Annotated in this window: 40 protein-coding genes (1 of these 40 running past the window's edge); 20 read left to right on the top strand and 20 right to left on the bottom strand. The window is 72.3% G+C overall.

The features are described 5' to 3' along the window. Positions 1-17,998, top strand: the 3' portion of a protein-coding gene (locus ACWD38_RS14255; protein ID WP_450124202.1) for an SDR family NAD(P)-dependent oxidoreductase. 2,636 nt of this gene lie to the left of the window's left edge; only the last 17,998 of its 20,634 coding nucleotides appear in the window; the start codon falls outside the window, past its left edge; it ends in the stop codon at positions 17,996-17,998. Positions 17,999-18,150: 152 nt separating this feature from the next. Here the strand turns inward: ACWD38_RS14255 and ACWD38_RS14250 are convergent, their stop codons facing one another. The 3 genes from ACWD38_RS14250 to ACWD38_RS14240 form a co-directional block, all read right to left on the bottom strand. Further along, entirely contained in the window at positions 18,151-18,585 is a 435-nt protein-coding gene (locus ACWD38_RS14250) for a hypothetical protein (RefSeq protein WP_450124201.1), read from the bottom strand. Between the two features lie 380 nt (positions 18,586-18,965). After that, complete coding sequence (locus ACWD38_RS14245) at positions 18,966-19,796, bottom strand: ABC transporter permease (RefSeq protein WP_184480921.1); 831 nt, start codon at positions 19,794-19,796, stop codon at positions 18,966-18,968. A 48-nt stretch (positions 19,797-19,844) separates the two neighbouring features. Further along, positions 19,845-20,840, bottom strand: a complete 996-nt coding sequence (locus tag ACWD38_RS14240; RefSeq protein WP_450124200.1) for an ABC transporter ATP-binding protein — start codon at positions 20,838-20,840, stop codon at positions 19,845-19,847. Positions 20,841-21,152: 312 nt separating this feature from the next. On the opposite strand from ACWD38_RS14240, the gene ACWD38_RS14235 reads away from it, so the two are divergent. After that, a complete protein-coding gene (locus tag ACWD38_RS14235) occupies positions 21,153-22,391 on the top strand; it encodes a nucleotide disphospho-sugar-binding domain-containing protein (protein WP_450124199.1) in 1,239 nt (412 codons plus the stop codon). A gap of 241 nt (positions 22,392-22,632) precedes the next feature. Here the strand turns inward: ACWD38_RS14235 and ACWD38_RS14230 are convergent, their stop codons facing one another. The 5 genes from ACWD38_RS14230 to ACWD38_RS14210 form a co-directional block, all read right to left on the bottom strand. Continuing rightward, a complete protein-coding gene (locus ACWD38_RS14230) occupies positions 22,633-23,391 on the bottom strand; it encodes an NAD-dependent epimerase/dehydratase family protein (RefSeq protein WP_450124198.1) in 759 nt (252 codons plus the stop codon). Beyond that, positions 23,391-24,371 (bottom strand): Gfo/Idh/MocA family protein, encoded by a 981-nt coding sequence (locus tag ACWD38_RS14225; RefSeq protein WP_450124197.1) that lies wholly within the window; start codon positions 24,369-24,371, stop codon positions 23,391-23,393. Before ACWD38_RS14225 ends, ACWD38_RS14230 begins: the two co-directional genes overlap by 1 nt. Further along, positions 24,368-25,801: an NDP-hexose 2,3-dehydratase family protein gene (locus tag ACWD38_RS14220; RefSeq protein WP_450124196.1), complete on the bottom strand. Its 1,434-nt coding sequence runs from the start codon at positions 25,799-25,801 to the stop codon at positions 24,368-24,370. The genes ACWD38_RS14225 and ACWD38_RS14220 overlap by 4 nt, the downstream gene beginning before the upstream one ends. Before the next feature lie 121 nt (positions 25,802-25,922). Then, a complete protein-coding gene (locus ACWD38_RS14215; RefSeq protein ID WP_450124195.1) occupies positions 25,923-26,252 on the bottom strand; it encodes a putative quinol monooxygenase in 330 nt (109 codons plus the stop codon). Positions 26,253-26,520: 268 nt separating this feature from the next. Next, positions 26,521-27,219, bottom strand: a complete 699-nt coding sequence (locus ACWD38_RS14210; RefSeq protein WP_450124194.1) for a type 1 glutamine amidotransferase domain-containing protein — start codon at positions 27,217-27,219, stop codon at positions 26,521-26,523. Between the two features lie 305 nt (positions 27,220-27,524). On the opposite strand from ACWD38_RS14210, the gene ACWD38_RS14205 reads away from it, so the two are divergent. Both ACWD38_RS14205 and ACWD38_RS14200 read left to right on the top strand, forming a co-directional pair. Continuing rightward, a complete protein-coding gene (locus tag ACWD38_RS14205; RefSeq protein WP_450124193.1) occupies positions 27,525-28,775 on the top strand; it encodes a GAF domain-containing protein in 1,251 nt (416 codons plus the stop codon). 332 nt (positions 28,776-29,107) lie between these two features. Next, entirely contained in the window at positions 29,108-29,971 is an 864-nt protein-coding gene (locus ACWD38_RS14200) for an EamA family transporter (RefSeq protein WP_246457016.1), read from the top strand. A 101-nt stretch (positions 29,972-30,072) separates the two neighbouring features. Here the strand turns inward: ACWD38_RS14200 and ACWD38_RS14195 are convergent, their stop codons facing one another. From ACWD38_RS14195 to ACWD38_RS14185, 3 genes are all read right to left on the bottom strand, one after another. Continuing rightward, on the bottom strand, positions 30,073-31,188 hold the full coding sequence (locus ACWD38_RS14195; protein WP_450124192.1) for a fatty acid desaturase: 1,116 nt from the start codon (positions 31,186-31,188) through the stop codon (positions 30,073-30,075). A gap of 197 nt (positions 31,189-31,385) precedes the next feature. After that, positions 31,386-33,200 carry a flavin-containing monooxygenase gene (locus tag ACWD38_RS14190; RefSeq protein ID WP_450124191.1) on the bottom strand — a complete coding sequence of 605 codons (1,815 nt, stop codon included), beginning with the start codon at positions 33,198-33,200 and terminating at the stop codon, positions 31,386-31,388. A gap of 140 nt (positions 33,201-33,340) precedes the next feature. After that, positions 33,341-33,931: a TetR/AcrR family transcriptional regulator gene (locus tag ACWD38_RS14185; RefSeq protein ID WP_184480901.1), complete on the bottom strand. Its 591-nt coding sequence runs from the start codon at positions 33,929-33,931 to the stop codon at positions 33,341-33,343. Between the two features lie 107 nt (positions 33,932-34,038). Here ACWD38_RS14185 and ACWD38_RS14180 point away from each other — a divergent pair, with 107 nt between their 5' ends. Together ACWD38_RS14180 and ACWD38_RS14175 are read left to right on the top strand one after the other, a co-directional pair. Beyond that, positions 34,039-35,079: an NAD(P)-dependent alcohol dehydrogenase gene (locus ACWD38_RS14180; RefSeq protein WP_184480899.1), complete on the top strand. Its 1,041-nt coding sequence runs from the start codon at positions 34,039-34,041 to the stop codon at positions 35,077-35,079. Between the two features lie 141 nt (positions 35,080-35,220). Next, positions 35,221-36,021, top strand: coding sequence for an ion transporter (locus ACWD38_RS14175; protein ID WP_184480897.1), 801 nt, complete (start codon positions 35,221-35,223; stop codon positions 36,019-36,021). A gap of 238 nt (positions 36,022-36,259) precedes the next feature. On the opposite strand, the gene htpG is transcribed toward ACWD38_RS14175, so the two are convergent. After that, positions 36,260-38,155 (bottom strand): molecular chaperone HtpG, encoded by a 1,896-nt coding sequence (gene htpG, locus ACWD38_RS14170; RefSeq protein ID WP_450124190.1) that lies wholly within the window; start codon positions 38,153-38,155, stop codon positions 36,260-36,262. A gap of 283 nt (positions 38,156-38,438) precedes the next feature. Between htpG and ACWD38_RS14165 the strand changes: the two genes are divergently transcribed. Both ACWD38_RS14165 and ACWD38_RS14160 read left to right on the top strand, forming a co-directional pair. Further along, positions 38,439-39,068: a TetR/AcrR family transcriptional regulator gene (locus ACWD38_RS14165; protein ID WP_450124189.1), complete on the top strand. Its 630-nt coding sequence runs from the start codon at positions 38,439-38,441 to the stop codon at positions 39,066-39,068. Positions 39,069-39,143: 75 nt separating this feature from the next. Next, entirely contained in the window at positions 39,144-40,361 is a 1,218-nt protein-coding gene (locus tag ACWD38_RS14160) for a cytochrome P450 (RefSeq protein WP_450124188.1), read from the top strand. 460 nt (positions 40,362-40,821) lie between these two features. Here the strand turns inward: ACWD38_RS14160 and ACWD38_RS14155 are convergent, their stop codons facing one another. From ACWD38_RS14155 to ACWD38_RS14145, 3 genes are read right to left on the bottom strand one after another with little or no spacing between them, the layout of a single operon-like run. Beyond that, positions 40,822-41,247, bottom strand: a complete 426-nt coding sequence (locus ACWD38_RS14155) for a hypothetical protein (protein ID WP_184480889.1) — start codon at positions 41,245-41,247, stop codon at positions 40,822-40,824. Next, positions 41,244-41,456, bottom strand: a complete 213-nt coding sequence (locus ACWD38_RS14150; protein WP_184480887.1) for a hypothetical protein — start codon at positions 41,454-41,456, stop codon at positions 41,244-41,246. Before ACWD38_RS14150 ends, ACWD38_RS14155 begins: the two co-directional genes overlap by 4 nt. Positions 41,457-41,466: 10 nt before the next feature. Continuing rightward, entirely contained in the window at positions 41,467-41,709 is a 243-nt protein-coding gene (locus ACWD38_RS14145; RefSeq protein ID WP_184480885.1) for a hypothetical protein, read from the bottom strand. A 377-nt stretch (positions 41,710-42,086) separates the two neighbouring features. On the opposite strand from ACWD38_RS14145, the gene ACWD38_RS14140 reads away from it, so the two are divergent. The 4 genes from ACWD38_RS14140 (at position 42,087) to ACWD38_RS14125 (ending at position 43,792) form a co-directional block, all read left to right on the top strand. Continuing rightward, positions 42,087-42,953 carry a helix-turn-helix domain-containing protein gene (locus ACWD38_RS14140; protein WP_184480883.1) on the top strand — a complete coding sequence of 289 codons (867 nt, stop codon included), beginning with the start codon at positions 42,087-42,089 and terminating at the stop codon, positions 42,951-42,953. After that, entirely contained in the window at positions 42,950-43,144 is a 195-nt protein-coding gene (locus ACWD38_RS14135; RefSeq protein WP_184480881.1) for a DUF397 domain-containing protein, read from the top strand. The genes ACWD38_RS14140 and ACWD38_RS14135 overlap by 4 nt, the downstream gene beginning before the upstream one ends. Positions 43,145-43,234: 90 nt before the next feature. Then, positions 43,235-43,429: a DUF397 domain-containing protein gene (locus ACWD38_RS14130; protein WP_184480879.1), complete on the top strand. Its 195-nt coding sequence runs from the start codon at positions 43,235-43,237 to the stop codon at positions 43,427-43,429. Positions 43,430-43,597: 168 nt separating this feature from the next. Next, the gene (locus ACWD38_RS14125) at positions 43,598-43,792 is read left to right on the top strand and encodes a DUF397 domain-containing protein (protein WP_450124187.1); all 195 of its coding nucleotides are present in this window, start codon (positions 43,598-43,600) and stop codon (positions 43,790-43,792) included. A gap of 57 nt (positions 43,793-43,849) precedes the next feature. Here the strand turns inward: ACWD38_RS14125 and ACWD38_RS14120 are convergent, their stop codons facing one another. Both ACWD38_RS14120 and ACWD38_RS14115 read right to left on the bottom strand, forming a co-directional pair. Further along, entirely contained in the window at positions 43,850-45,319 is a 1,470-nt protein-coding gene (locus ACWD38_RS14120; RefSeq protein WP_450124186.1) for a sulfatase-like hydrolase/transferase, read from the bottom strand. 38 nt (positions 45,320-45,357) lie between these two features. After that, on the bottom strand, positions 45,358-46,575 hold the full coding sequence (locus ACWD38_RS14115; protein ID WP_184480877.1) for an ROK family transcriptional regulator: 1,218 nt from the start codon (positions 46,573-46,575) through the stop codon (positions 45,358-45,360). Positions 46,576-46,745: 170 nt separating this feature from the next. On the opposite strand from ACWD38_RS14115, the gene ACWD38_RS14110 reads away from it, so the two are divergent. The 3 genes from ACWD38_RS14110 to ACWD38_RS14100 all read left to right on the top strand — a co-directional run bounded on the left by ACWD38_RS14110 (position 46,746) and on the right by ACWD38_RS14100 (position 51,354). Beyond that, positions 46,746-48,098: a sugar porter family MFS transporter gene (locus tag ACWD38_RS14110; protein ID WP_184480875.1), complete on the top strand. Its 1,353-nt coding sequence runs from the start codon at positions 46,746-46,748 to the stop codon at positions 48,096-48,098. Positions 48,099-48,430: 332 nt separating this feature from the next. Next, positions 48,431-49,150, top strand: coding sequence for an ABC transporter ATP-binding protein (locus tag ACWD38_RS14105; protein WP_450124185.1), 720 nt, complete (start codon positions 48,431-48,433; stop codon positions 49,148-49,150). Beyond that, complete coding sequence (locus tag ACWD38_RS14100; protein WP_450124184.1) at positions 49,147-51,354, top strand: FtsX-like permease family protein; 2,208 nt, start codon at positions 49,147-49,149, stop codon at positions 51,352-51,354. The genes ACWD38_RS14105 and ACWD38_RS14100 overlap by 4 nt, the downstream gene beginning before the upstream one ends. 77 nt (positions 51,355-51,431) lie before the next feature. Here the strand turns inward: ACWD38_RS14100 and ACWD38_RS14095 are convergent, their stop codons facing one another. Beyond that, complete coding sequence (locus ACWD38_RS14095; RefSeq protein ID WP_450124183.1) at positions 51,432-52,421, bottom strand: helix-turn-helix domain-containing protein; 990 nt, start codon at positions 52,419-52,421, stop codon at positions 51,432-51,434. A gap of 51 nt (positions 52,422-52,472) precedes the next feature. Here ACWD38_RS14095 and ACWD38_RS14090 point away from each other — a divergent pair, with 51 nt between their 5' ends. Continuing rightward, entirely contained in the window at positions 52,473-52,868 is a 396-nt protein-coding gene (locus ACWD38_RS14090) for a cupin domain-containing protein (protein WP_184480868.1), read from the top strand. 230 nt (positions 52,869-53,098) lie between these two features. Then, positions 53,099-53,941 (top strand): metal-dependent hydrolase, encoded by an 843-nt coding sequence (locus ACWD38_RS14085; RefSeq protein ID WP_184480866.1) that lies wholly within the window; start codon positions 53,099-53,101, stop codon positions 53,939-53,941. 64 nt (positions 53,942-54,005) lie between these two features. Here the strand turns inward: ACWD38_RS14085 and ACWD38_RS14080 are convergent, their stop codons facing one another. Next, positions 54,006-54,233: a hypothetical protein gene (locus ACWD38_RS14080; protein WP_184480864.1), complete on the bottom strand. Its 228-nt coding sequence runs from the start codon at positions 54,231-54,233 to the stop codon at positions 54,006-54,008. 188 nt (positions 54,234-54,421) lie between these two features. Here ACWD38_RS14080 and ACWD38_RS14075 point away from each other — a divergent pair, with 188 nt between their 5' ends. Further along, positions 54,422-55,123 carry an NUDIX domain-containing protein gene (locus ACWD38_RS14075; RefSeq protein WP_184485543.1) on the top strand — a complete coding sequence of 234 codons (702 nt, stop codon included), beginning with the start codon at positions 54,422-54,424 and terminating at the stop codon, positions 55,121-55,123. Here the strand turns inward: ACWD38_RS14075 and ACWD38_RS14070 are convergent. Next, the gene (locus ACWD38_RS14070; protein ID WP_184480862.1) at positions 55,057-55,275 is read right to left on the bottom strand and encodes a hypothetical protein; all 219 of its coding nucleotides are present in this window, start codon (positions 55,273-55,275) and stop codon (positions 55,057-55,059) included. The two genes, ACWD38_RS14075 and ACWD38_RS14070, sit on opposite strands and share 67 nt — an antisense overlap. Positions 55,276-55,498: 223 nt before the next feature. Here ACWD38_RS14070 and ACWD38_RS14065 point away from each other — a divergent pair, with 223 nt between their 5' ends. Continuing rightward, on the top strand, positions 55,499-56,149 hold the full coding sequence (locus ACWD38_RS14065) for a TetR/AcrR family transcriptional regulator (RefSeq protein ID WP_184480860.1): 651 nt from the start codon (positions 55,499-55,501) through the stop codon (positions 56,147-56,149). A gap of 138 nt (positions 56,150-56,287) precedes the next feature. Then, a complete protein-coding gene (locus tag ACWD38_RS14060) occupies positions 56,288-57,502 on the top strand; it encodes a cytochrome P450 (protein ID WP_450124182.1) in 1,215 nt (404 codons plus the stop codon). The last annotated feature ends 169 nt before the right edge of the window (positions 57,503-57,671 follow it).

The following is a 57,671-nucleotide window of genomic DNA, read 5'->3' as shown; positions in this document are numbered from 1 at the left end:
CCAGGACCGCCGGTTCTGGCCTTCGACGTCCCGGACCCGCGGTGGTGACGCGCCCGCCGCGGGTCCGGGAACCCACCCGCTGCTCGGCTCCGGCGTGGAGCTTGCCGGTGGTGATGAGCTCGTGTTCGGCTCGGAGCTGTCCGCGGCGACCCGGCCGTGGCTGGCCGAGCACGTCGTCGGCGGCCGGATCCTGCTGCCCGGCACGGCTTTCATGGAACTCGCGATCCGCGCCGCCGACGAGGCGGGCTGCGACCGCGTGGAGGAGCTGACGCTGGCCGCGCCGCTGGTGCTGCCCGCCGACGGCGCGATCGGCACGCAGGTGCGGGTCGCCGCGGCGGACGCGGACGGCCGCCGCTCGATGGAGGTCTTCTCCCGGGCCGACGAGCTGTCCCCGTGGACCCTGCACGCGACCGGCGTGCTCGGCACCGGCGCGGGCGCGGGCACCGGGCTGACCGCGTGGCCGCCGCCGGGCGCCGAACCGGTGGACGTCGAGGGCGTCTACGAGCGGCTGGCCGGGCTCGGTTTCGACTACGGCCCCTCGTTCCGCGGGCTGCGCCGGGTGTGGCGGCGCGAGCAGGAGGTGTTCGCCGAGGTCGCGCTGCCCGAGAACGTCGACGCCGCGCCCTACGGCCTGCACCCGGCGCTGCTGGACGCGGTGCAGCACGCGGCGGCGTTCGCCGACCTCGGCCCGATCAGCCGCGGCGGGTTGCCGTTCGCCTGGGAAGGCGGTGCGCTGCACGCCTCCGGCGCGTCGACCGTGCGCGCCCACCTGGCCCGCGCGGGCGAGGACGCCATGTCGATGGTCCTCGCCGACGCCCAGGGCGCGCCGGTGGCCACGTTCGAGTCGTTGCTGGCGCGGGAGGTCCCGGCCGACCGGGTCGGTTCCGGTGCCGCCGCTCGCGACTCGCTGTTCCGCCTCGACCGCACCCCGATCCGCACCGGCGCGCTCCCGGAGCGGCTCGCGGTGCTCGGTTCCGCCGACGCGTTCGGCGCCGCCGGGATGGAGATCCGCGAGCTCACGGGGCTGTCCAACGTCGACCCGGTGCCGGAGCGGGTGCTGGTGCCGGTGCGCGGCGACGCCGACGTCGTGCGGTCCGCGCACGAGGTCACGGCCGGGGTGCTGGCGCTGATCCAGGACTGGCTCGGGCAGGAGCGCTTCGCGGACTCGAAGCTGGTGTTCGTCACCGGCGAGGCCGACGCCGACCCCGCCGCCGCCGCGGTGCACGGGCTGGTGCGGGTCGCCGGGACGGAGAACCCCGGCCGGTTCGGCCTGATCCACCGCGCCGCCGACGCGAGCCCGGAAGCGCTCGCCGCGGCGGCGGTCGCGGACGAGCCGGACGTGCTCGTGCGCGGCGACGAGGTCCTCGCGGCGCGGCTGGCCCGCGCGCAGGCCCCGGCGGAGTCGGCCACCTGGGACGCCGAAGGCACGGTGCTCATCACCGGCGGCACCGGCGGGCTGGGCGGCGCGCTGGCCGAACACCTGGTGCGCGATCGCGGAGTGCGGCACCTGCTGCTGCTGAGCCGCCGCGGGCTCGACGCCGACGGGGCGCCGGAGCTCGCCGCGCGGCTGCGCGAACTGGGCTCCGACGTCGTGGTGTCGGCCTGCGACACCGCCGACCGGGACGCGCTGGCGGAGGCCGTCGCCGCGATCCCGGCGGCGCATCCGCTGCGGGCCGTGGTGCACACGGCGGGCGTCGTCGACGACGGGATCGTCGGCGCGCTCACCCCGGACCGGCTCGCGGCGGTGCTGCGGCCCAAGGTCGACGCCGCCTGGCACCTGCACGAACTGACCCGCGAGCACGACCTGACCGCGTTCGTGCTGTTCTCCTCGGTGGCCGCCGCGTTCGGCAGCGCCGGGCAGGGCAACTACGCGGCGGGCAACGCCTTCCTCGACGGCCTGGCCCGGCACCGCCACGCGGCGGGGTTGCCCGCGACCTCGCTGGCGTGGGGCCCGTGGACCCGCGACGTGGGCATGACCGGAGCGCTGTCCGAGGTCGACGTGCAGCGCGTCGCCCGCTCCGGGATGCCGCCGCTGGAACTGGAGGAGGGGCTCGCGCTGTTCGACGCGGCCGTCTCCGGCGCCGATCCGGCTCCGCTGACGGTGCGCCTGGACCTGGCCGGGCTGCGCGCGCAGGGCGAGGTCGCGCCGCTGCTGCGCGGCCTGATCCGGACGCCGGTGCGCCGCGGCGCGGCCCGCTCGGCGGCCTCCGACGGGCTGGCCGCCCGGCTCGGTGGTCTGTCCGATGTGGAGCGACGCGAGGCGCTGCTGGAGCTGGTGCGCGGCCGGATCGCCGTGGTGCTGGGGCATTCCGGCGCGTCCTCGGTCCCGGCGACCCGCCAGTTCCAGGACCTCGGCTTCGATTCGCTGACCGCCGTGGAGCTGCGCAACGGCCTCAACGCGGACACCGGCCTGCGGCTGCCCGCGACCCTGGTGTTCGACCACCCGACGCCGACCGCGCTCGCCGAGTACCTGCACGAGGAGCTGTTCGGCGGGCAGGAGGCCGCCGCACCGGTGGTGGCGCCGGTCGCCGCCGCCGACGACGACCCGATCGTGATCGTCGGGATGGCCTGCCGCTATCCGGGCGGGGTGTCCTCGCCGGAGGACCTGTGGCGGCTGGTCGCCGAGGGCGGCGACGGCATCTCCGAGTTCCCCGCCGACCGCGGCTGGGACCTGGAGCGGATCTACGACCCGGACCCGGAGACGCCCGGCCGCACCCACGTGCGCCACGGCGGTTTCCTGCACGAGGCGGGCGAGTTCGACCCGGCGTTCTTCGGGATGAGCCCGCGCGAGGCGCTGGCCACGGACTCGCAGCAGCGGTTGCTACTGGAGGTGTCGTGGGAGGCGCTGGAGCGCGCCGGGCTGGACCCGCACGGGTTGCAGGGCAGCCCGACGGGTGTGTTCGCCGGGGTGATGTACAACGACTACGGCACCTTGCTGCCGGGTGCGGAGTTCGAGGGCTACCGCGGCAACGGCAGCGCCCCGAGCGTCGCCTCGGGTCGGGTGTCCTACACGTTCGGTTTCGAGGGCCCGGCGGTCACGGTGGACACGGCGTGCTCGTCGTCGCTGGTGGCGATGCACTGGGCGGCGCAGGCGCTGCGTTCCGGTGAGTGCTCGCTGGCGCTGGCGGGCGGTGTGACGGTGATGTCGACGCCGAGCACCTTCGTGGACTTCTCCCGGCAGCGAGGGCTGGCCCTCGACGGCCGTTCCAAGGCGTTCTCGGACGACGCCGACGGCGTGGGCTGGTCCGAGGGCGTCGGGATGCTGGTGCTGGAGCGGCGGTCCGATGCGCTGCGCAACGGGCACGACGTGCTGGCGGTGTTGCGCGGGAGTGCGGTGAATCAGGACGGTGCGTCGAACGGGTTGACGGCGCCGAACGGTCCGTCGCAGCAGCGGGTGATCCGGCAGGCGTTGGCCAGTGGTGGTTTGTCCACTCAGGACGTTGACGTGGTGGAGGCGCACGGCACGGGCACCACGTTGGGTGATCCGATCGAGGCGCAGGCGTTGCTGGCGACCTACGGCCAGGATCGCGACGAGCCGCTGTGGCTCGGCTCGGTGAAGTCGAACATCGGCCACACGCAGGCCGCCGCCGGTGTCGCGGGCGTCATCAAGATGGTGCTGGCGATGCGGCACGGCTCGCTCGCCCGCAGCCTGCACGCCGAGACCCCGTCCACTCACGTCGACTGGGAGGCGGGAGCGGTCGAACTGCTCGCCGAGCAGCGGGACTGGCCGGAGCTCGACCGCCCGCGCCGGGCCGGGGTGTCCTCGTTCGGCATCAGCGGCACCAACGCCCACGTCATCCTCGAACAGGCTCCCGCACCGGAAATCCCGGCCCGAGAACGGGAAACCGGCACCGGCGTGCTGCCGTGGGTGCTGTCCGGGCGCAGCCCGCAGGCGCTGCGCGCGCAGGCCGCCCGGCTGCTCGGGCGGGTGCAGGCCGAACCGGCCGCCACCGACGACATCGGCTACTCGCTGGCCACCACCCGCGCCGCCTTCGAACACCGCGCCGTGCTCGTCGCCGCGGAACGGGACGCGCTGCTGGGCGGGCTCGCCGCGCTCACCACCGGCGAGCCGGACCCGAGCGTGGTCGAAGGCTCCGTGGCCGACGGCAGGCTCGGCGTGCTGTTCTCCGGGCAGGGCTCGCAGCGCCTCGGCATGGGCCGGGAGCTGCACGCCCGGTTCCCCGTGTTCGCCGCCGCGCTCGACGCCGCCTGCGACGAGCTCGACCGGCACCTGGACCGCCCGTTGCGCGAGGTGATGTGGGGCGAGGACGCGGACCTGCTGGAGCGGACCGGCTACGCGCAGCCCGCGCTGTTCGCGGTCGAGGTCGCGCTGTACCGGCTGGTCGAGTCCTGGGGCGTGCGCCCGGACCACCTCGCCGGGCACTCCATCGGCGAGGTCGCCGCCGCGCACGTCGCGGGAGTGCTCGGGCTCGCCGACGCGGCGACGCTCGTGGGCGCCCGCGCCCGGCTCATGCAGGCGCTGCCCGCCGGTGGCGCGATGATCGCGGTGCGCGCCACCGAGGACGAAGTCCTCCCGCTGCTCGGCGACGAAGTGGCCGTCGCCGCCATCAACGCGCCCGGCTCGGTGGTGCTCTCCGGTGCGCGCGACGCCGTCGAAGCGCTCGCGCGCCGGTTCGCCGACGACGGCCGCAAGACCACCGAACTGCGCGTGTCGCACGCGTTCCACTCGCCGCTGGTGGACCCGGTGCTCGCCGAGTTCGCCGCCGAACTGGCCGAGCTGGACTTCGCCGAGCCCGCGATCCCCGTCGTCTCCAACGTCACCGGCGCCGTCGCCGGGCCCGAGATCGCCACCCCGGAGTACTGGGTGCGCCACGTCCGGGCCTGCGTGCGGTTCGCCGACGGCGTCCGCGCCATGAGCGACCTCGGCGACCGGACGTTCCTGGAACTGGGGCCGGATTCGGTGCTCACCGCGCTCGTCGCGGAGTCCGCCGAGGACGCGTCGGCCGTGGCGCTGCTGCGCGAGGACCGCGACGAGGAGCCGACCGCCGTCGCCGCGCTCGCCCACCTGCACACCCGGGGCGTCCCGCTCGACTGGGCGGCGGTGTTCCCCGGCGCCCGCCGCGTTCAGCTGCCCACCTACGCCTTCCAGCACGAGCGCTTCTGGCCCGGCCCCGTCACCGCGTCCGGCGACGCCGTCGCCATCGGTGTCCGGCCCGCCGCGCACCCGCTGCTCGGCGGGGCGGTGGAGGTCGCCGAATCCGGCGAAACCCTGTTCACCGGCAGGCTTTCCCGCACCGCGCCGCCGTGGCTCGCGGAGCACACCGTGCACGGCGCGGTGCTGCTGCCCGGCACCGCGTTCCTGGAACTGGTCACCCGCGCGGGCGACGAGGTGGGCTGCGACCGGGTCGACGACCTGACCATCGGCCGCCCGCTGGAACTGCCCGCCACCGGCGCGCTGCAACTGCAGGTGCGGCTCGGTGCCGAGCAGGCCGGTCGCCGCGTCGCGGAGGTCTACGCCCGTCCCGAGGGCGACCCGGAGCACGCCTGGACGCGGCACGCCGCTGGCACCCTCACCACCGGCGGCGCCGAGTCGACCGGTCTCGCGGAGTGGCCGCCCGCCGGGGCGCGGCAGGTGGACCTGGACGGCTGCTACGACGCGCTCGCCGACGCCGGGTTCGACTACGGCGCCTCGTTCCGCGGCCTCACCGCGGTGTGGCGCTCCGGCGACGAGGTGTTCGCCGAGGTGGAACTGCCGGAGCACGCGTTGCCCGACGCCGCCGACTACGGCCTGCACCCCGCGCTGGCCGACGCCGCGCTGCACGCCGTCTCCCAGCTCCCCGGCCGCCGGCGCGGCCTGCCGTTCACCTGGGACGGCGTGTCGCTGCACGCGGCGGGAGCGACCGCGCTGCGGGTGCGGATCACGCCGACCGACACCGACGTGGTGTCGCTGGTCATCGCCGACACCACCGGCGCCCCGGTCGCCTCGGTCGCCGCGCTGACCTTGCGCGCGCCCGGCGACGCCGCCGAAACCCTTCCCGCGCAACGGGATTCGCTGTTCCGCCTGGAGTGGGCGCCGGTCCGCGCGACCGAGGGCGGCGGCACCGCCTCCGTGCGCGGCCAGGACGGCCTCGGTCTCGTCGAAGCCCTGCGCGCGGCGGAGATCCCAGAGGGCGACGACGTCGTGCTCGTCCCCGTGCGCCCGGCGGGAACCGGACCGCACGCCGCGCACGCCGCGACCGGTGACGTGCTCGCCACCGTGCAGGAACACCTCGCGTCCGGGCGCACCTCCCGGCTCGTGTTCGTCACCCGCGACGCCACCACCGGCGGCGACCTGGCCGCGGCAGCGGTGTGGGGCCTGGTGCGCACCGCCGAGCGCGAGCACCCCGGCCGGTTCGGGCTGCTCGACCTCGACTCGCCCGCACCGGACGCGGAACTGCTCGCCCAGGCCGTGGCGAGCGCGGAACCGCAGCTGCGGATGCGCGGCGGCGTGCTCGCCGCGGCCCGGCTCGCGCGCCTGCCCGAACCCGCCGCGGTCGACTGGAACCCGGAGGAGCTGGTGCTCGTCACCGGCGGCACCGGGGGCCTGGGCACCGCCGTGGCGCGGCACCTGGTGCGCGAACACGGCGTGCGCAGGCTGCTGCTGGTCAGCAGGAGCGGCGGCGAATCCGAGGGCGTCGTGCCGCTGGTCGCGGAGCTGACCGCGATGGACGCCGAAGTGCAGGTCGCGGCCTGCGACGTCGCCGACCGCGACGCCGTGGCGGACCTGCTGTCGCGCCACGACGTGGGCGCGGTGGTGCACACGGCGGGCGTGCTCGACGACGGCGTCGTCGACGCGCTCACCCCGCAACGGCTGGCGGCGGTGCTGCGGCCGAAGGTCGACGCGGCCTGGAACCTGCACGAATCCGCCGGGGAGCTGTCCCGGTTCGTGCTGTTCTCCTCGCTGGCGGGCACCTTCGGCTCGCCCGCGCAGGGCAACTACGCCGCCGCGAACGCCTTCCTCGACGGGCTCGCCCAGCACCGGCGCGCGGCGGGCCTGCCCGCGGTGTCGCTGGCCTGGGGTCCGTGGGCGGACACCGGCGGCATGACGGGCGGTCTCACCGCCGCCGACCGGGAGCGGATGACCCGTTCCGGTCTGCCGCCGCTGCCGGTGGAGCAGGGGCTCGGCCTGTTCGACCTGGCCACCGGTGCCGACGAGGCCGTGGTGGTCCCGGCGCGGCTGGACCTGCCCGCGCTGCGCGCGCAGGGCGAGGTGCCCAGCGTGCTGCGCGGCCTCATCCGCACCCGCACCCGCCGCGCCGGCGCCGGGACCGGGGTGTCCCGCGCGCTGGGCGATCGGCTCGCGGGCCTGCCGGAGGCGGAGCGCGCGACGGCGCTGCTCGACCTGGTGCGCACCCAGGTCGCGGCGGTGCTGGGCCACGCGGGCGCGAGCACGGTGGAGCCGCACCGCGCGTTCCAGGAGCTCGGGTTCGACTCGCTGACCGCCGTCGAACTCCGCAACAAGATCAACGCGGAGACCGGTCTGCGGCTGCCCGCGACCGCCGTGTTCGACCACCCGAACGCCGAGGCGCTGGCCGCGTTCGTCGCCGAGGAGCTGTTCGGCGCCGTGCCGCAGGCCACGCCCGCCGAGGTCCTGCCGCCGGTGGTCGACGACCCGGTGGTCATCGTGGGCATGGCCTGCCGGTATCCGGGCGGGGTGTCCTCGCCGGAGGACCTGTGGCGGCTGGTGTCCGAGGGCGCCGACGCGATCACCGACTTCCCCGCCGACCGCGGCTGGGATCTCGACGAGCTGTACCACCCGGACCCCGACCACCACGGCACCTCCTACACCCGTCGCGGCGGTTTCCTGCACGAGGCGGCGGAGTTCGACCCGGCGTTCTTCGGCATGAGCCCGCGCGAGGCGCTGGCCACCGACTCGCAGCAGCGGTTGCTGCTGGAGGTCTCCTGGGAAGCCGTGGAGCGCGCCGGGATCGACCCGGCCGCGTTGCGCGGCAGCCCGACGGGCGTGTTCGCCGGGGTGATGTACAACGACTACGGCTCGCTGCTGGCGGGCACCGAGTTCGAGGGCTACCAGGGCAGCGGCAGCGCGGGCAGCGTCGCCTCCGGCCGGGTGTCCTACACGTTCGGCTTCGAGGGCCCGGCGGTCACCGTGGACACCGCCTGCTCGTCCTCGCTGGTCGGCATGCACCTCGCCGCGCAGGCGCTGCGCTCCGGTGAGTGCTCGCTGGCGCTGGCGGGCGGTGTGACGGTGATGTCGACGCCGAGCACGTTCGTCGAGTTCTCCCGGCAGCGCGGCCTGTCCGAGGACGGGCGCTGCCGGTCGTTCTCCGATTCCGCCGACGGCGTCGGCTGGTCGGAGGGCGTGGGCATGGTGGTGCTGGAGCGCATGTCCGACGCGCGCCGCCACGGCCACCGGGTGCTGGCGGTGCTGCGCGGGAGTGCGGTGAACCAGGACGGTGCGTCGAACGGGTTGACGGCGCCGAACGGTCCGTCGCAGCAGCGGGTGATCCGGCAGGCGTTGGCGAGCGGTGGTTTGTCCACTCAGGACGTTGATGTGGTCGAGGCGCACGGTACGGGCACGACTTTGGGTGATCCGATCGAGGCGCAGGCGTTGCTGGCGACCTACGGCCAGGATCGCGACGAGCCGCTGTGGCTCGGCTCGATCAAGTCCAACCTCGGCCACTCGCAGGCCGCCGCGGGCGTCGCCGGTGTGATCAAGATGGTGCAGGCGATCCGGCACGGCGCGCTGCCGCCGACGCTGCACGCCGACGCCCCCTCGTCCCACGTGGACTGGGAGGACGGCGCCGTGGAGCTGCTCGCCGAGCAGCGGGACTGGCCGGAGCTCGACCGCCCGCGCCGCGCCGGGGTGTCCTCGTTCGGCATCAGCGGCACCAACGCCCACGTCATCCTCGAACAGCCGGAACCCGAGCAGGAACCCGCCGAGCGGCCCGCGCACGACGTGGTGCCGTGGGTGCTCTCGGCCCGCACCGAACCCGCCCTGCGCGAGCAGGCCGCGCGGCTCGTGGAACACCTCGGCGTGCTCCCGGACACCGACCCGGCCGACGTCGGGTTCTCGCTGGCCACCGGGCGATCCGGGTTCGAGCACCGCGCCGTGGTGTTCGCCGACGAACCGGCCGCGACGCTGGAGGCGCTGCGCTCCGTCGCCGACGGCGACGCCGGGTCCGCCGCCGCGCACGGCCGCACCGGCACCGGCGGGCTCGCGTTCCTGTTCGCCGGGCAGGGTTCGCAACGCCTCGGCATGGGACGCGACCTGCACGAGCGGTTCCCCGCGTTCGCCGACGCGCTGGACGCCGCGCTCGCCGCGCTGGACGCGCACCTGGACCGGCCGCTGCGCGAGGTGATGTGGGGCGAGGACGCGGACCTGCTCAACCGCACCGAATTCGCCCAGCCCGCGCTGTTCGCCGTCGAGGTCGCGCTGTACCGGCTCGTCGAGTCCTGGGGCGTGCGTCCCGGTCACCTGGCCGGCCACTCCATCGGTGAGATCGCCGCCGCGCACGCCGCCGGCGTGCTGTCCCTGGACGACGCGGCCCGGCTGGTCGCCGCGCGCGGCAGGCTGATGCAGGCGCTGCCCGCGGGTGGCGCGATGAGCGCGCTGCGGGCCACTGAAGCCGAGGTCGCCGAGCTGGTCGACGGTCGCGAGGACGTCGGCATCGCCGCCGTCAACGGACCCGAGTCCGTGGTCGTGTCCGGTGCCGAGGAAGCCGTCGCGGAGGTGGAGCGGCACTGCGCCGAGGCGCGGCGGCTGCGCGTCTCGCACGCCTTCCACTCGCCGCTGATGGAACCGATGCTCGCCGAGTTCCGCGAGGTCGCCGAAAGCCTGACCTACGGGCTCGCCAGCATCGCGATCGTGTCCACCGTGACGGGGGAGCAGCAGCGCGAAGCGGTGCGCGAACCGGAGTACTGGGTGGACCACGTGCGCCACACCGTGCGGTTCGCCGACGCGGTGCGGGAACTCGCGAGGCTGGGCGCCACCACGTTCCTGGACATCGGCCCGGACGGGTCGCTGGCCGCGCTCGCCCAGAACTCGCTGGACGCGGCGGCCGTCGCCGTCCCGCTGGCCCGCAAGGACCGCCCCGGGGACGAGACGGCGCTGACCGCGCTGGCCCGGCTGCACGTGCGCGGCGTCGAACTGGACTGGGCGGCGCTGCTGCCCGGCGCTCGGCGCGTCGACCTGCCGACCTACGCCTTCCAGCACCGCCGGTTCTGGCCCGAGCCCGCCGCGGGCGCTGCGGGCGACGTGCGGGCCGCGGGCCTGAGCGCCGCCGGGCACCCGCTGCTGGGCGCGGCGGTGGAACGCGCCGACGAGGACGGATTCCTGTTCACCAGCAGGATCTCCACCCGCACCCACCCGTGGCTGGCCGAGCACGCGGTGCGGGGCGCGGTGATCGTGCCGGGCACCGCCTTCGCCGAACTGGCGCTGCGTGCCGGGGACGAGGCGGGCTGCGACCGCATCGAGGAGCTCACGCTCGCCGCGCCGCTGGTGCTGCCGGAGCAGGAGGCCGTACGCGTCCAGGTGTGGGTCGGCCCGGCGGAGTCCGGGCGGCGCCGCGTGGAGGTCTACTCCCGGCCGGACGCCGAGGGCCGCGACTGGACCCGGCACGCCGCCGGGGTGCTGGGCAGGGGTGCGCGCACCGCCGAGTTCGACGGCGCGGCGTGGCCACCGGCGGCCCCGGCGCTCGACCTGGACGGGACCTACGAGCGGCTCGCGGACGCGGGCTTCGCCTACGGCCCGCTGTTCCAGGGCCTGCGCGCGGCGTGGCGCTCCGGCGACGAGGTGTTCGCCGAGGTGGAGCTGCCCGCGGAGACCGACGTGGCCGGTTTCGGGCTGCACCCGGCGCTGCTCGACGCCGGGGTGCAGGCCGCGGCGCTGCTCGGCGGGCTGTCCGAGGGCGCGCTGCCGTTCACCTGGCAGGGCCTGTCGCTGCACGCCACCGGTGCGACCGCGCTGCGCGTGCGGATCAGCCGCACCGGACCGGACGAGGTGTCGATCGCGGCCACCGACCCGGCCGGTGCGCCGGTGGTGTCGGTGGAGTCGCTGCTGCTGCGGGCGGTGTCGCCGGAGCAGGCGGCCCGCGCGGAACGGGACTCGCTCTACCGGCTCGACTGGTCCGAGGCGGAACCCGCCGGTTCCCCCGCGGATTCGGTGGTGGTGCTGCGGTCCGAGGAGTTCGCCGCGCAGCTGCGGGCCGCCGGTACCCCGGCGACCGAGGTGCCGGATCTGGCTTCGCTGGACGACGTTCCCGACGTCGTGCTGGCCCCGATCGGCGGCCGCTTCGACGACGTCGCGGGCGCGGTGCACGAGCTGGCGACGCGGGTGCTGGACCTGGTGGGGCAGTGGCAGCGGGATTCCCGCCTGCACGCCTCGCGCCTGGTGTTCGTCACCCGCCACGCCGTCGCCCGCGACGACGAGGACGTGCGCGACCTCGCCGCCGCATCGGCCTGGGGTCTCATCCGGGCCGCGCAGGTCGAGAGCCCCGCGACGTTCGGCCTGATCGACGTCGACGACGAGCCGGCCTCCCTGCCGGCCGCGACCGAGTGGTCCGCCGAACCCCGCGTCGTGCGCGCCGGGGTCCGCTACGCGGGCCGCCTCGCCCGCGCGTCCGCGGCGGCCGAGCAGGACGTGCGCTGGACCGGCCGGGTCCTGATCACCGGCGGCACCGGTGGGCTCGGCGGCGCCGTCGCGCGGCACCTGGTCGACGTGCACGACGTGCGCGAGCTGCTGCTGGTCAGCCGCTCCGGACCCGGCGCGCCCGGAGCTCCCGGTCTCGTCGAGGACCTGACCGCGCTCGGTGCCGACGTCCAGGTCGTGGCCTGCGACGTCGCCGACCGGGCCGCGGTGGCGGAGCTGCTGTCGCGCTACGAGATCGGATCCGTGGTGCACACGGCCGGGGTGCTCGACGACGGCGTGCTCGACTCGCTCACCCCGGAGCGCTTCGACGCGGTGCTGCGGCCGAAGGTCGACGCGGCCTGGAACCTGCACGAGCTGTGCGGGGACGTGAGCGCGTTCGTGCTGTTCTCCTCGCTGGCGGGCACCTTCGGCGCGGCCGGGCAGAGCAACTACGCGACGGCGAACGCCTTCCTCGACGCGCTCGCCCGGCACCGCAGGGCGGCGGGCCTGCCAGGCTCGTCGCTGGCGTGGGGCCCGTGGGTGGAGTCCGGCGGCATGACCGGCACCCTCACCGACGCGGACCGGCGCAGGCTGGCCCGTTCCGGGATGCCGCCGCTGACCCACGAGCAGGGCCTCGCCCTGTTCGACTCGGCGACGACGTCCGGGCCGGCGGTGCTGTTCCCGGTGCGGTTCGACTTCGCGGTGCTGCGCGGCCAGGGCCAGGTGCCGGAGCTGCTGCGCGGCCTGGTCCGGACTCCGGCGTCCCGCGCCGTCGCCTCCCGCGCCGCCACCGGCGGCCTCGGGCAGCGGCTGGCGGGGCTGGACGCCGCGAAGCGCCACGAGCTCGTGCTGGAACTGGTGCGCGGCCAGGTGGCCGGGGTGCTCGGCCACACCGGCACCGCCGAGGTCGATCCGCAGGTCGCCTTCCAGGACCTCGGTTTCGACTCGCTGACGGCGGTGGAACTGCGCAACCGGCTCAACTCCGAGACGGGCCTGCGGCTGCCCGCCACGCTCGTGTTCGACCACCCGACGGCCGAGGCGCTGTCCGCGCACCTGCTCGCCGAACTGGTGGGGGAGCAGCCGGCGGCGGTCGTGCCGCAGCAGGTCGTGCGCGCCGCCGACGACGACCCGATCGTGATCGTCGGCATGGCCTGCCGGTATCCCGGTGGGGTGTCCTCGCCGGAGGACCTGTGGCGATTGGTGTCCGAGGGCGGTGACGCGATCACCGGCTTCCCGGACAACCGCGGTTGGGACCTGGACGCGCTCTACGATCCGGACCCGGACGCGCCGGGCACCTCGACCACCCGGCGCGGCGGTTTCCTGCACGACGCGGCGGAATTCGACCCGGCGTTCTTCGGCATGAGCCCCCGCGAGGCCCTGACCACCGACCCGCAGCAGCGGCTGCTGCTGGAATCCACCTGGGAGGCCATCGAACGCGCCGGGATCGACCCGGCCGCGCTGCGCGGCAGCCAGACCGGCGTGTTCGCCGGGGTCATGTACAACGACTACAGCGACACGCTGATCGGTTCCGAGCACGAGGGCTACCAGGGCCACGGCAGCGCGGGCAGCATCGCCTCGGGCCGGGTGTCCTACACGTTCGGTTTCGAGGGCCCGGCGGTCACGGTGGACACGGCGTGCTCGTCGTCGCTGGTGGCGATGCACTGGGCGGCGCAGGCGCTGCGCTCCGGCGAGTGCTCGCTGGCGGTGGCCGGTGGCGTCACGGTGATGGCGACCCCGGCGGCGTTCGTCGAGTTCTCCCGCCAGCGCGGCATCGCCGCCGACGGCCGCTGCAAGGCGTTCTCCGACTCGGCCGACGGCGTCGGCTGGTCCGAGGGCGTCGGGATGCTGGTGCTGCAGCGGCGCTCCGACGCGCTGCGCGAGGGTCGCGAGATCCTCGCCGTGCTGCGCGGGAGCGCGGTGAACCAGGACGGCGCGTCGAACGGCCTGACGGCGCCGAACGGTCCCTCGCAGCAGCGGGTCATCCGCCAGGCGCTCGCCAGCGGTGGTCTGTCCACTCAGGACGTGGACGTGGTCGAGGCGCACGGCACCGGCACCAGGCTCGGCGACCCGATCGAAGCCCAGGCGCTGCTGGCGACCTACGGCCAGGACCGGGAGGAGCCGTTGCTGCTGGGTTCGGTGAAGTCGAACCTCGGCCACACGCAGGCCGCCGCCGGTGTCGCGGGCGTCATCAAGATGGTGCAGGCCATGCGCCACGGCACCGTCCCCCGCACCCTGCACTCCGCCACCCCGTCGTCCGAAGTGGACTGGTCCGCCGGTGCGGTCGCGCTGCTGTCCGAGCCCGCGGCCTGGCCCGAGACGGGACGGGTGCGCCGCGCCGCGGTGTCCTCGTTCGGGATCAGCGGCACCAACGTGCACACCATCCTCGAACAGGAACCGGAAGCACCCGCGCCGCAACGGGAAACGCCCGCCGCGGTGGTGCCGCTGGTGCTGTCGGCGAAGATGCCGGAGGCGCTGCGCGATCAGGCCGCGCGGCTGGCGGCCCGCATCGAGGGCGGCGCCGCGCCGCTCGCCGACGTCGGGTTCTCGCTGGCCGCCGGACGCACCGGATTCGACCGCAGGGCCGTGGTCCTCGCCGAGGACCCGGCGAGCGCCGCGCGCTCGCTGACCGCGCTCGCCTCGGCGCTGCCGGACGGCGCGCTGGTCGAAGGCCAGGTCGCCCACGGCGGTCTCGGCGTGCTGTTCACCGGCCAAGGCGCCCAGCGCGCCGGCATGGGCCGGGAGCTGCACGCCCGGTTCCCGGTGTTCGCCGCCGCCCTCGACGCCGCGTTCGCCGCGCTGGACGAGCACCTGGACCGGCCGCTGCGCGAGCTCGTGTTCGCCGAACCGGACACCGCCGAGGCGGCGCTGCTCGACCAGACCGGCTACGCGCAGCCCGCGCTGTTCGCCGTCGAGGTCGCGCTGTACCGCCTCGTCGAGTCCTGGGGCGTGCGCCCGGACCACCTCGCCGGGCACTCCATCGGCGAGCTCACCGCCGCGCACGTGGCCGGGGTGCTCACCCTCGGCGACGCGGCGAAGCTGGTGGCCGCGCGCGGCAGGCTGATGCAGGCGCTGCCCGCCGGTGGCGCCATGACGTCGGTGCAGGCCGCCGAGGACGAGGTGGCGCCGCTGCTGACCGGCAGGGAGGCGGAGCTCGGCGTCGCCGCGGTGAACGGTCCCGAAGCGGTCGTCGTCTCCGGCGCCGCCGACGCCGTGGAGCAGGTGGCGGCGCACTTCCGCGAACTCGGCCGGAAGGTCACCGCGCTGCGCGTCTCGCACGCGTTCCACTCGCCGCTGATGGACCCGATGCTCGACGAATTCCGCGCCGTGGCAGGGGAAGTGACGTACTCCGCGCCGGAGATCCCGATCATCTCCACGGCCACCGGGTCGGAACTGGCCGAACCCGGCGCCGAGCACTGGGTGGCGCACGTGCGCCACGCCGTGCGGTTCGCCGACGGGATGCGGGAGCTGACCGGGCGGGGAGTGCGCACGTTCCTCGAACTCGGCCCGGACGGGGTGCTCAGCGCGCTCGCGCGCGACAGCGTCCCCGAGGACGCCGAGTTGATCCCCTCCCTGCGCAAGGGACGTCCGGAGGAGTCGGCGGCGCTGACCGCGCTGGCCCGGCTGCACGTGCGGGGCGTCCGGCTCGATTGGCCCGCGGTGTTCCCCGGTGCCCGTCGCGTCGACGTGCCCACGTACCCGTTCCAGCGCCAGGAGTTCTGGCCCGCCACCCCGCCGGTGCGGGCGGGCGACGTCAGCGCGGCGGGGATGCGCGAGGCCGGGCACCCGCTGCTCGGCGCCGCCGTCGAACTCGCCGACACCGACGCGACGCTGTTCACCAGCAGGCTCTCCCGCCGCACCCACCCGTGGCTGGCCGAGCACGCCGTGTCCGGCGCGGTGCTGGTGCCGGGAACGGCGTTGCTGGAACTGGCGCTGCGGGCCGGGGACGAGACGGGCTGCGACCGGGTCGACGAACTCACCTTGGCCGCTCCGCTGCTGCTGCCCGAGCACGGCGGCGTGCAGGTGCAGGTCTCGGCGGCGGCCCCGGACGACACCGGGCGGCGCACGCTGACCGTGCACTCCCGCCCGGACGGCGAGGACGGCTGGCAGCTGCACGCCACCGGCGTGCTCGGCACCGGCGGTGCCCCCGCCGAGGTCGGCGCCTGGCCGCCCGCCGATGCCGAACCCGTCGACGTCGAGGGCTGCTACGAGCACTTCGCCGACCTCGGCTTCGACTACGGCCCGGTGTTCCAGGGCCTGCGCGCCGCCTGGCGCTCCGGGGACACCACGTACGCGGAGGTCGCGCTGCCCGCCGACGTGGACGCGGCGGCCTACGGCCTGCACCCCGCACTGCTCGACTCGGCGCTGCACGCGGCGCTGCTCACCGGCTCGGGTTCGGACGGGGCGGTCCCGTTCGCCTGGGAAGGGGTGTCGCTGCACGCGGCCGGGGCGAGTGCGCTGCGCGTGCGGTTGACCCGCACCGGTGCCGACACCTTGGCGCTGGCCGTGGCCGACGGCACCGGAGCACCGGTCGCCACCGTGGAAGGCCTGCGCACCCGCGCCGCGAGCCCCGCGGGCACCCGGGCGATCGGGCGGGACGCGTTGTTCCGCCTCGACCGGACGCCCGCGCCCGCCGGTGAGATCGGTGCGGTGCCGGTCCTGGTCGGCACCGACCCGTTCGGGCTCGCCGACCTGTTCAAGCAGACCGGCGCGGTCCCCGAAGTGCACGCGGACCTCACGTCCGTGCCGGACTCGGCCACGACGGTGTTGTGCTCGCTCGACGGCGGGGAGAACCCGCAGGACGCCCACGCGCTCACCCACCACGTGCTGGGGCTGGCCCAGTCCTGGGCGACGGCCGACCGCGACGCCGACTTGGTGTTCGTCACCCGCGAGCACGGCGACCTGGCCGCGTCCGCCGCGGCCGGGCTGGTGCGCACCGCCGCGACCGAGCACCCCGGCCGGTTCGGGCTGCTCGAACTCGGCGCCGGTGAGCTCACGGCCGACGCCCTGCTGCGGGCGCTCGCCGTCGACGAACCGCACGTGTCCATCGTGGACGGTGAACCGAGGGTGCCGCGCCTGGCGAGGGCGGACGCGGCGGAGCCCGTCAGCTGGGACGCCGAGGGCACGGTGCTCATCACCGGTGGCACCGGCGGGCTGGGCGGCCTGCTCGCCCGCCACCTCGCCGGACGCGGAGCGCGGCACCTGCTGCTGGCCGGCCGACGCGGGCCGGACGCCCCCGGAGCAGCCGAACTCGTGGCGGAACTGGGCGAACTCGGCGCCGAAGCCCACGTCGTCGCCTGCGACGTCGCGGACCGGGAGTCGCTGTCCGGCCTGCTCGGCCGGATTCCCGCCGAGCGTCCGCTGCGCGCCGTGCTGCACGCGGCGGGAGTGCTCGACGACGGCGTGCTCGGCTCGCTCGACGCGGACCGGGTCTCGGCGGTGCTGCGGCCCAAGGTCGACGCCGCGTGGAACCTGCACGAAGCCACCGCGGACCTGGAGCTCGACGCGTTCGTGCTGTTCTCCTCGGTGGCCGGGGTGTTCGGAGCCGCGGGTCAGGGCAACTACGCGGCGGCGAACTCCTACGTCGACGCGCTGGCCCGGCACCGCCGGGCGCACGGCCTGCCCGCGCTGTCGCTGGCGTGGGGGGCGTGGAACTCCGGCGGCATGGCCGGTGAGCTCACCGAGCAGGAGGCGGAGCGCATCACTCGCTCCGGAATGCCGCCGCTGAGCGAAGAACTCGGCCTCGCTCTGTTCGATGCGGCGCTGGCCTCCGACGAGCCGGTGCTGGCACCGGTGCGGCTCGACCTGCCCGCGTTGCGCGCGCGGGACGAGCTCGCGCCGCTGCTGCGCGGACTCGTGCGGACTCCCGCTCGCCGGGTGTCCGCGGCGGCCGGCGGGGGAGACCTCGCGACCCGGCTCGCCGAGCAGTCCGGGCCGCAACGCCGCGACACCCTGCTGGAGGTGGTGCGCGGCCAGGCGGCCCAGGTGCTCGGCCACGCCGACACCGGCGGCATCAACGCGGACAGCGAGTTCAAGGGCCTCGGGTTCGACTCGCTGACCGCCGTCGAGTACCGCAACCGGATGGGCACGGCCACCGGACTGCGACTCCCGGCGACGCTGCTGTTCGACTACCCGACTCCGGCGGAGCTCGTCGAGCACCTGCTCGGCGAACTGGTGCCGGAGCAGGACGGCCCGGCCGCGCTGCTGGCCGAGCTGGACCGGTTGCAGCGGTCGTTCGAGGGCATGGAGGTCGACGCGGAGCTGCACGACCAGGTCACGGGTCGCCTCGAAGTGCTGCGCACCAAGTGGACCGCGCTGCGCACCGGGCAGGACGACGAAGCGGAGTTCAGCTTCGACGAGGCCACCGACGACGACATGTTCGACATGCTCGACAACGAGCTCGGGCTGTCGTGAAGACCGGCACCCGGAACGGCGAGTGCCCCGCCGTTCCGGGTGCCACCCGCCGTTGCCGATGATCAGTGATATCACTCGACATGATCAGTCCATCGTGGACGATGAGTGCGACTCGGCGGCGGATTCCCGCTCCACCAGCGGAAAAGCGAGGTTCAGGACAGGTGGTCCCGCTGTTCGGGGAACCGGCCAGGGGTTTCCGCCTCGTACCACTCCCGGACGTCGGGCCGGGTCAGCAGCATGATCACGCACGCGGGCACCACGATGCCGATCAGCGCGAGGGCGCCCGTGGTGACCAGCGCCAGCAGCACGGCGACCAGTGCGATCGACTGCACCACCACGGCGAGCGTGCGCGCCGTGCTGCTCCTGATCCGCACCCCGCACCACAGCAGCGCGAGGGCCTGCGCCGGACTGAGGATCAGCACGAGGTAGTCGAGGAAGCCGACGTCCTGCCCGTGCTCCCAAGCCGAAACCGCGTCGACGACGAGGACTACGGACCCGAGCGCGATCAACGCGCCCTGGATCAGGAGGACGACCCTGGCGATCTTCACCGCCGTCGGGATCGCCGCGGGTGAGGCGGTCTCGGGCATCTGCTTCCCCTCGGCGTGGCCCTGAAAAGTCCCTGTGCGCCGAAACTACCGCGAACCCGGCGAAACCCCTGCCGTCTTTGGTCGTCGTACATCAGGGTGAAGTGCCCGGACGAGCGTGGCTCCCTCCGACGAAAGATGATGTCCGATGGTGGGCCGCGAGCGATCTCGCCCGGCCGAGGTGCGCGGGCGACGTCCTGCACCGCCGCGAGCATCCGGACGATCCGCACTGCAGGCGGAGACGGCGGAAGAACTGCCGGTGGAACACGGCGGAGTGTCCCGGCTCGATCCGCGACGTCCCGTCGCAGCGGCGAAACCGCCTCCACCGACGACGGAAGGCCTGCCGCGCGAGAACGCGGCAGGCCTTCGAGCGGGGGGCGAGGTTACAGCGGGCGGCGGAAGCCGCGGACCGCGACCACCGCGCTCACCAACGCCACCAGGGCGCTCACCAGCAACGACGGGCCGACGAGGTGGGTGCCGTCCAAGCCGAGCGCGACCGCGCGGGAGGCGTCCACGGCGTAGGTGAGCGGGTTGATGCGCGCGATGAACTCCAGCCAGTCGGGCAGTTCCGCGATCGGCACGAACGCGCTGGAGATGAACATCAGCGGCACCATCACCAGGATGCTGATGTTCTGCATCGGCTCGGTGCGCCGCAGGCACGCGCCCATCGCGAGGAACGCCCAGCTCAGCGCGCTGCCCACGCCGAGGGTGAGCAGCGAGGACAGCACCATCCCGGCGATGCCGCCCTGCGGCGAGTAACCCAGCACGGTCACCGCCAGCACCAGGATCAGCAGCACCTGCAACGCGCTGCGCACCAGGTCCGAGGTGCTGCGCGCCAGCAGCAGCGAACTCGGCATGATCGGCAGCGAGCGCAGCCGCGCGACGATGCCGTTGCGCAGGTCCTCCACCAGGCCGATGCCGGTCTGCGATGAGGTCTGCACGACGTGGTTCACCAGCACCGCCGGCATCAGGAAGTCCAGGTACTCGGTGCCCGCGGGCAGGTCCGCGGCGAGCGCGAAGTTGGTGAAGATCTGGGTGAACACGAACAGCGTCATCACCGGCTGGATCAACCCGACCAGCACGAGGCCGGGGTCGGTGATGAACGAGCGCAGCGATCGGGCGGTGAGCACGACGATCTGCGTCACCGCGGAACTCCCGTTCCAGCGCGGCGCCAGGTTCGTGCTGCCCGTGTTCAACGGCAACGTGGTGGTCATGCTCGCTCCACTGTGGTCGGTGAGTTCGAGGAGGCGCGCGGGACGGGCTCAGGAACCCTTCGAGTGGCGGGCGAGCGCGAGGTACACGTCGTCGAGCGTCGGTTCGCCGAAGGCGAGTTCGGCGGCTTCGATCCCCGCGTCGTCGAGCACGCGGATCACCGTGGCCGTGTCCCGCGACGCCTCGATCGGCGTGACGATCGCGGTGCCGTCCTTGCCGACCGACGGTTGCATCCCGGCCCGGCGCAGCGCCGCGCACCCGGCTTCCGGGTCGGTGCCGGGCTCCACCACCACCGTCACCGTGCGCTGCCCGACCTGGGCCTTGAGCTCCGCGGCCGAACCGGACGCCACGACGTTCCCGGCCGAGAGCACGGTGATCGTGTCGGCCAGCCGGTCGGCCTCGTCGAGGTACTGGGTGGTCAGCAGTACCGTGGTGCCCTCGTCGACGAGGCGTTCCACGATGCTCCACATGGCGATCCGGCTCGACGGGTCCAGCCCGGTCGTCGGCTCGTCCAAGAAGATCACTTCGGGGTTTCCGACGAGGCAGGCCGCCAGGTCCAGCCGCCGCCGCATACCGCCCGAGTAGGTGCGCGCCCGCCGGTGCGCGGACCCGGTGAGGTCGAACGCCTCCAGCAGCTCACCCGCTCGCTTGCGGGCCCGGCTCCCGTCGGCGCCGAGCAACCTGGCCAGCATGATCAGGTTGTCCCGGCCGGTCATCTCCTCGTCGACGGAGGCGAACTGCCCGGTGAGGCCGATGCGCTTGCGCACCTCCTTGGGCTGGGCCGAGACGTCGAACCCCGCCACCCGCGCCACGCCGGACGTGGCCGGCACCATGGCGGTCAGGATGTTCACCAGCGTCGTCTTGCCCGCACCGTTGTGCCCGAGCAAGCCGAGCACGGAACCCTTCGGCACGGCCAGAGTCACCGACTCCAGCGCGGGTACCGAACCGAAGGACTTGCCGACTCCGATCGCCTCGATCATCGGTGCGTCGGAGTCGTGGCCGCCGCGGGCGGGCCGGCCATCGGGGACCGTTGTCAGCGCGGTCATGGATGAATCCCCCACAACTGGGTCGTCGTGTGTCCTGGGGACCGTCCAGCTGTGGCCACGATTCCCCCGGAGCCGCGGGCCGAGCATGCGGCACGGATCAGCGGGGGCACCAACGCCTCGTAACAACAAAACACTCGTGCGAAGACTAGCTTCCGGGGCGAACTCGGCGGATCGCGCCGGACGAGGCGGATTTCCCCGACTGTAGCGCCGTGCGCCGGAGTTGCGAAACGACGCGCAACACTAGGGATCACCCCACTCGCCGCGGTCGTAGCGTGGTCTTCGACGTCGTCCGCCGAGCGAAGGAAGCGGCCCATGCGAGTGTTGTTCGCGGTGTCCTCGTGGCCCGGGCACTACTTCCCGATGGTGCCGCTCGGCTGGGCGCTGCGCGCCGCCGGGCACGACGTCCGCGTGCTGTGCGCGGAGTCCGATGTGGACGCGGTGACGCGGGCCGGGCTGACGCCGGTGCCGGTGCTGGAGGGCATCGACCTGCTGCTCGGTGCGCGCATGATCAACCTGATCGGCGCCTACCAGGGGAACTGGCCGTACCCGGAGCCGCCGCTGCACCCCGAGACGGGGGAGCCGCTGGACCTCGCGAACTTCGACTTCGGCGCGTGGCACGAACGACTGCGGCCCACGCTGCTGCAGCGCGCCACCCGCAGCACCGACGCCGCCGTGGCCTACGCCCGCGACTGGAAGCCGGAACTCGTGGTGCACGACATGATGAGCCTGGAAGGCCCGCTGGTCGCGAAGGTGACCGGCGTGCCCGACGTGCTCCAGCTGTGGGGACCGGTGGGCACCGGCGACGCCTACAGCCCCGTCGGCGGCGGCCCCGAGGCGCAGCCCGCGGTACCGGTCGACACCAGCGGCGCGTTCGCCCGCTACGGCGTCGGCGAGATGGGTTTCCACCACATCGACCACGTGCTGGACCCGTGCCCTGACCCGGTCCGCCCGAACAACGGCGAGCAGCGCATCCCGGCGCGCTACATCCCGTACAACGGTCCGGGCGGGGCGCCGCTGGACCTGCCGCCGCGCACCGACCGCCCTCGGGTGTGCGTGGTGTGGGGCCGCTCGGCGACGCGCACCTTCGGCCCGACGGTGAACAAGATGCCGCAGGTCGTGCAGGCCGCCACGGCGCTGGGGTGCGAGGTGCTGCTGCTGTCCTCGCCCGCCGACGCGCAGGACTGCGGGCCGCTGCCCGATTCGGTGCACGTGCGCAACGACGTGCCGCTGAGCCTGGTGCTGCCCGGTTGCGACGCGGTGGTGCACTACGGCGGCGGGGGAGTGACCATGACCTCGCTGGTGGCCGGGGTGCCGCAGCTGTCGCTGCCCTGCGGCTTCGACCAGACGGTGATGGCCCGCCGGGTCACCGAGGCCGGCGCGGGCCTGGACGTCGTGAACTGGGAGGCCGGCACCGACGGCATCACCGCCGCGCTGGACCGCCTCATCTCGGAGCCCGCGTTCGCCAAGGCCGCCACCGAACTCGCCACGGCCTCGGCCGAACTCCCCACCCCCGCCGACGTCGTCACGACCCTCCAGAACCTGCTGCCCTGACCCGTGTCGCGGTGTGGATGATTTCCGCGATCTCGCGAGGAATCGAACCACCGGAACGAGGCGAAACCCACGCCCGATATCCGAACCACCCCTTGCGCGCAGCCGGAACGGTTGTCCACAAGGGGTGTCCGACACGCCGGTCCCGTTCGAACTCTCGCGAAATCGCGGGGCCGGGTCGTGCGGGGGTATCGGCGAGCCGAAGGCGGTCTCGACGCCGAACGCGGGAGATCCCGGCGCGAGCTCAGGCGCGGGCGGTCGCGTAGGAGTCGAAGTAGCGGTCCAGCAGGTCGTCCAGGTAGGCGGGGCCGAAGTCGTGCCCGGCGAACTCCGGGACCAGGCGGTGCAGCTTCGCGAGGCTCACCCGCGTGAGCTGCGGCGGGCGCTGCACGAGCCGCCGTTCGGCCTCCACGCCGAGCCGCCGCTGCAAACCGTCCACGATGTCCGGCACGGCGATCGGCGCACCGGAGGCCACGTTCACCACCTCGCCGTGCACCTCCCGCGCGCACAGCGCGTCGAGCACCGGCGGGACGTGGCGCACGTCGAGCAGGTCCCGGTGGGCGTCCGGGTGCACCGTCACGGCACCGGCGAGCACGCCGCGCGCCAGCGTGGGCAGCAGCTGCTCCGGCTGCTGCCCGTCCCCGACCAGGTGCGTCAGCCGCAGCACCAGGTACCGGGCACCGGAGAGCTCGCAGACGCGCTCCAGCGCGAGCTTGTGCCTGCCGTAGGCGTTGATCGGGAACACCGGCCCGTCCTCCACGCCCGGCACCCCGTCCGAGCCGTAGAGCGCGGCCGACGAGGTCGACAGCAGCACCGCGCGCCGCCCGTCCCGGCGGCAGCGGCGCAGCACGTCGCCGACGAGGTCGGCTTCCCGGTCGAACGCGGCGATGTCGGCGGCGGCCGTCGTCGACACCCCGGCCGCGATCACCGTGACGTCGGGGTGCGCGTCGCCGAAGTGCGCGGCGAAGTGGCGGGCCAGGAACCCGTTGCCGACGATCTCCATCAGCCGCGCACCCGCACGGCCCGCTCGCGGACCTCGGTGATCAGCCGGGCGGTCTCGTCGGCGGCGTCGAGCCAGGCCGGTTCGTCCGGGCCGCGGTCCAGCACGGCACCGGCGAACGCGGCGAGCGACGTGCGGAACTGGTGGGAGGCGCCGAGCGTGAGCTCCTCGGCGTGGTCCTGCTCGTCGATGCGCAGCACCGGGCGGTGCTCGGCGGGCGGGGTGAACGCGCGGTCCAGGCTCAGCGCCGCCGCCGAACCCCACAGGCCGTAGCGCGACCGGTAGGTGTGCTGGAAGCCGAACTCCAGGTCCGCGAACACGCCCTCCGGCGACACCAGCAGCACGTGCCCGGCCAGGTCCACGCCGAACTCCTCGTCGCTGCGCAGCGTCGCGCCCGCCACCGCCAGGCCCGGCCCGAGCAGCAGCTGCGCCGCCCGCAGCGGGTACACGCCGACGTCGAGCAGCGAGCCGCCGCCGAGCGCCCGGTCGTAGCGGATGTCCGCGGCGGGCAGCGGCGGGATGCCGAACGTCGCGGTGAACGTCCGCAGCGCACCGATCCGGCCGCCGGCGACGAGTTCGGCGACCCGGACGTGCTGCGGGTGGTGCAGGAACGCGAAGTTCTCCCGCAGCACCAAGCCCTTCTCCCGCGCGAGCCCGGTCAGCTCGCGGGTGCGGGCGGCGTCGTCGGTGAGCGGCTTCTCGCACAGCACGTGCTTGCCGGCGCGCAGCGCCCGCGCCGTCCACTCGTGGTGCAGCGCCGTCGGCAGCGACAGGTAGATCGCGTCGATCTCCGGGTCGGCGATGAGTTCGTCGTAACCGGTGGGCGTGCCGCCGAACGCGACGGCGAACTCCGCGGCCTTCGCCGCGTCCCTGCTGGCCACGGCGGCCGTCGTCAGCTCCGGGATGTCGGCGACGGCGGGCAGCGTGCGGCGCCGCGCGATGGCCGAGCAGCCCAGCACGCCCAGCCGCACCGGCCCGCTCACCGCAGGCCCCGCAGGCAGGCGATGAGGCTGCGGGCCTGCACGTTGACGTAGTGGCTGTGCTTGAGCAGCTCGGTGAGCTGGTGCAGCGTCAGCCAGCGGTAGTCGGGCAGGTCGGCGTCGGGGAAGTCCGCGTCGACTTCGATGATCTGGTACCGGTTGCGGGCCTCGTGGAAGCGCCCGCCCTCTTCGGAGAGCTCGGTGTCGAACAGCACCTGCTCAGGATGGCGGTCGAGCACCAGGTCCAGGAACGGCGGCCGGTACTCCACGCCCAGTCCGGCGTAGTTCTCGGGCGTGCACTGCACGGTCGGTGCCAGTTCCACCACGTCGAGGTAGCCCGGTTCGACGCGCGCGTTCATCAGCGCGTGCAGCACGCCGTCGACGCGCTTGACGAGCACCGCGACCATCCCGGTGCCGTAGGGCCGCAGCAGCGGTTGCGTCCAGCCGCCCACTTCGCGGCTGTTGCTGCGCACGTCGACGGCGACGACGTTGAAGAAGGTGCCGAGCTCGTGGTGGATGTCGTGCGTGCCGCGCCGCCACCGCCGCACCGCGTTGAGCGGGATGAGGTCGGTGCGCACCACGTGCTCGGACTGCTGCGCGGTGATCCAGCTGCGGACTTCGGCGGTGGTGTGCAGGGTGCCGGAGAGCGGATCGCGGGACCGCTCCAGCGATTCGGACACGCCGGTGGGTTCCTCGGCGGCGCCTTCGAAACCGCCGGGCATGCAGGACAGCACGGTGCGGGAGTCCATGTTCACCAGGTTGTCCACGGCCAGCAGCCGGTGCAGCTGCCCGAGCGTGACCCAGCGGAAGTCCTCGTGCTCGGCGACGGGGCCGTGCACTTCGACGATCATGTTGCGGTTGCGCTTGCGGAAGAACCAGGAGCCCTGTTCGGACTGCAGGACGTCGCTGAGCACGTGCTGGGCGTCGGCGTCGCGGAAGTGCTCCAGGTACGGCACCGGGTTGCCCTCGTGCACCCGCGTGTAGTTGCTGCGGGTGGCCTGCACCGTCGGGGACAGCTGCACGCCGTTGACGTTGCCCGGTTCGGTCTTGGCCTGTATCAGGCAGTGCAGCACGCCGTCGATCTCGCGCATCAGGATGCCGAGGATGCCGATCTCGGGCTGGTTGATGATCGGCTGCGTCCAGGTGCGCACCGGGCCGTAGTCGCTGTGCACCCGCAGCCCTTGGATGCTGAAGAACTTGCCGCTGGCGTGGCCGAGGTCGCCGGTGGCGTCGTCGAACCGCCACTTGTCCAGCTCCGCGAACGGGATGCGCCGCACGTCGTGCAGTTGCGCCGCGTTGCGCTCCTCGATCCAGGCCAGCAGGTCCTCGGTGGGGTGCAGCGCGCCCTGCTCGGTGCGCGCCGAGCGCTCCAGGCGGTGCGGCAGCGTCGTGTCCGGCTTGCGCAGCAAGCCCGTTCCAGCGGGGCGCGCCATTGGGGTCTCCTCACGGCGGTGATGCCGGCGGTCCGCTGGCGCAGCCCGCCGGGTCGCAACCCCATTCCTATCGGGGAAAAAGTAGGCGAAACCCCAATCCCGCCGGACACGACCGCCGTCGTCACGCGCCCTTCGGCGTGACCTCGCCCATCTTGGACCAGCCGTCGCCGGGCGCTTCGACGTTGATGATGTCCGGTGTCGTGGTGACCAGTTCGGACATCAGTTCCGTTCCGGCCTTGAAGTGCTCGGACTGGACGTGCTCGACGCCGGCTTCCTGGGAGGCGAAGCCTTCGGTGAGCACGAAGACGTTCGGGTCCTCGACGCTGCGGGCCCAGTCGAAGAACAGGTTGCCCGGTTCCCGCCGGGTCGCCTGGGTGAAGTCGTCGACCAGCGAGAGCCACTGCTCGGCGCGGTCCGGGCGGACGGTGAACTTGACGACGATGAAGATCACGGTGCACTCCTGGGCGATCGTCGGCCCTCGCGGGCCTGCTGGCAACGACTGCATGATGACGGCCTCGCGGTCACCGGAGAACCGGCGTTGTCACATGCTGATAATTCTTCGGCCGCGGTTCACGGCGGCTGTCTTGGAGCGCCCGGCCGACGTCGAGAGGCCGACCCGCGGCGGATTCCCGGCGTTCCTCCCAGGCGGGACGCGATTCCACCTGTGGTGGAGCGGAATCGATCCCCGCCGGGGGAGGAACGCCGAGGTACCGCTGCCGCTACGCGGCGGCCAAGGACTTCACGATCTGATCCGCCAGCGGCGCGGAGGAGGCCGGGTTCTGGCCGGTGAACAGGTTGCGGTCGACGATCACGTGCGGCTCCCACGGCGCGCCCTCCTGGAAGTCCGCGCCGAGCGCGACGAGGCGGTCCTGCAACAGCCACTTCGCCTTCGCCGCCAAGCCGGCCTGCTGCTCCTCGGCGTTGGTGAACGCGGTGAGCCGGTAACCCGCGAACGGCGAGCTCCCGCCCTGCTCGGTGGCCAGCAGCGCGGCCGGTGCGTGGCAGACGACGCCCAGCGGCTTGCCGGAGTCGAGGGCTTCGGCCAGCAACCGGCCGGAGGTGGCGTCGACCGCCAGGTCCTCCATCGGGCCGTGCCCGCCGGGGTAGAACACGGCGGCGTAGTCGGCGAGGTCGACGTTCTCCAGCTCGATCGGGTGGTCGAGTTCGGTGAACGTGGCCAGCCCGTTGGCCACGGCGTCGGCCTGTTCCTGCCCGCCGTTGGCGTCCGCTGCCAGGCTGCCCTGGTCGACGGTGGGCCGGACCCCGCCGGGCGTGGCCACCTCGACCTCGTACCCCGCGCCGGTGAACGCGCGGTAGGGCGCGACGGCCTCCTCTGCCCAGAAGCCGGTGGGATGCGCGCTGCCGTCGGCCAGCGTCCAGTGGTCGGCGGCGGTCATCACGAACAGGATCTTCGCCATGCGGAGGCCCTCCTGAGGCGTCGGTCGTCATGTGCGCACCCGTGCGGGTGCGCCCGGCACACCCGGCACAACCGGGCTCGTCCGAGCATTATTCCGTCTAAAGTGGAGTGATCGGTTCTCGTTGGTGCGCAAGGAGAGCGGAACTCCCGTTTCTCGGTCCGCTGATCCGCTTCCCGGCCGCCCCGTCCCTGCGCATGGTCGGCGCTGCGGCCGATCGGCGGCTCGTCGGTCTTCCGTTCGACGGGCCGTCCGTGGTTATGGTGTGGGCCACACCGGCATGCCGCCGCGTGACGCGGGAGGTGGTTGTGGACGAGGACGTCCGCGAGATCAGGCCCGGGATCGATGCGCGCGGGCGGGCGCGGGTCTTGGCGCAGGTCCACGAAGCGCTGTTCTCCGGGGGTCGTGCACCCGTCCAGCCGCGCGGCCTGGTCGCCCGGTCGTGGCGGCGCGCGCGAGCGCAAGGAGTCGACCCCGACCTGCGGATTCCGCCGGACCCGGCGGGGGTCGCGGAAGTGGAGCGGCGCCGGGAGCGCTCCGGGATCCGTCCGGTGCTGGCGGAGCTGCGCGCCGCGCTGACCTCGATCGCCGAGGATTCCCGGCACGTGATGGTCGTGACCGACTCCGACGGGGTCGTGCTGTGGCGCGAAGGGGCCAGCCGGGTGCGCCGCCTCGCCGACGACATCGGGTTCGCCGAGGGCGCCCGGTGGTCCGAAGGGGTCGTCGGCGGCAACGCGATCGGCACCGCGCTCGCCGAGGGCGCGCCGGTGCAGATGTTCGCCGCCGAGCACTTCCTGCGCGCGCACCACGTGTGGACCTGCACGGCCGCGCCGCTGCACGATCCGCGAACGGGGGAGCTGCTGGGGATCGTGGACGTCAGCGGACCGGCGGAGACGATCCACCCGATGACGGTGGCACTGGTCGGCACGGCGGTGAAGCTCGCCGAGGCGGGCCTGTGGCGCGGGCACGAGCGGCGGCTCGACTCGCTGCGGCAGGTCGCGGGGCCGCTGCTGGCGGGCTCGACCGGGCCGGGGCTCGTCGTCGACGAGCACGGCTGGGTCGCGGCGGCCACCGGTTTCGCCGGTCCGGACCGGGTGGCCGCGCCACGCGAGGGGAGACCGCTCGCGGTGCACGGCGTCGGCGACTGCGTTCCGGAACCGGTGCCGGGCGGCTGGTTGCTGCGCCCGGCGCCCGGCCCGCGGATGCGGCTCGTGCTCGACCTGGGTGCCACGCCGCCGCGGGCGGTGGTCGAAGGGTCGAGCCGCTGGGTGCAGCCGTTGTCGGTGCGGCACGCGGAGTTGCTGCTCCTGCTCGCCGGTGCCGGTCCGGCGGGCATGTCGGCGGCGCAGCTCTCCGAGGCGGTCTTCGGCGACGGCACGCACCTGGTGACGGTGCGCGCCGAGGTGTCCCGGCTGCGCAGAACGCTCGGCGGCCTGGTGCTGGCCCGGCCGTACCGGATCGCGCCCGGAGTGGAGTTCCCGCTGCCCGACCTCACCGGCTGCCCGCTGGTGACCCGCTCCACGGCCCCCGGCATCCACCGCCTCGCCCACGAGCCCTGATCACCCGCCCGAGCCTCCCCGGAAGCATGGGGACGCATCCGCCCGCTGTGCACGACTCCCGCAATTTCGCGAGAAATCTCCGAACCCCACCCCGCAACACCCCGAAATAACCCGGCCCGAGCCGCGAAAACGCCCTCGTCGAGGCGCGCCGCCTCCCGCAATTTCTCGCGAAATCGCGGGTGTGCGGAGCGTGAACGCGGACGCGGATGCTCGCGGGATCGGTGGATTTTCGAGGCGCCGGGCGGGAGTGGGGAGTCGTCGCTGAGCGGTGGGGGATGTTCCAGGCGGGGCGTCGCGCGGGTTTGTTACTCGCTGTGATTTCATCCTCACTCATGGACGCGTCTCCGCCGCTCACGAAGCGACGACCGAACGTCAAGCTCTGCGCCGCGATGGCGGTCGCGGCGATGCTGTCGGTGCAGACCGGCGCCGCGGTCTCGACGTGGATGTTCGGCAGCCTCGGTCCCGTCGGCGCCGCGTTCTCCCGGCTGGCGCTGGCTGCGCTGATCCTGCTGCTGTTCGTGCGGCCCGATTTCCGCTCCATCTCGTGGGAGGCGCTGCTGTCCGCGGCCGGGCTGGGAGTCGTGAGCGCGGCCATGACGTTGTGCTACTTCCAGGCGATCGACCGCATCCCGCTGGGCACGGCGAGCACTTTGGAGTACCTCGGGCCGTTCGCGGTCGCCGTGTTCGGGCTGCGGCGTTCCTACGACGTGATCTGGCCGGTGCTGGCGCTGCTCGGCGTCGTGCTGCTCACCAGCCCGTGGTCGGGTTCGCTGGACCTGGCCGGGATCGGGTTCGGCCTGGCCGCGGGAGCGAGCCTGGCGGGGTACGTGCTGCTGAGCCAGCGCGTGGGCGACGGGTTCTCCGGGTTGCAGGGGCTCGCGGTGTCGCTGGCGGTCGCCGCCGTGGTGTCCGGGTTCTTCGGAGTCGGGGACGTCGTCGCCGGGTTCAGCGTTCCGGTGCTGCTGACCTCGGTGCTCGCCGCGTTGTTGCTGCCGCTGCTGCCCTACGCGCTGGAGATGCAGGCGCTGCGCGGGATGCGGGCCTCGTCGTTCGCGACGCTGATGAGCTTCGAGCCGGGGTTCGCCTGCATCATCGGTTTCCTGCTGCTGGGGCAGCACTTGGCGCTGCTGCAGATCGCCGGGATCGCGCTGGTGGTCATCGCCGGCATCGGGGCGGTGCGCCGCGGCGAGCGCTGAGCCGCGCCGGTGGGCTGCCGCGCCGCGAGATCCGCTCCGCGACCGGACCGCGCGGCGCCGACCGAGCCCGATCGACGTCGCGCGTCCGGTGGCACGAAGGGTCAGGTCCGCGAGCTCGGCTCCGCCGCGTCGATCGAGTCGAGGTCGGTGAACCTGCCGAGCCTGGTGGTCGCCTGACCCGCGTCGACCCGGTGGACCATGTCCCGGAACTGCCAGGAGATCCCCTTGCCCACCGGCGCGATCTCGGCGATCGCCCGCGCGAACACCGGGTCCCGCAGGCGGGCTCGGTGCGCCGCGGGCAGGTTCCAGTACGGGATCTTCGGCGACAGGTGGTGGTCGAGGTGGTAGCCCTCGTTGTGGATTCCCAGGAAGTGCCGGGAGATCCGGCCCAGCGCCCGGTGCCGCGTGGTGCGCACGTCGAGGTCGGCACTGCCCACGAGCGGGAAGTGCTCCAGCATTTCGATGTACCAGTTGACGACGGGGAACACCACGAGCAGCGGCACCAGCCAGTAGAGCGCGAACACCTCGGCCATGCCGAACACCGCGAACAGCCCGCAGATCCCCGCCACGTACGCGATGACGGCGGCGCCGCGCAGCACTTCCTCCTTCGTGCCGGACAACCGGGCCACGACCAGTTCCCGGAGCACCGCCGGGGTCTGCTTGCCGAACAACGGGGCGATCAGGAACTTCCAGGTGAACGCGGCGCCCCGCTGCGGCCGGTAGAGGCCGGCGGAAATGTGCGCGCGCAGGTCCGGGTCCCGCCGCGGATCGCCGAAGGAACCGTGGTGGTCGCGCACGTGGCTGCGGCGGTACGCCCGGTAGGACTGGAAGATCAGATAACCGGACGGGTAGGTGCCCAGGAAGGTGTTCAGGCGCTTGTGCTTCGCGAGGATTCCGTGCGCGGATTCGTGCAGCAGGGTCGCGAGGGCGCGTTGCCGGGTGCCGATGACGGGCAGCGCCACCAGCAGGTACACCGGCCAGAACGCCCAGCCGCTCCACGTCCGCAGCGCCTCGCAGGCCAGTGCCGCGAGCACCACGACCGCCCAGTCGGTGATCAGCGCGAGCGGACCGTGCCAGTTGTCGAGTTTGCGCAGCGCGGCCAGTTCCGAGTCGATTTCCCCGGAGAACCGATGTCGCGGAATCCGCCCGGTAGGTGCTTGTTCGACATTTCCCAGGATTGTCGGAATTCCATCGTGAATCCACCCAGTTTTGTTCACGTGGAAAAGATATAAACCATTTCGCACGGATTCGGCCATCCCACTTCCAGGTGCACTTCGCCCGGGAAAGTGACGGGAATCGGCGGCGCTGTGATCCGTTGCGGTTGATCCGCTGCTCCAGGAGAGCGGTCTTCTGCGAGCGGTGCCCGTCCCGCCGGCCCGGAGGGGATCGGCCGGACCGGTGGGACGGGACGCGGTCAGCTCGTGTGGTGCACCTCGGGGATGCCGTAGACGGGGGTGGGGACGCCTTCCGCTCGGGCCTTGAGCTGCAGGGCCAGGTAGAGCGAGTAGTGCCGGGACTGGTGCAGGTTGCCGCCGTGGAACCACAGGTTTTCCTGCCTGGTCGGTTTCCACATGTTGCGCTGCTCGCCCTCCCAGGGCCCCGGATCCTTCGTGGTGTCGGAGCCGAGGCCCCACACCTTGCCGACCTTGTCGGCGACGTCCTGGCCGATCAGGTCCGCGGCCCACCCGTTCATCGAGCCGTAGCCCGTCGCGTAGACCACGAGGTCCGCGGGCAGTTCGGTGCCGTCGGCCAGCACCACGGAGTCCTCGGTGAGCTCGGCGACCTGCCCGTGCGCGAGGCCCACCCGCCCGTCGGTGATGAGCTCGGCCGCCCCCACGTCGATGTAGTAGCCCGAGCCCCGCCGCAGGTACTTCATGAACAGGCCGGAGTCGTCGTCGCCGAAGTCGTGCAGGAAACCGGCTTCGGCGAGCCGCGCGTAGAAGTCCGCGTCGCGCTCCTTCATGGCTTCCACGGCGGGCTTCTGGAACCGCGGCATGATCCGGTACGGCATCGACGCGAACGTCATGTCGGCCTTCTGCGTGGTCATGCCCGCCGCGACCGCTTCCTCCGAGTACAGCGGCCCCAGCGACAGCTCCCGCAGCGAGTCCGACTTCGAGATGTGCGTGGAGGACCGCTGCACCATGGTCACCTCCGCGCCGACCTCCCACAGGGCCGCGCAGATGTCGAACGCGGAGTTGTTCGAGCCGATCACCACGGCCCGCCGGCCCCGGTACGCGTCGGGGCCGGGGTGCCGCGAGCTGTGGTGCTGTTCGCCGCGGAACCGGTCCTGGCCGGGGAATTCCGGCACGTTCGGCTTTCCGGACACGCCGGTGGCGAGCACGAGGTGCTTCGGCCGCACCGTGATCGGCGTGCCTCCCCGGTCGAGTTCGACCGTCCACTCCTGCGTCCGGTCGTCGAAGGTCGCGGAGGTGCACCGGGTCGAGCCCCAGTAGTTGATCTCCATGACCTTCGTGTACATCTCCAGCCAGTCCGCGATCTTGTCCTTCGGCGCGAACACCGGCCAGTTCCGGGGGAAGTCCAGGTACGGCAGGTGGTCGTACCAGACGGGATCGTGCAGGCACAGCGACTTGTACCGGCCGCGCCACTGATCACCCGGCCGCTCGTGCTGGTCCACGACGAGGTGCCCGACGCCGAGCTGGCGCAGCCGCGCGCCCAGCGCGATGCCGCCTTGGCCGCCGCCGACCACCAGCACGTACGGCTGCCGGGAGTCGCCCAGCTCGGCGAGTTCGGCGTCCCGCGCCTCCCGCCACGTCCGCCGGTCCGGGTCGACGCCGTGCTCGGCGCCCATGGGGCGGCGGTGCCCGCTCGGTTCCTCGAACCCGGTCAGCTCCTGCAGTGCGGTCAGCAGCGTCCACGCACCCTCGTCGGTGAGCCGCAGGTGCCCTTCGCCGCGCCCGGCGGCGGTCTCGAATCCGAACCACGCTTCGACGATCCCGTCGGACTCCGCCGGTTCCTCGGTCACCCGGAACTCGCGGGCGTCCGCTGCGTCCATCGTGGCGCGCAGCAGGTCGGCCACGCCGTCGCGGTTCTCGACCGTCTTGAGGTTCCAGGTGAACGCGACCAGGTCGCGCCAGAACGAGGTGGTCGCGAACAGGCCGGCCGCCCGGTTCGCGTCGCGTGCGGTCAGCGCCGCCTCGAAGTCCGCCAGCCACGCCTGCGCGCGGTCCCGGGCGGAGGTGGCGGTCGTCGTCTGGAGGGTCTGGGACATGGAGGTCCTCCCGCCGAACCGAGGTCATCCCCGATGATGACGTCTTTCCAGCAGACAACAGCAGGCCGACCGCCGCGCGGAAGGGTTGCCGGACCGTTGCGAGCCGATGTCCCTCGTTCGGGCGCGTGGTTCGCGCGGCCTCAGCTCAGCCGGGAGCCGTTGATGGTGGTCAGTGCGGCTTCGGCGGACTTGGCGGTGACGACGTCGAGGTCGTAGCCCTGCATGGACAGCACTCCGTCCAGGTAGAACGTGGCGTAGCCGTGGGCCTGGGTCAGCAGTTGTTCGAGCAGCAGCAGCGCCCGCTCGGCCGACGGGGACACGGCGAAGCACAGCGACAGGTACTCGTCGGTGAGCTCGCGGCCCGCGGTGCGCAGCTCGGGGAAGCGGTCGCCGCGCAGCGGTCCGGCGAACACGGTGGGCAGCCCCGTGCCGTGGCGGATCAGGTACCCGGTGTAGGCCGCCGCCGCGTCGGCCAGCCGCCGGGCCGGGTCGGTGTGGCGCGCGGTGGCGGCGGTGACCTCGTCGTGCAGTTCGTGCGCCACCGACAGCGCCACGGCCGCCAGCAGCGCGTTGCGGTCGGCGAAGTGCCGGTACGGCGCCGCCGAGCTCACCGCGCAGCGGCGGGCGACCTCCGCGACGGAGAACTCGGCGACCCCGCGCTCGGCGATGAGTTCGCGGGCCGCTCGCACCAGCGCGGCGCGCAGTTCGCCGTGGTGGTAGCCGCGTGACATGGGTGACGTCACAGCCCTTCGATTTGCGAACGATGTAAGAGGGTTCTTACTTTAGAAAAGGTATGCGCAACTGGCAATACCGGTCACGTCAGAGCAGGGAGGACGCCATGACCACGACAGCAGCATTGGCCGCGCCGAAGGCCGGAGCTCCGCTGGAACGCACCACGATCGAGCGCCGGTCGTTGCGCCCGGACGACGTGCTGATCGACATCGCCTACGCGGGCATCTGCCACAGCGACCTGCACCAGGCCGCGGAGGAGTGGGGCACGGCGATCTTCCCGATGGTGCCGGGCCACGAGATCGCGGGCACCGTCGCCGCCGTCGGCTCCGAGGTCACCCGCTACCAGGTCGGCGACCGCGTGGGCGTCGGCTGCATGGTCGACTCCTGCGGCGAGTGCGGGCCGTGCCGAGCGGGCACCGAGCAGTTCTGCGAGCGCGGCAACGTGCAGACCTACAACGGCGTCGGCTTCGACGGCGAGAACACCTACGGCGGCTACAGCAAGCAGGTCGTCGTCAAGGACGCCTTCGTCTGCCGCATCCCGGACGGCATCGGCCTCGACGTCGCCGCTCCGCTGCTGTGCGCGGGCATCACGACGTTCTCGCCGCTGAACCAGTGGCACGCGGGCCCCGGCAAGAAGGTCGCCGTGGTCGGGCTCGGCGGGCTCGGGCACATGGCGGTCAAGATCGCGGTCGCGATGGGCGCGGAGGTGACCGTGCTCAGCCAGAGCCTCAAGAAGCAGGAGGACGGGCTGCGCCTGGGCGCCACCGACTACTACGCGACCTCCGACGCGTCGACGTTCGACGCGCTCAAGGGCCGCTTCGACCTGATCATCAACACCGTGTCGGCGCAGCTGCCGGTGGACGCCTACCTCGGCACCCTCGCCGCGGGCGGCGCGATGGTCAACGTGGGAGCCCCGTCGGAACCGTTGTCCTACAACGCGTTCTCGCTGATCGCGGGCAACAAGTCGCTGGCGGGTTCGATGATCGGCGGCATCCCGGAGACCCAGCGGATGCTGGACTTCTGCGCCGAGCACGGCATCGGCGCCGAGGTCGAGGTGATCTCCGCCTCCCAGGTCAACGAGGCCTACGACCGGGTCAGGGCGAGTGACGTCCGCTACCGCTTCGTGATCGACACCGCGACGCTCTGAGCTGCGATGCCGCCTGTGGCCGCGGGTGCACGCGCGGCCGCAGGCGCGTCACATCGCGTCATCCCCGCTCGTCGCGAATCGACCGGCTGCCGCTAAGTTGATCTCCGTGCCGGGGGAGGAGTCGCGAGCGGGAGTACTGCCATGAGCGTGCGGGAGCGCGTCCGGAACGTCGTCGAAGCGCCCGCGTTCCACTCGTTCATCGTCGGCGTGATCGTGCTCAACGCGATCACCCTCGGCTGCGAGACGGTGCCCGCGCTGATGGCCCGGCACGGAACGCTGCTGCACGCGGTGGACCGGTTGGCGCTGCTGGTCTTCGTGACCGAGCTTGCCGCGCGGCTCTACGTGCACCGGGAGCGGTTCTTCCGCGACCCGTGGAACGTCTTCGACGCCGTGATCATCGGTGTCGCGCTGGCGCCCGCCTCCGGCGAGTTCGGGGTGCTGCGGGCGTTGCGCATCCTGCGGGCGCTGCGGTTGATCTCGGTGGTGCCGAGCATGCGCCGGGTCGTGTCGGCGCTGCTGTCGGCGCTGCCGGGCATGGCCTCCATCGCCGCGCTGCTGGCCCTCATCCTCTACGTCGCCGCCGTGCTGGCGACCACCCTGTTCCGCGCCACTTCCCCGGAGTACTTCGGGGATCTGGGCGATTCGCTGTTCACGCTGTTCCAGGTGATGACCGGCGAGGCCTGGTCGGAAGTGGCCCGCGAGGTGATGTCCGAGCAGCCGCTCGCGTGGATCTTCTTCGTCGTCTACATCGCGGTGACGACCTTCACCGTGCTCAACCTGTTCATCGCGGTGGCGGTGAGCGCGATGGAGAGCCAGGTCGGCCACGAACGCCGCCTGCGCGACCAGGACCCCGACACCGTCGGCGAGCTGCTGGTGGAGGTCCGCGAACTCCGCGCAGAACTGCACGAACTCCGCACCGAACGGACGACGGCCGCGAACTGAACAGAACCGGAGCGCACATCGCGCCCCGGCCCGGTTCAGGGTTTCGTCTTTGCCTTGTCTTGTCAGCGGCGGAGCCGCTGAGCAGTGACCGGCTTGAGCAAACCGACCACCGGCGGGTTCTCAGTGGCTTCCTCGCGAGGACGGTTTTTTCCTCGTGGCGGAACCACTTGGAGAAAAGATCCCGCAGCGAGGAAGCCACTGAGGTTCCGCTACCTGACCCCTGCGCAGGCCAACGACATCACAAAGTCTTCGCCAGGCGGTTCGCCAGCAGGGAGGTGAACTGCGCGGGGTCGCGGAGTTCGCCGCCTTCGGCCAGCAGCGCCATGCCGTAGACGAGCTGCGCGGTCTCGGTGAGGTCTTCGCCTTCGCCGTTCTCGTCGAAGGAGCTGCGCAGGCCGCTCACCAGCGGGTGCGTCGGGTTGATCTCCAGAATCCGCTTGACGCGCGGCACCTGCTGGCCCATCGCCCGGTACATCTTCTCCAGCGTCGGCGTCATGTCGTGGTTGTCGCCGACGATGCAGGCGGGGGAGCTGCTCAGCCGCGACGACAGCCGCACTTCCTTGACGTCGTCGGACAGCGCGGTGCTCATCCAGGTCAGGACCCCGGCGAAGTCCTCCTTCTGCTGGGCGTCCTGCTCGGAGTCCTCGTCGAGGTCGACTTCGCCCTTGGTGATGGACTGGAACTTCTTGCCCTCGAACTCCGGCACCGATTCGACCCACATCTCGTCGATCGGGTCGCTCAGCAGCAGGACCTCCAGGCCCTTGTCCCGGAACGCCTCGATGTGCGGGGAGTTCTCGATCTTGCTGCGGGAGTTGCCGGTGATGTAGTAGATCGCGTCCTGGTCCTCAGGCATGCGCTCGATGTACTGGCGCAGCGTGGTCTTCTCGCTCTCGTCGCGGGTCGACTCGAACGAGGAGATGTCCAGGATGAGCTCGCTGTTGTCGGGGTCGCCGACGATGCCTTCCTTGACGGCCTGCCCGAAGTTCTCCCAGAACGTCGCGTAGCGCTCGGCGTCGCCGGACTGCAGTTCCTGCACCGTGGTGAGGATCTTCTTCACGAGGCGGCGGCGCACCATCTGGATGCGGCGGTCCTGCTGCAGGATCTCGCGGGAGACGTTGAGCGACAGGTCCTGCGCGTCCACGACGCCCTTGACGAACCGCAGGTACTCCGGCATCAGCTCTTCGCAGTCGTCCATGATGAACACGCGCTTGACGTAGAGCTGGGCGCCGCGCTTCTGGTCCCGCGAGAACAGGTCGAACGGCGCGGTGGCGGGGATGAACAGCAGCGCCTGGTACTCGAAGGTGCCTTCGGCCCGCAGGTGGATGGTCTCCAGCGGGTCGTTCCAGTCGTGGGCGACGTGCTTGTAGAACTCGTTGTACTCGGACTGCTCGACCTCGCCCTTCGGGCGGGCCCACAGCGCCTTCATCGAGTTGATCGTGTCGAGCTCGCGGGTGGACTCGCCGTCCTCGCCGGGCTTGTCCACCTCCATGCGGATCGGCCACGCGATGAAGTCGGAGTGCTTCTTGACGATCTGGGTGAGGGTCCGGGTGTCGGCGTAGTCGAGCAGCCGGTCCTCCTGGTCCTCCGCCTTGAGGTGCAGCGTGACCGCGGTGCCCTGCGGGGCCTCGTCGACCGTCTCGATCGTGTAGGTGCCCTCGCCGCTGGATTCCCAGCGGGTCGCGGTGTCCTCGCCGGCCTTGCGGGTCAGCAGGGTGACCTTGTCGGCGACCATGAAGCTGGAGTAGAAGCCGAGCCCGAACTGGCCGATCAGTTCCTGCGCGGCGGCGCCGTCGGAGGTGTCCTTGAGCTCCTGGAGCAGTTCCGCGGTGCCCGACTTGGCGATGGTGCCGATCAGGTCGCGGACTTCGTCCTTGGACATGCCGATGCCGTTGTCCCGGATCGTCAGCGTCCGCTGCTCCTGATCGGGTTCGATCAGGATGTGCAGGTCGTCGGTGTCGACCTGCAGGTCCTTGTCCTGGTAGGAAGCCAGCCGCAACTTGTCGATGGCGTCGGAGGCGTTGGAGATGAGCTCCCGCAGGAACGTGTCCTTGTTCGAGTAGATGGCGTGCACCATCAGCTGGAGCAGTTTCTGCGCCTCAGCCTGGAATTCGGCTGTTTCCACCTGCGTGCTCATTGAGTTCCTTCCTGGCCGCGCATCACATCCGGCCGTCGAAACCGGGGTGTCGTTCATCCGGCCGGACCGGCCGGGATTACCGGCCGTGAGGTTACTCGGTCGCTTCGGGCTTCTTCCAGAACGGACCTGCGCAGTGGGTCGGGTGGCGGAACCTCAGCGGCTTCCTCGCTGACAGGAAAACGCTCACGATCACCCACACGCGCTGTTCGTGCGTTGTCGGAGCTGCGGGTGGTGCTTCGCCCCGGTCGGCCTGAACTCCGCACGGGTCCGGCATGCTGGTGCGATGTCCGATTCGGAGAACGGGTCGAAGCGTGCGCTGCGGTCCGACGCCCAGCGCAACCACCTGCGCATCCTGGCCGCCGCGCGGACGGAGCTCGCCGAGCACGGTCCGGCGATCCGGCTGGAGGACGTCGCGCGCCGCGCGGAGGTGGGGTTGGCCACGCTGTACCGCAGGTTCGCGGGCAGGCAGGAGCTGGTGCGCGCGGTGTTCGACCAGTACTTCACCGAGGAGGTCGAGCCGCTGCTGCACGAGGCCGCGGCCGATCCGGACGCCTGGCGGGGGCTGACCCGCGGGCTGACCGGCAGCTTGGCGACGGTGGTGGAGAACGAGTCGCTGCTGCTGGCCGTGCGGGAAACGGGCGTGGACATGGCGGACGTGGTGCCGCGCTTCCTCGGCCCGATGGGGGAGGTGCTGCGCCGCGCGCAGCGCGACGGTTCGGTGCGGGCGGACCTGGTCGAGCGCGATCTGACGGCGTTCGTGGTGATGGTGCTGGCGGCGGCGGGCAGCGGCGCGGCCAAGCGCGCCACCGGGGCGCCGGAGGGGTGGCGGCGCTACCTCGCGGTGCTGCTCGACGGGACCCGTGCGGGCGCGGGCGCGGACCTGCCGTGCGCCCCGGCGGACGGAGGTTGCTGAGAGAACTCTAAGTGAGAGGCGACTCTCGCTTATGTAGTGTCGAGCGGGTTCCCCCGCCGACTTCAGGAGTGCCCAATGTCCTCAGCGACGGACAGCTCGGCCGACGCACCCGCCACACCGCAACTCCCGTTGCACATGCGCCGCAACGGTTTCGACCCCGTGCCCGACCTCGCCGCGGTGCGGGAGGGCAGCGGGCTCGCGCAGGTCCGGACCCCGTTCGGCGCGGACGCCTGGCTGGTGACCCGGCACGCCGACGTCCGAGCCCTGCTCGGCGACGCGCAGAGCTTCAGCAACGTCTGGAAGCGCCCCGACCACGGGCTCTCCGAGCAGGAGGCGGCGGAGATGCGCCGCGGCAACCTGCTCGCCTACGACCCGCCGGAGCACACGCGGTTGCGGCGGATGCTGACGCCGGAGTTCACGGTGCGGCGGATGCGGCGGTTGCAGCCGCGGATCGAGGAGATCGTCGAGGAGCACCTGGACGCGATGGAGCGCGCGGGCGCCCCGCGCGACCTGGTCGCGGACTTCGCGCTTCCGGTGCCGTCGCTGGTGATCTGCGAGCTGCTGGGCGTGCCCTACGAGGACCGGGCGGAGTTCCAGGAGCGCACCGGCAAGGCCCTGGACACCTCGCTGCCCGAGGAGGAGCGGCTGCGCCTCAACGTCGAGCAGCGCGCGTACATGCGCGAGCTCGTGGAGCGGGCGCAGGCGGATCCGGGCGAGGACATGCTGGGCATGCTGGTGCGCGAGCACGGCGACGACCTGGAAACCCCCGATCTCACGGGCATCGCGAGCCTGCTGCTGGTCGCCGGGCACGAGACGACTTCCAACATGCTCGGTCTCGGCACGCTCGCGCTGCTGCGGCACCCGGATCAGCTGGCGCTGGTGCGCGATGAGCCGGAACGCGTCGCTCCGGCGGTGGAGGAGCTGATGCGCTGGCTGAGCATCGTGCACTCCGGCGCCCCGAGGGTGACCACCACCGACGTGGAGATCGCGGGGCAGGTCGTGCCTGCGGGCTCCATCGTGGTGTTCGCGCTGCCCGCCGCCAACCGGGACCCCGAACTGGTGGACGACCCGGAGAAGCTCGACGTCACCCGCAAGCAGACCAACCACATCGGGTTCGGCCACGGCGTGCACCACTGCGTGGGTGCGCCGCTGGCGCGGATGGAGATGTGCACGGCGTTCCCCGCGCTGCTGCGCCGATTCCCGAACCTGCGCACCGCGACGCCGGACGACGAGGGCGAGTTCCGCTCGTACCACTTCGTCTACGGCCTCAAGCGGCTCGACGTGGCCTGGTAGCCGAATCGAGGAAGGACGGCCCGTTCGTCCCCGCTCCGGGCGGGCGAACGGGTCATCCGCATCCCGCTTCAGGGTAGGACCACCTGGCGCGAACCGGGACGACGAGCTCGTGGACGACCCGGACGCCCTCGACGTCACCCGCGAGCCGGGCAACCACGTCGAATGCGGCCACGGCGTGCACCACTGCGTGGGTGCGCCGCTGGCGCGGATGGAGATGTGCACGGCGTTTCCCGCGCTGCTGCGCCGATTCCCGAACCTGCACGCCGTCACCCCCCGGCGACGAGCTCGAATTCCGCGCCTTCCACTTCGTCCACAGCCTCAAGAAGCTCGAAGTCGCCTGGTAACCGGGGGGTCCGACCGGTACTCGCTCCGAGTCGGGGTGGTGAGCGAGCACCGGCCGGACGTGCGGCCCGCCGCCGCTCGGGGGAGGGCGGGACGACGGGCCGCGATCAGGGGTGGATCAAGCGGCCCGCGCGGTCGAGATCCGTTCGACGCGCGGCACGATCCGCAGTGGACGAAACTGCGCGCGGACTCCGGGCGCGTCCGGGTCCGTGTCCGGCCAGGTGATCGGCGGATCGGGCTCCGGCGGCGTCGTGGCGCGCGACGACCGGCGCTCGGCCATCACCACGAGCGCGTCCTCCAGCACCGGGAACCGGACTGAGCCCGGCCGGGTGCTGGTGGCGGCCACGCACGCCTGGCAGACCTGGCGGGTGTCGAGCGGCGGCGGCCGGTCGAAGACCCGCGACATCCGCCCGCTCAGCGGATGCCCGCAGCTCGCGACGATCACCGCGCCCCGCGTCGTCCTGCCGCTGAGGTGCCAGGTCGAACACCACTCCGAGGTGATCCAGGCCGGCGGTGCGGCGGAGTGGTCCGTCGGCGCGCTCATGAGCCGGCCGCTTCCACTTCGACGCGGACTCCGTTGATCGCCGCGCCGAGCTCCCGGTGCAGTTCCTCGGCCTGCGCGAGGTCGAGGATCGCGTGCGCCTCTTCCGGGACGCGCAGGCTGATCCCGCGGCGGATGCGGCCGAGGTGCACGGCGCGATCCCGGAACGCGATGTCCCGGCACGGGACGGTGATCGTGTGCTGGGCGGGCATCGAGCCCCCTTCAAATCGGGCCTTCGGACGGGAGGCGGAACGGGGTGAGCGGATGGCGGGCCGCGTAGATCTCGGTGCAGCTCTCGCAGTAGGAGTCCCGTGGTGGTCGAACGCGGCGAGCTCCTCGCGGCACGGTGATCACCGCACCGCACAAGGCTTCGGCGATGCGCGCGTCGCCCCACTCCTCGGGTGCTGCGGTCGTGGCGTGGATCGAGTGCGATCCGTCCGGGAGCACGAACCGCACGCGGATCACGGCCACCGCTCCCGCCGCGCGTCCGCACGAGCTCCGGGCAACCACCACACCAGGAACACCGGCCCGAACACGAGCACCCACGCCACCAGGCCGAGCAGGATGCCGATGGTCATTCGCACCACTCTCCGAATCGCCGCCGCGCCAGGTGCGCCAACCGCGCCATGAATAGAGATCCCACCCAGTCCTGTGCTTGTACCGAACACGTCGAAATGCAGGTGCCGAACAGGAAAAGCTTGTCTGGAATCAGGTTCGCCGGACTATGAAATCGATGATCGAACTTCTTTGGTGCGGCAACATTAGCGCCAACTGCGCCAGTCGGCGATGACTCCTTCGGGTGATGTCCCACCAGTGGAGCTGCGACGATCTAGGCTTGGTGCATGAGCCGCAACAGGACCGGATCACCGCGCAACCGCGCGCTGGGCGCCGAGCTGCGCGAAATCCGTGAGCGCGCAGGGGTGACGGTGCGAGAACTGGCGCACCGGATCGGCGGCCACCACTCGAAATACACGCGCAACGAACAGGCGGCCAGATCACCATCACCCGAAGAGGTGGCGTCGATCATGACCGCGCTCGGTACCTCCGAGGCCGAGCGGGACCGTCTCGTCGAGATGGCGCGGGAGCACGACGGTGGCGGCAACTGGCTGAAGTCGGGTTCGGCGGGCTCGCTCGGCATCAACCACGAGCTGACCGACCTGATGGAGTTCGAACGCACCGCGACGTCGATCACCGACGTCTCACCGATCCTGATCCCAGGACTTCTTCAGACGTCCGACTACGCCCGCGCCATCATGGGCGGAATGCCTTCGCACGAGGTGGACGCCCGTGTCGCGATGAGGATCGGACGACGCGATGTCTTGATGAGGCGAAACCGATCTCCCGAGTTCCACGCGTTCATCGAGGAATCGGCTTTGTGGAAGAAGCTGGGCGGCGATGACGTGATGGCCGAGCAGCTCCGCCACGTGATGACGATGTCCGAGCAGCCCAACGTGACGGTTCAGGTGGTCCCTGCGGACCTGACGTCGTGGAACGCGGCGCTCAGCGGATCGTTCATCTACTTCGAGTTCCCGAAGGCCGGGCCGATCGTTCACGTCGAACACGTCAGTTCGTCCGCTTTCCTCGCTGAGGCAGAAGACATATCCGCGTACCGGCTGGCTGTCGATAGCGTCTCGCGGGTGGCGATGACCGTCGAGCAGTCCTCCAAGGTCATCGCCCGGCGAATCACCGAATTGGAAGGAGCACCATGAGCACCGAGCCTCGCGGCTGGCGCAAGTCCAGCAGGTCAGCTCAACAGACCAGTTGCGTCGAGGTCGGCCGGACGGTCGATGGCGCTGCTGTTCGCGACACCAAAGATCGAGCGGCGGGGTACTTCACCACCACGGCCGGCCAGTGGGCGGCGTTCGTCGGTGCGGTGAAGGCCAGCCGGTTCGACGGCTGACCCGTTCCGAGACGCGGCATTGAGCGCGGACGACACGCTGACGTTCATCGCCGCACGCAGTGTGGAGACAGGCCTGGAGGAGAGCTGACTGTGACACAGCAACCGGCAGGATGGCGGAAGGCGAAGCGGTCGAGCAACAACACCGCGTGCGTTGAGGTCGGACGGGTCGCCGATGGTGCCGCCGTCCGCGACACCAAGGACCGGACGGCGGGTCACTTCACGGCGTCGGCGGGGCAGTGGTCGGCGTTCGTCGGTGCGCTGAAGGCCGGTCGCTTCGACGGCTGACCAACTCCGCGAGGAAGCCCCGGCGAAGCGAATCCGCCGGGGCTTCTCGGTCTTGGTGGACACCAGAGCCGAGTCGGAGGAGGCAACGGTGCGTCGCAAAAGCGCGCTATTTCCGAAGAAGTCGTCCGAGCTCATCGCTCGACGGCTCACTGAGCTGGAAGGGAAATGATGAGCAGACAGCCGAGTGGTTGGCGCAAGTCCAGCAGGTCAGCTCAGCAGACCGACTGCGTCGAGGTCGGCCGGGTGGCCGATGGTGCCGCTGTTCGCGACACCAAGGACCGGACGGCGGGTCACTTCACGGCGTCGGCGGGGCAGTGGTCGGCGTTCGTCGGTGCGCTGAAGTCCGGTCGCTTCGACGGCTGACCAACTCCGCGAGGAAGCCCCGGCGAAGCGAATCCGCCGGGGCTGCTCCGCCGTCGCTCAGAACGAGCTCAGCGTCGGGTCGTAGTCCGTTTCGCCGACGGGGTACATGCTGGTCATCCAGTGGTAGAAGTTGTCGCCGCGCTCGCGCAGCAGGGTGTAGAGGCGGCGCAGCATCGCGTTGCGGACCTCGCGGACCTCGGGCTGCTCGTAGCGGTTGTGCAGCTCGTCGGGGTCGAGCTCCAGGTCGTAGAGCTCGTTGTGCGACTCGGGGTTGATCACCAGCTTGTAGCGGGCGTCGCGCAGCATGCGCTGCGGGTACGGGAAGTGGTGGCCGTGGTACTCGGCGACCAGGTCCGGTGCCCATTCGGGCTGCTCGCCGCGCACCAGCGGCAGCAGGCTCCGGCTGTCCACGGCGGGCGAGGTGTCCTCGCCCGCGAGGTCCAGGATGGTGGCGGTGAAGTCGGTGAGGCTGACGAACTCGTCCCGCACCTGCGGGGACTGGCCGGGCACGGACACGATTCCGGGGATGCGGTAGATGTCGTCGTACATCGCCGGTCCCTTGTCGTGCAGCCGGTGTGCGCCGGTGAACTCGCCGTGGTCGGCGGTGAACATGATCGAGGTGCTGTCGCTGAGCCCGAGCTCGTCGATGGCGTCGCGCAACCGGCCGATCTGCTCGTCGATGAGCGTCACGTAACCCCGGTAGACGGCGATGAGCTTGCGGCTGTCCTCCGGCGACATGGTGTCGAACGCCCAGTGCGCGCTGTAGTTGCGCTGCACCGGCGGTTTGCCCTCGAAGGTCTCCTGGATCGAGCGCGGCAGTTCGATCTGCGCCGGGTCGTACATGTCGTAGTAGGAATCCGGCAGCAGGTACGGCAGGTGCGGGCCGAAGTAGTGCGTCGCCAAGAAGAACGGTGTGTCCGAAGTGGACTCGTCGGCGGCGAAGCGGTGCAGCATCTCGATGGTGCGCGTGGTCAGGTAGTGCTCGAACGTCGCTTCCACCGGCTGGTCGAGCCGCGCGGCGAGCAGGTTCCCGGGGTTGCCGTTCGGCGCGGTGCCGCGCACCTCGTCCCGGATCGAGTACGGCGGGAGGTCGTGCTCCTCCAGGTACGCCAGGTAATCCGGGTGGTCGACGGGGTTGTGCCAGCCCGGCAGGTCCGGCCCCTGGAATCCGTAGTCGGCCGCGTTGCGCCGCACCCCGCCGTGCCACTTGCCGAGCAGGCCCAGGTTGTAGCCGCGCTCGGCGAGGCATTCCGCGAAGGTGAACTGATCGGGCGCCAGATCTTCCAGGTAACCCACGTTGCGCTCGTAGTTCGCCAGCAGCTTGTGCCGGAACGGCGCGTAGCCGGTGAGCAGGCTCGCGCGGGCGGGCGTGCAGATCGCGGTGGGGGTGAAGCAGTTGTCGAAGCGGGTGCCGCCCGCGGCGAGCGCGTCCAGGTTCGGGGTGCGCACGGCGGTCGGGTCGCCGTAGCAGCCGATCGTGTCGATCCGGTGCTGGTCGGTCATCAGGAAGAGCATGTTGCGCGGCACGGAGATCTCCTCGGCGGGAAGCGTCGGGCGGGGTCGGGTCAACGGCCGGATTCGGCGTCCGGCGCGGCGGCCTGCTCGGGGTGCTGCGGCAGCGGATAGCGGGCCAGCAGGGGAGATTCGTGCAGCGCGAGGGCCAGCCCGCCCAGCGCGCCGCCCCACGGTGCGGTGCCCGCGGTGCCGAACTCGACGCCGCCGCGCAGCGACCGCATCGCGCGCCGCGCGAACGACTCGCGCAGCGGGCGCAGGAACGGTTCGCCCAGCTCGGCGAGCTCGCCGCCGAGCACCACCCGGCCCGCGTTCACCGCCGTGCACATCGCCGCCAGCGCCGCCCCGGCGTGCTCCCCGGCCGTGCGGACCACCTCGGATTCGGCGCCGTCGCCGGCCAGCGCGTCCCGCAGCACCGCCCAGCGCCGGTGCCCGGTCGCGCGCAGCACCGCGGGCACCGAGGCGTAGCGCTCCAGGCAGCCGCGCCCGCCGCACCAGCACTCCGGGCCGGTGTCGTCGACGCACAGGTGCCCGAGTTCGGCGGCGACCCCGCCGGTGCCGCGGATCAGCTGCCCGCCGATGATCAGGCCACCGCCGGTGCCGTGCGAGAAGTGCGCGTAGAGCAGGTCGGACGCCCCCGCGGCGGCGCCCCAGGTGGCTTCGGCGAGGGCGGTGAGCCGCGTGTTGTTGTCCACGCCCACCGGCACCTCGAACGCGCGGGCCAGCCGGTCGGCGATCAGCTCCCGCCCGCGCAGCCCGTCGGGTTCCGCCAGCCCGGCGGCGGGCGCGAGCACCAGCTCACCGGGGCCGGTGGAGCCCACGCCGATCCCGGCGAGCGTGCCCAGCGTGATGCCGTGGCGGTCGGCGGCCTCCCGCACGGCGCGCTCGGCCAGCGCCAACCGGTCGGCCGCGCCGCGCGCCGAGCCGTAGGACAGGTCGTCGCGGGCCTGCACGCGGTGCGCGGCGTCGGCCAGCACCAGCCTGATCCGGTTGCGCCCCAGCTCAAGGCCGAGGTACTGGCCCGCGCCGGGGTTGAGCGCCAGGCCGCCGGTGGGGCGACCGCGGCGGTTCGACGGCGGGAGCTCGGTCTCCACGACCACTCCGCGCCGGATCAGGTCGCCGAGGATCGTCGAGAGCGTCGTGCGGGACAGCCCGCTGTGTTCGGCGACCTCGGCGCGGCTCAACTCGCCGTGCCTGCGCAGGCAACCGAGCACGCGCTCGGCGTTGCTCTGGCGCAACCGGTGCAGCGCGGTCGGGGCGGGGTCGGTCATGGCCGCAGCGTAACCCGCCGATCGTCCGTTTACGAACGTGCTTCGTCAAAAATCAGTCCACATTCTGACGGAGTGTTGACGCAAATCATCGCCGGTGCCACTCTCCATCGCACTGATCACGGCCGCTGCGCACGCGGCGCCGTGCCACCACCGGAAGTGGAGAGCTCCACATGTCCGAGTCCCGATCGTCGAGTCCGTCCGCCGCGGCGCGGTCCGTGTTCTTCTTCGGCTCCTTCGGCGGCATCCTCGCCGGGTACGACCAGGGCATCGCCGCGGGGTCGCTGCTGTTCATCGGCCCTGCGCTGCAGCTGACGCCGTGGACGAAGGGCCTGGTGGTGAGCTCGCTGATGTTCGGCGCCATCCTCGGCAGCCTGGTGGCGGGCGCGCTGGCGGAGCGGTGGGGGCGGCGGCCGATCCTGCAGCTGGCCGCGGCGGTGTTCGGGCTCTCCGCGATCGGGATGGCGGTCGCGCCGGGAGTCGCGACGCTGGTCGCCGCGCGGGTGCTCGGTGGTCTCGCCGTCGGCATCGCCTCGGTGGTGGTGCCGACCTACCTCTCGGAACTGGCGCCCACCCGCAACCGCGGCGGCATCGCCACGCTGAACCAGCTCATGATCGCCATCGGCATCTTCGCCGCCTACCTGACGAGCCTGCTGCTGTCGCCGTGGGGCGCGTGGCGCTGGATGCTCGGCATCGCGCTGATCCCGTCGTTGCTGCTGCTCATCGGGGTGTCCCGCTCGCCGGAGACACCGCGCTGGCTCGTCGCCCACGGCAGGCCCGACGAGGCGCGGCGAGTGCTCGGCACGCAGGTCGGCGAGGAGGAAGCCGACGGGGTGCTCGCCGACATCCAGCGCACGAAGGAAGCCGAACCGGCCGGTGACCGCGCGCGGTGGCGCGAACTGCTGACGCCCGCGCTGCGGCGCCCGCTGCTGATCGCGGTGGGGCTCGCCCTGCTTCAGCAGTTCATCGGCATCAACACGATCGTCTACTACGCGCCGACGATCTTGCAGGCGGCCGGTTTCGGTGACAGCGCCGCCCTGCTCAACAGCGTGGGGCTCGGTGCGCTGTCCATCGTCACCACCCTCGTCACCGCGCGCGTCGTGGATTCGGTGGGGCGGCGGAGGCTGCTGCTGATCGGTGGCACCGCGATGCTGCTGAGCATGACGGTGCTCGCGGTGCTGTTCGGCGGTGAGCTGCTCGGGGGCGTGGCCGGTGCGGCGGGGGCGGTGATCTGCCTGGCGGTGTTCAAGGTCGCGTTCTCGCTGAGCTGGGGACCGCTGATGTGGGTGCTGCTGCCCGAGCAGTTCCCGCTGCGGGTGCGCACGATGGGCGTCGGCGTCGGCTCGTTCGTGAACTGGACGGCGAACCTGCTGGTGTCCCAGTTCTTCCCGGTGCTGCTGGTGTTCGGCGCGGGCGCGGTGTTCGGCATCTTCGCCGGTTTCGCCGTGCTGGCACTGGTGTTCACGTACTTCTGCGTGCGGGAGACCTCCCGCCGCAGCCTCGAAGACCTCGAACTGGCGGGGTAGCACCGGCACCGGCGGTGCGCTTCGAATCGTTGCGGCGCAACGGGTTCCGGCCGGGGCCGAGCACTTCCCCGAAAACGGGTTCCGCGAGGTCGCGCGGAGCCTGCCCGCGCGACGCCGGCCCGGCTCGGGTTCGCACCGGCAGCCGGCCGGAAACCCCGCCGCAGCGGCATGGTTGAACGCTCCACCTGGCCTGATGGACCAGGAGCTCCGGCCGATCAGCCGACCCCGCGCGGCCTGTCGGATGAGGTGCGCGCTCCTCCTCCGCTGCGAACGTTTCCCCCGATCGACTTCCTGCGCCGCACGGCGCGCATCGGGACCGAGGGGAACAACACATGCAGCAGGGGCACATACCGGCGAGCCGGACGGTGCTGGCGGGCCACGGCTTGGCGAAGCAGTACGGCGAGCACTGGGCGCTGGGCGGCGCGGACATCGAGGTTCGAGCCGGTGAGGTGCTGGCGATCGTGGGCCCGTCCGGCTCCGGCAAGACCACGATGCTGCACGTGCTCGCCGGAATCCTGCGCCCGGACCGCGGGGAGGTCGTCTTCGGCGAGCGCCGCGTCGACCAGCTCTCCGAGACCAAGCGCAGCGAGCTGCGGCGCCACGAATTCGGCTTCGTGTTCCAGCAGGGCATGCTCGTCGGCGAGCTGACCGCGGAGGAGAACGTGGCGCTGCCGCTGCTGCTCGGCGGCACCGACCGGCGCACCGCCACCGGCATCGCCCGCGAGTGGCTGGCGGCGCTGGGCCTGGGCGGCATGGAGCAACGGCTGCCCGGACAGCTCTCCGGCGGCCAGGCCCAGCGGGTGGCGATCGCGCGGGCGATGGCGCACGACCCGAAGGTGATCTTCGCCGACGAGCCGACCGGCGCGCTGGACACCCGCACCGGCGAAGCGACGATGCGCGCGCTGGCCGACAGCGCGAGCCGAACGGGTGCCGCGGTCGTCGTGGTCACCCACGACCGCGAGCTGGCCGCCCGGTGCAGCCGTGTCGTGGAGATCCGCGACGGCCTCATCGCGACCGGCGCTCCCGTGAGCGGCGGGGCGGTGGCGGGATGAACCCCGTGCAGCTGGCCGTGCGGGTGCTGCGGCACGACTCCCGAACCCGAACCTCGGCGATCCTGACCGCCGCCGGCGTGATGGTGGCGACCGCGCTGGTGCTGATCCTCACCGCGCTGCCGAACGCAGCGCAGGCGCGCACCGACCGCTCCTCCTGGCAGGACGGGCACCAGGGCGTGTCCGACACGGGCGGGGTGGAACTCGCCTCCCAGGACTACGTGCGCGGCGAGATGATCACCCGGCTGGACGTCTCCGGCGCCACCGGCGGTGGGAAGGCCCCGGAATTCCCGGCTCCCGGCGAGGCGCGGCTGTCCCCGGCGCTCGCGGAGAAGGCCGCCGCGCTGCCGGACGGCGAACTGGCCGACCGCTTCCCGCAGCGCATCGCGGGCACGATCGACCCGGGGCTGCTGCGCTACCCGGAACAGCTCGTCGCGATCGTCGGGCACCCGCAAGGCGCGCTGGACGAGGCCGCCGCCGTCGCCAACCCGTACTCCTCGGTGACGATCCAGGCGGCGTCCGAGGACCTGCTGCTGCAACCGATGGCGTTGTTCGGCCTGTTCGTGCTCGCCGCACCCAGCCTCGTGCTGGTCGCCTCGGCGTCGCGGCTGACCGCGGCGCGCCGGGAACGCAGGATGGCGTCGTTGCGGATGGCGGGTGCGACTCCGTCCCAAGTGGTCTCGACGGTCGCCGCGGAGACCGGACTGGCCGCGGTGGTCGGCACCGCGGCGGGAGTGCTGCTGACCTGGCCGCTGCGGTACCTCATCGCGATGATCCCCTGGGGCAACGGCACCTGGTTCGTCAGCGACATCACCCCGTCGATCTGGGCGGTCCTGGGCGTGGCGATCGGCGTTCCGGCGCTCGTGGTGGCCTCGTCCGTGCTGGGCGCCGGCCGGGTCGTGCGCGCGCCGCTGAGCGCGGCCACCGGGCAGCAGCGCGGCAGGCCCAAGGCGTGGCGGCTGCTGATCATCGCGGTGGTCGCCGCGCTGTTCGTGCTCGGCATGGTGAAGTACGACGACGGCGCGGGATTCCTGGTCCTCGTGCTGCCGATCGCCGCGGTGGCGTGGTCGTTCTCGCTGATCGGGCCCTGGATCACCGCCACCATCGGTCGGCTGTTCGCGCGGGTGTGGCGCGGTCCGTCGGTGCTGCTGGCGGGCAGGCGGCTGGTCAGCGACCCGAAGAGCGCCTACCGGTCGTCGTCCGGCATGGTGCTCGCGGTGTTCATCGGATCGATGGCGCTGACGGCGTTGCCCGCGATGACCGCCGGGCCGAATTCGATGGGCAGCTGGGATGAGGAGGGCGTGATCCTCGCGGACGTGCCCAGCAGCCGAGCACCCGAACTGCGCCAACGCCTCACCGAGGAACTGGCGGCGCAGGGCGTGCGGGCCACCGTCGCCGACTACGAGCAGGTCCTGATCGGCGGGGCCGGCGACTCGTCCACCTTCGGCCTGGTCATCGACTGCCGCGCCGCTCGTGAGGTGACTCCCTTCCGGCCTTCGTGCGAGGGGCCGCCCGGCGTCCACGTGCCGAGCGGGCAGCCGACGTCGGAACTCACCGTCACCCCGAGCACGAGCGGCTCCGATCGGCCGCCCGCCACGCCGCTGCCGCCCGGAACCCCGGTCATCGCCGAGCCGAACCTGGACACCGTGCTCATCGACCCGGGCGCGATGCCCGCGATGGAAGGCTCGGAGCAGGCCACGTTGTCCGTGCTCCCGCCCACCGGAGCGGACCGGATCACGGTGCGCACCGCCATGGCGCGCACGATCCCCGGTGCGGACATCGAGTCGATCGAGTCGCGCAACGTCGCCGGGGACGTCCAGACCGGGGACCTGCACCGGATCACGGTGATCGGCTTGTCGATCGCGTCGGTGCTCGCGGCGGGCAGCGCGGCGATCACGGCCGCGGGGTCGGTCATCGATCGGCGCCGCACGCTGGGGGCGCTGATCGCCGCCGGCACGCAGAGCCGGGTGCTGGTCCGCGCCCTGCACGTCGAGGCGGCGCTCCCGGCGCTGGTCGCGGCGGGCATCGCGACCGCGGGAGGCACCGGCGTCTGCCTCGGACTGCTGAGCGTCCTGGACCAGAGCACCACGCTGACACCGGCGATCCTGGCGCCGATCGTGCTCGGCCTGCTGGTCGCGGCGCTGGCGGCGTCGGCCAGCGGGCTGATGCTGCGCAAGATCAGCGCGGAGCCGCTCGCCGACGAGTAGCGGTGCGCGGCGGCGGGCGCCCGGCGCGTCCGCCGCCGCTTGCCGCCGCATTCCCTTGGCGCTGAACGCACTTCGCGTCACCCCCGCTCCGGCACCGGCTCCGCGGGAGTCGTCCCGAACCGGCGGCGGTAGGCCGACGGGGTGAGGCCGGTGTGCTCGCGGAAGCGGGCGCGGAGGTTGGCGGAGGTGCCGAAGCCGCTGGACGCGGCGACGCGGTCCAAGCCGAGCTCGCCGCGTTCGATGAGGCGGCAGGCAAGCGCGATCCGCTCGGTGGTGAGCCAGGCGAGCGGTGTCGTGCCCAGCTCCGCGCGGAACCGCCGGTGCAGCGTCGCCTGGCTCGTCGCGAGCCGCGCCGCCAGGTCCGCCACGGTCAGCGGCCGGTCCAGGTGCGCTCGGGCCCAGTCCAGGGCGGGCGCCAGCGACGTGTCCGGCACGTCCGGCACCGGCCGTTCCACGAACTGGCGCTGGCCGCCGTCGCGGTGGCCGGTGAACACGAGCCGCCTGCTCACGGCGTTGGCGATCTCGGCACCGTGGTCGCGGTTGATCAGGTGCAGTCCGAGGTCCAGCGCCGCCGCGCTGCCCGCCGCGGTGAGCACGTCGCCGTCGTCGACGTAGAGCACGTCCGGTTCCAGGCGCACCGAGGGGAATCGCCGCGCGAACTCCGCGGCCCAACGCCAGTGCGTCGTGGCCCGCCGCCCGTCGAGCACGCCCGCTTCGGCGAGGGTGAAGGCTCCGGTGCAGAAGCTCACCAGGCGGGCTCCGCGCCGCGCGGCGCGTTCGACCGCGGCCAGCGCCGCGGGCGAGGCGGGCGTTTCCGGATCGGGCCGGTTGGGCACGATCAGCGTGTCCGCCGCGTCCGCGGCCTCCGGACCGGCGACGTCGGAGAGCGTGAACATGCCCAGGTGCATCCGCACCCGGGGCCGCGCCGCGCAGATCGCGAACTCGTACCAGGGGCGGTCCAGTTCGGGGCGGCGCAGGCCGAACAGCTCGGTGGCCACGCCCATTTCGAACGGGTTCGAGCCTTCGTCGACCAGCACCACGACCCGGTGCGAGGATTCTTGCGGCATGTGCGATTCCTAGCACTCGTGGTGGCCGCGGACCAGCCGAGGATGGCGGTCGTGACCACGAACCCGATCGACCTCAAGACCGCGCTGGACGGATTCGACGCCGTGTGGAGCCCGCGGATCATCGCCTACCTCAACGACTACGACATCCGGCTGGCCCGGTTCCACGGCGAGCACGTGTGGCACGTGCACCTGGAGACCGACGAGTTCTTCCTGGTGCTGGACGGCGAAATCGACATCGCGCTGCGCGAGCGGGAGGGTGAGCGGACCGTGACGCTGCCGCGCGGATCGGTGTTCGTGGTGCCGCGCGGCACGTTCCACAAGCCCTCGTCGGCCGGCGGTGCGGCGGTGCTGCTGGTGGAGCCGACGGGAACGCTCTCGGTCGGCGACGACCACGACGAGGTTCCCGGGCACGTCGACGTCACCACCGGCCACCCGGTGCGCGAGTAGGTCCGCGTCGTCCCCCGTTCGCCGCTGTGCAAGGGAAATCCCTCCGCCGCCGTGCGTCGTTGCGGGTGAATTCGACCGCTGCCGCGCCGCTCCGCTTCAAGATCATGTTCAATGTTCCTTGGGCCGCAACGGAAAACCGTCGGCCCTGGTTTCCGGCGCTACGCCGTTCGGCCGAGCGTCGCGTTCGCCCGCACGGCCGCTGCGCCGTGGCGGAGGGAGCGAACAGGACCATGGAAGCGGGCGGCCACGCGTGCACCGGAGCGTTGGCGGGAGCGGTGTCGAGCAGCACGGTCGGTGCGCTCACCGGCGCGGACCTCGGGGTGGCGGGGACGGCGGTGGGCGCACTGCTGGGCGCGGGCGCCGCGTTGCTGCCCGACCTCGACGCCGACGGCGCGACGGCCTACCGCAGCGGCGGCCGAGTCACCGCGCTCGTCGGGGAGTGCTTCCAGTTCCTGGCCCGCACCACCTACGGCAAGACCCGGTTGCCGCACGACCCGAGGGGCGACGGCGAACACCGCGGCCTGGTGCACACGCCGATATTCGCGGCATCGCTGGGGCTGCTCGTCGGACTCGGCGCGCTGCTGACCCCGTGGGTGACGGGCATCGCGATGATCATGGTGCTGGCGCCCGGGATCAGCGCCCTGTCCCGCTCCGGGCCGCGCTGGGTCCGCCGCAGGCTGTGCACCGATCAGGACCCGGTGGCGCTGCTCGCGGCGGGTGCGATCACCTGGTCGCTCGCGGTGGCCGGAGCGATGGCCGAACTCGGCTGGTTCGCCGGATTGTCGATCACGATGGGCATGGTGGTGCACTCGGTGGGGGACTCGGCCACGCGCAGCGGCATCTGCTGGACGTTCCCGATCCGCCGCCGCTGCGCGAAGTGCAGCCGCAAGTCCGGCGCCCGCTGCTCCGGCGCGCGCTGGCGACGCGGCCACGTGCTGCCGAAGTCGATGCGCTGGAGCGTCGGTTCCCGCGGCGGCAAGCGCATCGAGCGCACCATCGAGCTGATCTGCCTGATCCTCGTAGCGGTCCTGCTCATCCCCGACGCAGCGGAACTCGCCCGCACGCTGGGCTGAGGTGAGCCGATCCCGAGACCGCACGCGTTGCGCGCGATCTCGGGATCTCGCGCGGAACCCGGGATCACCGCTCGTCCTCGTCCCCGGCGCGGAGCTTCAGGACGACGACGGCGAGCGTGCCGACGCCCACCAGCACCAGGGCGAGCAGCGCGAATCCCCGCTCGGCAGGGGACTGCCAGGTCTCGGTGATCGCCGCGGCGACGATCAGCGCGGACCACAGGAACGGGCCCAGCCCGGTGTGCCGACGGTGGTGCCGGTCTTCGGTTCGGTGCGGGGAAGTCGTTGCCATCATGGAGAACCTCCTTGCGGTAGAACGAATCCGGCTGTTGCTCACCTCATTCAAGACCGCTCGCACGCGGTGTTCTACGTCAGAAGTCACACTCACCCGATCTTCCGCGGGATCTTCGCTCGATCGCCGCGCGCCGCCGCTTCCGGTTTCTGTCGAAGTGACAAAAGCGTAGGGTTCCGGGTGTGCCTCGTGTGTCTCGTGCTCGGCAGCAGGTCGCGGTCACCGCGGACCTCGTGATCCTGACCATCCGCTCCGGCGAGTTGTGCGTTCTGCTGGTGGAGCGGGGCGTGCCGCCGTTCGCGGGCCGGCTCGCGCTGCCGGGGGGTTTCCTGCGCGGCGGGGAGAGCCTGGAGGAGACGGCGGCCCGCGAACTCCGGGAGGAAACGGGGATCGCGGCCGACGAACTGCACCTGGAGCAGGTCGGGACGTACTCCGCTCCCGATCGTGATCCCCGCGATCCGCGGGTGATCACCTGCGCGTTCCTCGCCATCGCGCCCGACCTGCCGCTGCCCGCGGCGGGCTCGGACGCGCGTGCGGCGAGCTGGACCCCGGTCGCCGAGGCGCGGGAGACCGGGCTCGCGTTCGACCACGACGCCATCCTGCGCGACGCGGTGCGGGCGGCCGGGCGGAAGCTGCAGTTCACCACCATCGCCACGGCCTTCTGCGGTGCGGAGTTCACCATCGGCGACCTCCGCGCGGTGTACGAGGCCGTGTGGGAGGTCGAGCTCGACAAGCCCAACTTCCACCGGAAGGTCACCGACGCGGACGGCTTCGTGATCCCCACCGGCGGCAGGCGGTCCTCGGCGAACGGCCGCCCGGCCGCGCTCTACCGGGCCGGTCCCGCGGAGTCGTTGGTCCCGCCGATGATGTGGTCGCGCAACGCCAGGTCCTGATCGGGCTCCGCGGACGAGTCCCGCGCAGCGGGCGGTGGCGGCTGCGCGGCGCCGAGCGAGTACCCGGTGAACGTGCCGCCGAGCACGGCCCCGGCGAGGAAAGCCGCGACGACCGTTCGAGTCGCGAGCCGCAACGAGCAGTGGATCTGCATCGATGACCCCTTTTTGTCGCACTGACAAATAGCTCTCGAAGCCGAGGCTAAGCCGGGCTCAGGTTTGTTGTCAACGTGACATGAACCGGCTTCCCGTCGTCCGCTCGTGTCGACGGGTTACCGGTGCGAGCTCCCGTGTTTTTGATCAGTCGCTTGACTTAATAATGGGTGGGCGGTTGACTGGGGTGGAGTGGGTGAGCGCGGTTCGAGGAGGGTTGTGGGGATGGCGGACCGCACGGTGCGGGGTGAGCGGGTCGGGGAGACCAGGGAGTCGATCCTGGTCGCGGCGGAGCGGATGTTCGCCGAGCACGGCGTGATCACCGTGTCGAACCGCCAGGTCAGCGAGGCCGCGGGGCAGGGCAACAACGCGGCCGTCGGCTACCACTTCGGCACCAAGGCGGACCTGGTGCGGGCGATCGTGCGCAAGCGCTCGGCGCCCGTCGAAGCGATCCGGGTCGGCATGGTCGCCGAGCTCGGTGGTGACGCGGGGGTGCGGGACTGGGTGGCGTGCTTGGTGCGGCCGAGCCTGGAACACCTCGCGGAACTGGGGAATCCGACCTGGTTCGCGCGGTTCGGGGCGCAGGTGATGACCGATCCGGCGTTGCGCCCGATCATGGTGGAGGAAGCGCTGAGCGCTCCGTCGCTGCGCCAGATCATCGACGGGCTGCACCGGTGCCTGCCCGCGATGGCCGACGAGGTGCGCGCGGAGCGGGGCGACATGGCGCGGCAGCTCATGGTGCACATGTCCGCGGAGCGGGAGCGCGCGCTGGCCGAGGGCGTCGGGACGCCGCGGGCCAGCTGGAGCGACGCCGCGGCCGGGCTGATCGACGCGCTCTGCGGGCTGTGGCTGGCCCCGATCACGACGAGCTCGTGACCCGAGCGTCGCCGGAGCTCGCGAACCGTCCGGCCACTGTGGACCGACAGTGTCCATGACCGGATGAATCCTCCCGCGTGGAAAGGTTTTTCGACCGGACGCGCGGGGCCGACGTTGCAGGACGGAAAGAGGAGCACGATGACGAGCACGGTGAACCGGTCGGACGTTCCGGACTACCCGATGGAGCGAGCCGCCGGATGCCCGTTCGACCCGCCGCCCGCGCTGCGGCCGTTGCAGGAAGAGGCGCCGCTGGCGAAGGTGCGGTTGTGGGACGGCAGCACGCCGTGGCTGGTGACGCGCTACGCGGAACAGCGGGCGCTGCTGGGGGATTCGCGGGTGAGCGCCGACATCACCCGGCCCGGCTATCCGAGCTCCGCACCGGTCCGTCCCGGCGGGCCGCGCATCGGCTTCATCCTGATGGACGATCCCGAGCACGCGCGGCTGCGGCGGATGGTGGCCAGCCCGTTCACCATCAAGCGCACCGAAGCGCTGCGGCCCGCCGTGCAGCGGATCGTCGACGACCGGATCGACGCGATGCTGGCCGGTCCGAAACCGGCCGACCTGGTGCGGGACTTCGCGTTGCCGGTGCCGTCGCTGGTGATCTGCGAGCTGCTGGGCGTGCCCTACTCGGACCACGACTTCTTCCAGGACAACAGCAAGATGCTCATCAGCCTGGCCGTGCCGCCGGACGAGCGGATGGCCGCGCACGGGCGGCTGGAGGCCTACCTGGACGACTTGGTGGGCGCGAAGCTCGCCGAGCCCGGTGACGACCTGCTCTCCCGGCTCGCCGAACGGGTCGAAGCGGGCGAGATCACCCGCGCCGAGGCCGCGCAGATGGGCGTGCTCCTGCTGCTGGCGGGGCACGAGACCACCGCGAACATGATCGCGCTCGGCACGCTGGCGCTGCTGCGCCACCCCGAGCAGCTCGCCGTGCTGCGCGACACCGACGACCCGAAGCAGGTCGCCTCGGCCGTCGACGAACTGCTGCGCTACCTGAACATCACGCACAACGGCCGCCGCCGGGTCGCGCTGGAGGACATCGAGATCGGCGGTGAGGTCATCCGCGCCGGTGACGGGCTGGTCGTGCCCAACGACATCGGCAACCGCGACCCCGCCGTGTTCGACGACCCCGACCGCCTCGACATCGACCGCGACGCCCGCAGCCACGTGGCCTTCGGCTTCGGCGTGCACCAGTGCCTGGGCCAGGGCCTCGCCCGGATGGAACTGCAGGTCGTCTACGGCACCCTCTACCGCCGCATCCCCGGCCTGCGGCTCGCGACGGACATCGAGCAGATCCCGTTCAAGCACGACGGCGCCGTCTACGGAGTCCACGAACTCCCGGTGACCTGGTAGTCAGGCGGAACGGTCTTCGTCTTGTCAGCGGCGAAGCCGCTGAGCAGTGACCAGCCCGAGCAAAACGACCACCGGCGGGTTCTCAGCTGCTTCCTCGCGAGGACAGCTTTTTCCCTCGTGGCGGAGCCACTTGGGAAAAAGATCCCGCAGCGAGGAAGCAGCTGAGGTT

Source organism: Saccharopolyspora sp. NPDC002578 (assembly GCF_053592695.1).
This window is presented reverse-complemented; position numbering and strand designations above follow the sequence as displayed.

What these genes read in the sequence shown, in the direction of transcription:
- ACWD38_RS14105 (WP_450124185.1), top strand. Translation starts at nt 48,431, where the DNA reads ATGCAGCAGGGGCACATACCGGCGAGCCGGACGGTGCTGGCGGGCCAC.
- ACWD38_RS14115 (WP_184480877.1), bottom strand. Translation starts at nt 46,575, where the DNA reads ATGACCGACCCCGCCCCGACCGCGCTGCACCGGTTGCGCCAGAGCAAC.
- ACWD38_RS14240 (WP_450124200.1), bottom strand. Translation starts at nt 20,840, where the DNA reads ATGACCGCGCTGACAACGGTCCCCGATGGCCGGCCCGCCCGCGGCGGC.
- ACWD38_RS14235 (WP_450124199.1), top strand. Translation starts at nt 21,153, where the DNA reads ATGCGAGTGTTGTTCGCGGTGTCCTCGTGGCCCGGGCACTACTTCCCG.
- ACWD38_RS14245 (WP_184480921.1), bottom strand. Translation starts at nt 19,796, where the DNA reads ATGACCACCACGTTGCCGTTGAACACGGGCAGCACGAACCTGGCGCCG.
- ACWD38_RS14250 (WP_450124201.1), bottom strand. Translation starts at nt 18,585, where the DNA reads ATGCCCGAGACCGCCTCACCCGCGGCGATCCCGACGGCGGTGAAGATC.
- ACWD38_RS14095 (WP_450124183.1), bottom strand. Translation starts at nt 52,421, where the DNA reads ATGCCGCAAGAATCCTCGCACCGGGTCGTGGTGCTGGTCGACGAAGGC.
- ACWD38_RS14060 (WP_450124182.1), top strand. Translation starts at nt 56,288, where the DNA reads ATGACGAGCACGGTGAACCGGTCGGACGTTCCGGACTACCCGATGGAG.
- ACWD38_RS14160 (WP_450124188.1), top strand. Translation starts at nt 39,144, where the DNA reads ATGTCCTCAGCGACGGACAGCTCGGCCGACGCACCCGCCACACCGCAA.
- ACWD38_RS14140 (WP_184480883.1), top strand. Translation starts at nt 42,087, where the DNA reads ATGAGCCGCAACAGGACCGGATCACCGCGCAACCGCGCGCTGGGCGCC.
- ACWD38_RS14135 (WP_184480881.1), top strand. Translation starts at nt 42,950, where the DNA reads ATGAGCACCGAGCCTCGCGGCTGGCGCAAGTCCAGCAGGTCAGCTCAA.
- ACWD38_RS14180 (WP_184480899.1), top strand. Translation starts at nt 34,039, where the DNA reads ATGACCACGACAGCAGCATTGGCCGCGCCGAAGGCCGGAGCTCCGCTG.
- ACWD38_RS14175 (WP_184480897.1), top strand. Translation starts at nt 35,221, where the DNA reads ATGAGCGTGCGGGAGCGCGTCCGGAACGTCGTCGAAGCGCCCGCGTTC.
- ACWD38_RS14065 (WP_184480860.1), top strand. Translation starts at nt 55,499, where the DNA reads ATGGCGGACCGCACGGTGCGGGGTGAGCGGGTCGGGGAGACCAGGGAG.
- ACWD38_RS14220 (WP_450124196.1), bottom strand. Translation starts at nt 25,801, where the DNA reads ATGGCGCGCCCCGCTGGAACGGGCTTGCTGCGCAAGCCGGACACGACG.
- ACWD38_RS14200 (WP_246457016.1), top strand. Translation starts at nt 29,108, where the DNA reads ATGGACGCGTCTCCGCCGCTCACGAAGCGACGACCGAACGTCAAGCTC.
- ACWD38_RS14100 (WP_450124184.1), top strand. Translation starts at nt 49,147, where the DNA reads ATGAACCCCGTGCAGCTGGCCGTGCGGGTGCTGCGGCACGACTCCCGA.
- ACWD38_RS14185 (WP_184480901.1), bottom strand. Translation starts at nt 33,931, where the DNA reads ATGTCACGCGGCTACCACCACGGCGAACTGCGCGCCGCGCTGGTGCGA.
- ACWD38_RS14190 (WP_450124191.1), bottom strand. Translation starts at nt 33,200, where the DNA reads ATGTCCCAGACCCTCCAGACGACGACCGCCACCTCCGCCCGGGACCGC.
- ACWD38_RS14230 (WP_450124198.1), bottom strand. Translation starts at nt 23,391, where the DNA reads ATGGAGATCGTCGGCAACGGGTTCCTGGCCCGCCACTTCGCCGCGCAC.
- ACWD38_RS14155 (WP_184480889.1), bottom strand. Translation starts at nt 41,247, where the DNA reads ATGAGCGCGCCGACGGACCACTCCGCCGCACCGCCGGCCTGGATCACC.
- ACWD38_RS14150 (WP_184480887.1), bottom strand. Translation starts at nt 41,456, where the DNA reads ATGCCCGCCCAGCACACGATCACCGTCCCGTGCCGGGACATCGCGTTC.
- ACWD38_RS14210 (WP_450124194.1), bottom strand. Translation starts at nt 27,219, where the DNA reads ATGGCGAAGATCCTGTTCGTGATGACCGCCGCCGACCACTGGACGCTG.
- ACWD38_RS14165 (WP_450124189.1), top strand. Translation starts at nt 38,439, where the DNA reads ATGTCCGATTCGGAGAACGGGTCGAAGCGTGCGCTGCGGTCCGACGCC.
- ACWD38_RS14110 (WP_184480875.1), top strand. Translation starts at nt 46,746, where the DNA reads ATGTCCGAGTCCCGATCGTCGAGTCCGTCCGCCGCGGCGCGGTCCGTG.
- htpG (WP_450124190.1), bottom strand. Translation starts at nt 38,155, where the DNA reads ATGAGCACGCAGGTGGAAACAGCCGAATTCCAGGCTGAGGCGCAGAAA.
- ACWD38_RS14085 (WP_184480866.1), top strand. Translation starts at nt 53,099, where the DNA reads ATGGAAGCGGGCGGCCACGCGTGCACCGGAGCGTTGGCGGGAGCGGTG.
- ACWD38_RS14125 (WP_450124187.1), top strand. Translation starts at nt 43,598, where the DNA reads ATGAGCAGACAGCCGAGTGGTTGGCGCAAGTCCAGCAGGTCAGCTCAG.
- ACWD38_RS14080 (WP_184480864.1), bottom strand. Translation starts at nt 54,233, where the DNA reads ATGATGGCAACGACTTCCCCGCACCGAACCGAAGACCGGCACCACCGT.
- ACWD38_RS14070 (WP_184480862.1), bottom strand. Translation starts at nt 55,275, where the DNA reads ATGCAGATCCACTGCTCGTTGCGGCTCGCGACTCGAACGGTCGTCGCG.